Below are 56,941 nucleotides of genomic sequence, written 5' to 3'. Positions count from 1 at the left end.
CCCTCTCCGAAGCGGTGAACTGGCTCATGTCCAAGAAGTAATTGTCGCGAGCGGTCTTATAACAAAAAACCTCGGTTTTCACCGAGGCTTTTCAATTCCGTTTTTGGCTAGAGACTATTCTTCGTCATCAGCGTCTTTTTTCTTTCTCTTCTTCTTCTGAGAAGAACCAGAGCCTTCGACCTTGATGTCGGCAGCCTTTTCACCACGCTTGGTGAAGCCGTACTGGCGCGGGTCAAAGCCGGACGGGAACACCGTCTTGTTGTCGTAGATCACCTTCTTGGCGGTGAACTTTTCGATCTTGGCACCTTCGAGGTTTGCACCGGAGAAGTCCACGTCTTCCATCTTGGTGTCGGCGTCAATCTTGATGCCCTGCATGTTGGCGTTGGTGAAGTTCACCTTTTCGAGCTTGGCACCGGCAAAGCTTACGCCCGCCAGGGTGGCAAGGATAAAGTCAGAACGTTCGATGGTGGAGTTCGCGAAGTTGGCCTTGGTGAGGTCAGCCTTGTCGAAGATGTTCTTACGAACATAGGCACCGTCGAACACAGCCTTCAAAAGTTCTGCGTTCTGGAAAGCGTTCTTGCTCACTTCGGTATCATAGAAAGATGCCTTGGAAAGCTTCGTCTTCACGAAGGAGTTCTTTGCGACGGAGCCCTTGTCGAAGATCACGCCCGTGAGGTCCTGGTTGTCGAACTTCATGTTCTTCACGGTGGACTGGGCGAACTTGGCCTTCTGGAGCTGAGTCTTGGAAAGATCGACATCATTGAAGGTCGTGAGCGAAAGGTCTGCATCCTGCAGGTTCACGTTGTTGAATTCAACACCGCTGAAGTTGGCCTGAGAAAGACCAGCTTTTGCGAAGTTCACGTCAACGAGGTCAACGCCCTTGAAGTTGGCGGCAATCAGGTTACAGGCGGTAAAGTCCGTCTTGACGATGGTGGCCTTGCGGAGGTCGCTGTTAGCCATCAAGGAACGGGAGAAGTTTGCACGGGTGAGGTTTGCCTTGCTGAAGTCGGCTGCAGTAAGGTCCACATCCATCACGGACGCCTGGGTGAGGTCGGACTTGCTGAAGTCCGTCTTGTCGGACACCTTCATGGCATCGAGACGAGCGTTCTTAAGGTTGGTCTTGGGGAACTGGCTGTCGAGAAGCGTTGCACGGTAGAGGTTCGCTTCTTCCATGTTGGAGCCTTCGAAGGAAGATCCACGAATGTCAGCACCGCTAATAGTTGCCTTGGTGAGGTTCGTGTTTTCGAAGTTGGCGTTGCTAATCACGGCGTTCTGGAAAGAAACTTCCCTGAGGTCTGCACCCTGGAAGTCCGGGCCTTCACCTGTAGCACGACGGAAGTCCGTGGTGTGCGCGACTGCCTTTGCGTTCCTGAAGTTGAAACCATCGATACGCTTGTTACTGAAAGAAACGTTCAGGTCCTTGCCTGCCCAATCGTCCTGGGCATAAACATTGAGAGCAAGCGCGCTCAACAGGCACAGGCCGAACTTTGATACACTCTTCATATTCATATACATTTTCCCTTTAAGGATAAACCAAATAACGGATAACCCTAAAATAACTAAAAAATTTGACAAATAACAATAAAAAAGAAAAAAACTTTATAAATAAATGCTAATTTGTTCCCCGAAATGGCAAATTTTGCATCAAATCAATATGATGTAGTGGTTTGCGGGGCCGGTCCTGCCGGTCTCATGGCCGCTTGCACCCTGGGTCGTTTGACTGGCGGTGCCAGACGGATTTTGCTTTTAGACAAGAAGGAACCCTGGAAAGAACCGATTTTCTGTGCCGAGGCGGTCTCCAAGGATCGCTTGAACAGCCTTTGGCCGGTGGATGTTTCGTTTGTCCGTGAAACCCTTTCTGGAATCTACTTTACATCGCCCAAGCGTTTCCGTGCTGAATTTTACAGCAAGGACTGCGGCTTAATCTTGGACCGTGCGCGATTCCATCGAAACCTTTCGGATGGCTGCATTGCAGCAGGCGTGGAATGTCATTACGATGCGCTAATCAAGAAGCTCGAAAAGACAGCTGCTGGCTGGAGTGTGTCGGTGTCTGTGCCGGGTGGCGAAATTGAAACTCTTTCTGCGTTGTCCGTAATAGATGCGTCTGGCCCAAGCTGCAAGCTCACTCGTGGAATAGCCTGTCTCGATGGAATCGAAACGGGCGATGCCGATTTGGAACCCGCCATCTTTGCGGTAGCCGAGGGCATCGAGCACAGCAAGGAGCATATCGAGCTTTTCTTCGGTTCTGAATTCGAATCGGGTTACGGCTGGATTTTCCCGCGCGACGGCAAGGAAGTCAACATCGGCTTTGTGCTTGGTCGCGACGTAAAGCACCAGGTTCCGCTTCGCAAAAAGCTTCTGGATTTTATTGACCGTGATTACCCCAAGGCAACCGTCAAGGCAGTGTACGGTGGCATGATCGCCTGTAGCGGCGCTGCGGTAAAGCCGCTTGCAAGGTGCGGTCTCTTTAAGGCGGGTGACGCGGCTAGCTGCGTGAACCCTATCAGCCGTTCGGGCATTGTCGAAGCCCTGCTTTGCGGCAAGGTCGTCGCCGAATCGGTCAAGGAATGGCTGGACGATTCCGGTGCAAACCGCAGCGCTATCGAAGCCAAGGTGCTCGATCGCTGGATGGCCGCGCTTGGCGACAAGCATGTGCAGGTGGCCCGAGCAAAAGTCGGTTTCAATAAAATCAGCGACAGACAGTTTGACCGTGCGGCAGAAAGGCTATCAAAGCTCCCGCGCGAAAAGCAGACGCTGTTCCGAATCTTCTTTAATGTTTTGTGGGCGGCACCTTCCTTGATTTGGAAGATGCGTTCCTTCTTGCGGTAGGTTTATGGAAGCAGCAATCAGCGAACAGATGAATGCGCGTTTGAGTGAAATCCGCGACAAGTTTGCGGGCTTCAGCGATCCCGACGACAAGTGGAAATTTCTCTTGGACTTGGCGCGCGCCCATAAGGGGATGGATGCAGCCTTGAAGGCGGAAAAGTTCATTATCCAGGGTTGCGCCTCGACCATGTACCTGGTACCGAACTTTGACGGTGCAAAGATCCACTTCGAAATGGATGTCGAGGGCGGAACCACGAATCCGCTCATTAGCCGTGGGCTCGGTGCCTTGGCGCTCAAGGTCTATAACGACATGGCTCCGGCAGACATCTTGGCCGTCGATCCGAAGTTCTTTCAGGATATCGGTCTGAATGTAGGCCTTTCGCCGACGCGATCGAACGGCTTTGCAAGCCTTGTGAAGCAGATTTATTTATATGCAAGGGTCTTTGCTGCCCTCGCCAAAAAATAGGGATAAAAAGTAGGTAGAATATGTTCAGTTTCTTGAATGGAAAGAGCCCCTTTGATGAGGCCGAAGAACGCCTGGAAGCGGGCGAGACCGTCAATGGAAAACCGAAACTTCCGACCGGACCGATCATGGGTTGGCAGGACGGCGTGTTCCTTCTGGTCATCATTGGCTTGATCGTGGGCGGCTACCAATATTACCAGTACGTCAAGCGCAACTGTGCCGAAACCTTTGCCGCTTGCGATGCCCTGTACGTGGCCGCCGCTACGGATGCTACGAAGTTTGCTGAAGTGGAAACCTGCTACGAGGCAACCTGGGACTTGGCGTTCGTGAGCGACACGCTCGAAGTGCTTCGCCAGAATCGCCTGGGCGAAATTGAGGACTTGCGCAACGCCCAGAAGGACCTGCTTGCAAATGCGAATGCCGCACTTGACAAGGGCGACACTGCCGCTGCCGCAAAGATCGTGACCGAATACAAGGGCGCCATGCTCCTTTACACCGGCGACAAGAGCGAATGGGACGAAATCGTAAAGATTGCCGAAATTCAGGCTGCTAAGGATGCCGCCAAGGCCTCGGCCGTAGCTACTCCCGCAGAAGTGGACTCTTCTGCCAAGTAATTAGATTTTCTATATTTAAAACGTCAAAAAATTTCCTAAAAGGACATTCAAAATGGCTAAGAAAGAATCCAAGAAGAAGGTTGTCCTCGCCTATAGCGGTGGACTCGATACTTCCATCATCATCCCCTGGCTCAAGGAAAACTACGACTGCGAAGTGATCGCTTTCGCCGCCGACCTCGGTCAGAACGACTTCCCGGACGCTAAGGCCCTCGAAGACAAGGCTTTGAAGACTGGCGCTTCCAAGTGCTACGTTCTTGACCTCAAGAAGGAATTCCTCGAAGACTACGTTTGGCCGACCGTTCGCGCCGGTGCTAAGTACGAAGGAACCTACCTCCTGGGTACTTCTTTCGCCCGTCCGCTTATCGCCAAGTACCAGGTGAAGATTGCTGAAAAGGAAGGCGCCTACGCTGTTGCTCACGGTGCTACCGGTAAGGGTAACGACCAGGTCCGTTTCGAACTGACCTACGCTGCACTCAACCCGAAGCTCGAAGTCATTGCTCCGTGGAAGGACCCGAAGTGGACGTTCCACAGCCGCGAAGACGCTATCGACTACGCTGCCGCTCACAAGATTCCGCTGAACGGCATCAGCAAGAAGAAGATTTACTCCGAAGACGGTAACCTGTGGCACCTCTCTCACGAAGGTGGCGTCCTGGAATTCCCGGAACAGGAACACAAGTACGAATTCCTCAAGCACACCAACACGTATGAAAAGGCCCCGAACAAGGCTGACCACGTGACGATTACCTTCGATAAGGGTAATCCGGTGGCTATCGACGGCAAGAAGATGGGCGCTGTGGAACTCCTCGAATACCTGAACAAGATTGGCGGCAAGAATGCTTGCGGTCTCCTGGATATCGTCGAAAACCGCCTCGTTGGCCTCAAGAGCCGCGGCGTGTACGAAACTCCGGGTGGCACGCTCCTGTACAAGGCTCACGAATGCCTTGAGCAGCTCGTGCTCGACAAGGAAACTTTGTTCGAAGCCCAGAAGATGTCCATGACGTACGCGAACCTCGTGTACAATGGCCAGTGGTTCACTCCGCTCCGCCAGGCTATGGACGCCTTCTTCGCCGAAGTCAACAAGGTTGTTACCGGTGACGTGACCCTCAAGCTCTACAAGGGTAACATCATTCCGGCTGGCATCAAGAGCCCCTACAGCCTCTACGACATGGGCCTCGGTGGATTCACCGATGTCGACATGTACGACCAGAAGGACGCAACGGGCTTCATCCGCTGCTTCGGCCTTCCGCTCAAGACGCGCGCCTTGTTGCTCGGTAACAAGACCAACGTCGACTTCGGCAAGCCGGTCGTGCTCCCGAAGAAATAAGGCAAATGTCATGCCGTGCTTGTCACGGCATCACCGTAAAAATCCCTCGGTTCAAAACCGGGGGAATTTTTGCTTTTGGACCTCTGCACAGGGAAAAATGTGCTGAAATTCACAGCAGTGCTTTTTTTTTATTGACAAAGTGTGTTTTTTTTTACATTTTTGTTTCAAATGAACTCCACCATGTAAGGGGGAAATTATGAATATCAAACAGACGCTTTTGGGATGCACTTTGGCATCATTTATGTTTGCCGCCTGTTCTTCCGACGATTCCAGCACTGGAGGTTCGTCGGGTTCTTGCGACGTGTCCGCATTGCCTGCATCGAACCTTTCCTTTGAAAGTACATCCGATGGCTGCCTTGCGAGCCAGTCGATGGACGCTGTTGCCTTTATGTCCGTGGTTGCCGACTACACGAATGCGGGTTGGCTTCCGGTTTCCGCGAACCCGACTCCGGATGGCGGTGGCGAATACGTGTTCTCCAAGCAAGAGGGCTCGGTGACGCATAAGGTGACCCTGACCAATAGTGCAGGTGCGGTGACGGCAGTTTATGTGAAAACGGGTGACGAACAGGGCGGTAAAGAAAATTCGGATTCCTCTGATCCCAAGAAAAATGTTCCCAATGCGTCCCAGTGCGACTTGGCGACAAAGCGCCTGCCTGCAAGTGCGCTAGCGTGGACGCCGACTTTTGCCGGTGGATGCGAAGTGTTGCAGGAATTTGCTCTGGCCGATTTGCAGGCACTTGACGAAGAGCTTTTGGACATGGGCTACTTCAAGCAGTCCCTGTCTGCCGAGTCCTACAAGTATGTGCTGGATGACTGGAGCAAAGAAGAGGGATTGGCCTTCAAGGATACGCTTGCTTTTGTGTATGCAATGGGAACCTTTACGGGTACGTTCAGCAGTGCGTCAAGGGATTTGACAAAGGCCGAAAAGATAAGGCTTCAATTGTTTGACGCCTACTTTGAACTGGTGACGGCGGATATCCTTGGTGGCGACCCCACCCCGTACTTGCAGGACAACGTGTTGATTGATCCCTTGAAAAACAACGAATACCTGTATGTCTATGGGAAAATGCCGTTTACGCAAGTTGCATCCCACGACCAGTTTGTCGCTGCGGGGTGGAGCTGCTCTGTTGCCGGGGCGATCACATGCAAGAAAGAACTGGCTGGCGTGATGTATTATATGTCTTATCGCATAGACAACAATGACTCGCCGAGCCAAAGAAAGATCAGGGCGTACTTCTCGCTAGATGGCGCTACCCCTCCCAAGTAGTCGGCCTATTGAAACGGTAAGCTAGAATTCGACCATGTATCCGGCGCCCCAAAGAATTTTTGGGGCGTCGTGTTTTTTGTACCGGTAGGCAGGTACGCTAATTTGTGTGTAGAATCCGTACAGGTGCGTCCAAAGCTCGATCGAAATATCTCCGATTTCCTTGTAGTTGTACGGGTAAACGTACATGGCTCCGTTCGCCCTGTTGAGCGCCTGGTGCATTTTGTTCGGGGCTTCGGCGAATTCGTAGCCACCGCCGATTCCGGCATCGAAGTTGAACGGCAGTTCTCGGAAAAATGTCCAGAGCAGGCTTCCGCGGAATCCGCACCAGTAGTCATTGGGGCCGTTGTGGACTCCCATTCCCTGAATTCTCAATACGGCATCCTTGTAGCCGATTCCGCCGACAAAGACAATCGGGGTCTGGTTTCTGGCTCCAAGTCCGGCGTCAAAGCGCCAGTTGCTGGAATGACCATAGGTGGCCGCAAAAAGAACTAAAAAAAACAGGGTGCGAAAAACGGGGCGAAACATGGTCTAAATATAGCCAAAAGCGATAATTATACTCGCAAATTTCTTTTTTTATTCCTATATTGTTTGACAAATCACGGCTTGGGTTGACCAGGCCATAAAAAAGGAAAGAGAAATGAAATTGAAATCCTTAATCATGGCATGCGCTGCCGCTTGCGCATTCGCCGCACCTGCAATGGCTGAGGGCGGTATGTTCGAAGGGGCTCTCCCCGAAAACTGGACTGCCGATGTGGTGGCCGCCGTTCGCTACAACTGGTACAACTTCAGCAACTGGCAGAAGGATGGTACTTCCAACTACACGTGGCTCGTCACTTACGATGCCGACGTGCAGGGCAAGTGGAAGGTCGCCAACTGGCGTAACCTGATCGACATCGACCTCGGTCAGACCTGGACTAAGGGCGTGGGCAAGCGTAAGTCCAATGACCGCCTGTTCTGGGAATCCATGCTCGACTTCAACATGACCGAAGTCCTGAAGCCTTACATTGGCAACCGTTTCGAAACGCAGTTCATGAAGGGCTACGAATATACCGAAGACGAAGATGGCAACGAAGTGAAGCATGCCATTTCGAGCTTCATGGACCCCGCATACGAAACTCAGGTGGCTGGTCTTGCCTACATTCCGAACGAGAACTTCTCCCAGCGCTTGGGCTTTGCAAACCGCATGACTATTTCTAACGGCTACGGCTATGCCGACGACAAGGATACAGACAAGTTCGAAAAGTTCCGTGACGAACCCGGTCTCGAATCCATCACCGAAGCCAAGTACGCCTTCTCCGACATCGTGAGCTTCAAGACCCGTTTGTGGGCCTTCTGCAACTTCGAAGGTATGGAAAAGATTGACGGCCTTTGGGAAAACTTGCTCTCTGTGATGATTGCTCCGCTCGTTGAACTCCAGGTGGGCTTCGACATGGCCTACGACTGGGATCTCGACGAAGACACGCAGTACAAGAGCATGCTGCTCTTCGGCCTGACCTGGCGCTGGTTCTAATAAGACCGGACCGGTTAAATTCTGCAGAGTCCTTACTCTGGAACCGGTCCTCTCGCAACCGCCCCTGTTTAATAACAGGGGCTTTGTTGCTCACAGTAATGAGACCGGGCTGGCTGCAAATAAGTCGGTTCTTACCATTGGCCAGCCCTCTCGCCACCGCTCCAGCTTAACGCTTGGAGCTTTGTGGCTCACAGAGACCGCTCGCGTCTTTTATGTCATCCCCGCGTAGGCGGGGATCTCCTATGAAAAAATCCTCGGCTTGAACCGAGGATTTTTTTATTCAATATTTTGTTTTATTTCTCTAGATCCGCTTTCATGGCGCGGATGGCGGCTCCGCGGTGGCTGATGCCTTTCTTTTCGGCAAGTTCCATCTGCGCGAAGGTGCGGTCGAATCCGTCGGGAACAAACAGCGGGTCGTAGCCGAAACCCATGTCGCCGACGGGGGCGTTGTTAATTTGTCCGCGGCATTCCCCTTCGTAAATTTTGGGCTCGCTTACGGTCCAATTGCCGTCGACTTCAGAAACCTTCTGGTACGAAAGTGCGCAGAAGTAGCGTGCGCTGCGGTCCGTGACGCCATCCAGCTTTTGCATAAGCTTGTCGTTGTTTGCCTGGTCGTTGCCGTGGTAGCCGCAATAGCGTGCGCTGTAGATGCCCGGTTCCCCGTTCAAGGCGAACACTTCGAGCCCAGAATCGTCAGCAAGCACACTTGCCTCGATGTGCTTTTCGCAAAGCCACTTAGCGACAGTACTCGACTTGATGATGGCATTTGCTTCGAAGGAGTCGCCGTCTTCAACGATGTCGTCTGCAAAGCCAATGTCCTTGAGCGTCTTGAATTCCTTGTTCTCGGTTCCAAGAATGTGCGCAAAGTCCCTGATTTTTCCAGGGTTTCCTGTTGCGATTACGAACAAATGTTTCATCTTAAAAGGTCTCTCGTCTGTAGGCTCTTTGAGCCATTCTTTCGTCTAATTAGTAATGTTCCGGTTTCATCACGATAAGGATCGCATCGACAACGACGCCTACGCCGCAGAGACCGCCGGTGCAAAGCCAGAGAATTCCGGTCCATATCTTACCTTCGTAGAAGCGGTGCAGGCCCAGGTAGCCCAGCAAAATGCAAAGGGCTAAAGCGATCCACTTGTTGTGTTCACCTTGTGCAGGCATAGGAGTCTCCTTTAAGTGCCTACAAATATAGAAAATACACGTATGAACCGCCAAATACTCCCTAATGTTGCCAGAATGATAAAATTATCTTACATTTTTGAATATGGAAGGTTTGAAGAAAAATTTTATACTCGTAGCTGTTTCAACGTTTGGAATGTTGCTTGGCTTGATAGGTCTTGTTCCTTTTTATCCGGTTTCATGGGGCGCTTCGATTGCTTTTGCTGTTTTTGTGCTTGTGTTCCTGTGGCAAATTCATGCGGCCGGAGAAGTGGGCTACGAATGCGCCCTTCGTAAGAAACCAGCTCTCGTCTTTTGTATACTGGGACTCGTGGTTGCTGCAATCCTCATTTCCAGGGACACGCCTGTTCCTGTGCCTTTGGTGTTTGTGGCTGTTGCAAAGAATCTTTGTTTCTGGTTCGTCCTTTACGAAATTTACATATTCAAGCAACTTTACACTCCCGCTGCAACGGGGCGGACCCTGCCCCAGAAAAAGAATGAAGATGATGCGGCGGTGAAGGCCAGGCACGACGTCTCGGCTGTCATCAAGAAAAAGATAACCCGTTTTTCGCTGTCGCATGCTGAACGCGAGTTGTATTCGCTCGTGGGGCTCACTACGGTAAAAAAGGAAATTCTTTCGCTCAAGAACATGATCCTGGCGCAGAACAAGCGTGTCTCGGTGGGGCTTCCGCCGATTCCGATGTCCTACCATTGCGTGTTTACCGGGAATCCCGGCACGGGCAAGACGACTGTGGCGAGGATTGTGGCACAGATATACAAGGACCTCGGCGTTCTTGAAAAGGGACATCTGGTGGAATGCGACCGCTCCTCCCTAGTGGCCGGTTATGCCGGACAGACCGCCATCAAGACAAACGAGGTAATCGACAGCGCCCTCGATGGAGTCCTTTTTATTGACGAAGCCTATACATTGGCTCGCAACGAAGGACAGGATGCCTTTGGGCAGGAGGCGATAGATACACTTTTGAAGCGGATGGAAGATGACCGAAACCGTCTGGTGGTCATTGTGGCTGGGTATACGGATGAAATGAAAACGTTTATTGATAGCAACCCGGGCCTGTCTTCGCGTTTTAACCGCTATATTGAATTTTCGGATTACAGCGCATCGGACCTTTATGAAATCTACAGACGCATGTGCGAAAAGCAGAAGCTGGAACTCTCGCCTGAATTTGAATGTGCCCTGAAGGAGTTGCTGCAAAAGATTGTGGACAAGGCGGATCGCTCCTTCGGCAATGGTCGCGGCATTCGTAATTTGTACGAAAAGACGCTGATAAACCAAGCAAATCGCCTTGCGAAAAAGGACTATGATGTTTCGGAATTGCTGAAGCTTTTGCCCGAAGATCTGCCGAGCGATTGCTAATTTTTGACGCTAAAAATTTTTAGAAAGATTCCCTTAGGTCAATCGTAATGCCGATGTGCTTGCCGTCGACAAGCGAGAGGTCTCCACGCGCGTGCAGCTTTTCGCTCTTGTTCAAAGCGAGGCGTCCGCCAAAACCCACGGCGTAATGCACCTGGCGCCTAAAGAGTTCGCTGAAGTAGGGTGCCGTCTGCAGGGCTTCTCCAAAGATGACTCCTGCGAACCGCCAAAAGAGCGGACGGCGGAATTCCATTTGCCAAATCAGGGCCTGCGTGTCGCTCCAGATTCCCGATTCCACTCCGCGGAAACGCTTGGTGCCGTCGGGGCCGGCGAGGCATCCGAGCGGAACGTTGTCGCCGCGGCTCTGCTTGGCGTAAAGTCCGAGCGCAATCGATGTTTCCCAGAATAGGGGCGCGTAGAATCTGGCGTCGAAAGTCTCGGTATGGTAGCTGAAGTCGCCTCCGAAGAATATTTCTTCAAAGCTGGCGTAGTAGCCTTTGGTAGGCCAGTTGTCGTTGTCTTTCTTGTCGAGAACAAGCAGGTAGCCGCCGCCTAGATAAAAACCGTCCTGATAGCTTTTGGGGATGTCGCTTCCGAGTTCGTTGTCGCGGGCTTCGCCTTCGATGACGACTCCGTAACGTAACGGAATTCCGTTTGGAATGCCGAAGTTCATTTCGAACGGAAGCCGGCCGTAAACGAAGGAACTCTTGTATTCGTCGACGGGGTCGAAGTCGCCACGAGCCCCGCGCTCGAACAGCGAGTATTGCCACTTGTTCAGGTTGAGCTTGGCGGGTATATGCAGGTGGTCGTGGAGTAACCACATGTTCGGTGCATATTGGAACTGGAATTGCCCGCGTGTGGTTCCGCGTGCGATAAAGTCCATCGAGGAAATGTTTTCGCCATCTTGGAAAGGCCTGAAGAACAAGACAAAAACCGCACCATATTGGATTTTGGTTTCTTCGGTGTAGGCTCCGAAGGGCAGCAGCGAGAATCGCTGGAAGTTGTCGTCGGCAGCCGTGTCGCTAGAAACAGCTGTGCTGTCTGCTGCACGGGCGAAAGCAGTAAGCGCAAGGCATACGATAATGGTGTTGAACAACTTCATATACTACAAGTATAGAAAAACATTTTTGTTATATTTGATCAAAATTCACACTTCACACCTCACATTTCGAAGCGAAGCGAGCTAATTATGGCCGAACAGAATAAAGCAGAAAAATTCGTTTTCTACATGTACAAGATGACCAAGTCCTACCCGCCTAACAAGGAGGTGCTGAAGGATATTTCCCTCAGTTTCTACTACGGCGCAAAGATTGGCATCATCGGCCAGAATGGTGCCGGTAAGTCGACGCTGTTGCGCATCATGGCGGGCATCGACAAGGAATTCCAGGGCGAAGCCTGGATTGAACCGGGCCGCACCGCGGGCTACCTGCCGCAGGAACCGCAGCTGGACCCGAACCTCACCGTCAAGGAAAACGTGATGCAGGCCGTTGCCAAGAAGCAGGCCGTGCTGGACCGCTTCAACGAGATTTCCATGAAGTTCGCGGAACCCATGGAAGATGACGAGATGAACAAGCTCCTCGATGAACAGGCGAAGCTTCAGGACATCATCGACGCGCAGGATTTGTGGAGCCTCGACCGCAATATTGAAATTGCGATGGACGCGCTCCGTTGCCCGCCGGGCGACTGGCCGGTGACGAACCTCTCCGGCGGTGAAAAGCGCCGCGTGGCCCTTTGCCGCTTGCTCCTTGAAGAACCGGATTTACTGCTCTTGGACGAACCGACGAACCATCTGGACGCCGAAACGGTTGCCTGGCTCGAACGCCACCTCCGCGAATACAAGGGCTCCGTGATTTTGGTGACCCATGACCGTTACTTCCTTGACAACGTAACGAACTGGATTCTGGAAATCGACCGCGGTCGCGGCATTCCTTGGGAAGGCAATTACGCCCAGTGGCTTGATCAGAAGCTGGAACGCCTCCGTGGCGAAGAGAAGGGCGAATCCGACAGGCAGAAGCGTTTGGCCCGCGAACAGGAATGGGTCAAGCAGAGCCCGAAGGCGCGCCAAGCCAAGAGCAAGGCCCGTCTCAAGGCTTATGAGGAACTCTTGGCCGAAGATTCCCGCGAACAGATCAAGGTGGCGCAGATCCATATTGCAAACGGCAAGCGCCTGGGCGATATCGTGATTCAGGCGGAACACCTGCAGAAGGCCTTTGGCGAAAAGGTTCTGTTCGACGACTTGAACTTTAACCTGCCGCGCTCCGGCATCGTGGGCATTATCGGCCCGAACGGTGCAGGTAAGACAACGTTGTTCAAGATGATTATGGGTCAGGAAAAGCCCGATGGCGGTACGCTCAAGATTGGCGAGACCGTGGAAATCATCAGCATGGAACAGGGCCGCGACAGCCTCGACGACAGCAAGACCGTGTGGGAAGAAATCACCGGCGGGAACGACGAGATTATGGTGGGTGACCGCAAGATGAACGGCCGCGCTTACTGCGGACTCTTCAACTTCACCGGTGCCGCCCAGCAGAAAAAGCTCACGACGCTTTCGGGCGGTGAACGCAACCGTGTGCTCATGGCGAAGAACCTGCAGAAGCCGGGCAACCTCTTGTTCCTCGACGAACCGACCAACGACTTGGATATCGAAACGTTGCAGGCCTTGGAACAGGCAATCCTCAAGTTCGCAGGCTGCGCCGTGATTATCTCCCATGACCGCTGGTTCCTGGACCGCATCGCTACCCACATCCTCGCTTACGAAGGCGATTCGAAGGTGGTGTGGTTCGAAGGCAACTGGAGCGAATACGAAGCCGACCGCCGCAAACGCCTCGGCGAAGACGCCGACAACCCGAAGCCGATTAGATATAAAACTCTGAAGAGGTAATGCATAGCGTGGAATGTGTAATGTGGAATGAGGGATAACACATTTCACATTAAACACTTCACGTCACACATCGCGGCTTCTCCGCTCACATTTTTTATGCTCCATGTTTTTAGACACGAACTTCGCCTGATATTCCGGGATCCGCGCTTCTGGATTCCGTTCATCATCCCGCCGGTGATTCTCGCGGCGAGCCAGGGGATTGCGGTCTCCCGCTATGGCGGGCAGATTATGGAAGGCATGGAAGGCTATATGATGCTTTTGCTCGGTTGCCTCATGGCCCCGATGGGTTCGCCGTTGGCCGGAGATTCGTTTGCGGGCGAGCGCGAGCGCAATTCGCTTGAACTGTTGCAGCTTTCTCCCATCGCGCCTGCGAGGCTCTTCTGGGGCAAGTTGCTTGCTATTCTTCCGTTTCCGGTGGTCTTTGCCTTGCTGGCACAGTTGGGTTACTGGGTGTCGCATCCAGAAATTTCAAAGATGTCTGCGGTTGCGTCTGTTCTCGGGGCGCTTTCGGCGGTGCTTCTTACGACTTCTTTTGCGTTGATTGTGTCGCTCCGTGTTCGTACGGTGCGTGCAGCTACGCATATTACATTGTTTCTCATTGTGCCCCTCCTGCTTTTGGTGCAGCTTGGTCACGAAGCTTTTTTGAGCGGGCTTTTTGTTCCGCTGGTAACCCTCGGCGTCTCTATCTTGCTTACGGTTGCGGTGGTTTACTGGAGCATGCGCAAGTTTGTCAGTTTGTAGAACGGTTGTAATTGTAAAATAAATTTTTGAGAACATTTTGAAAGTGGCGAATTTTCACGATTTTCGCCATTTTTCTTTATTTTGTGGCAAAATGTAGGCGCATAATCGTCCGAAAGACGAAATTTCCTATTGACTTTTTCCTTTTTTGAATATAAATTTTGAGAAAAATTTTGAGAACAATTCAGGCGGGTTGCCTGCGGCTCAAAAAAAGGATGGATGTTATGGGTTGTAATTCGTTGAAAATGTCGCTCTCTGCGCTGCTTGTGTGCGGGGCGACGGTTGTCGGTACGGCGACTTCCGCGTTCGCTGTCACCTCGCCGGACTTTCCGATGGCGGGCTTTGCCACGCAGAATGGCGGCACCACGGGCGGCAAGGGATATTCCGAGGTCACGGTAGACAACGTGAGTGACCTTAAGAGCTACGCCAAGGCGGGCAACAAGATTATTTACGTGAAGCCGGGGACGTACATGGGCCCGGTGGAAGTCGGTAGCAACGTGACGATTTACGGTTACCAGGGCGCCATCATCGCGCAGCCCAGCTCGGGTAGCGCCATGAAGCTGAGCGGCTCGAAGAACGTCATCATCCGCAACCTGAAATTCAAGGGCGCCGGCGCGCACGACGATGATGACGAGGATTGCCTGCAGGTGAATCACGAATCGAAGAACGTGTGGATTGACCACGTGGATGTTTACGATGGTCACGACGGCAATCTGGACATTACCAATGCCTCGGACTACGTGACGATTTCGTGGACTAAGTTCAGCTACACTTCGGCGTCAACCGGCCACCAGTTCAGCAACCTGATTGGCAACAGCAAGACGAAGACGAGCGACCGCGGGCACCTGAACGTGACGATTCACCATACGTGGTGGGCAGACGGCGTGGTGGAACGCATGCCGCGTGTGCGCTTTGGCAAGGTGCATGTGGCGAACAACCTTTTCGACAGCAAGGACGCGAGCTACTGCGTGCGTGCGGCCATCGAGGCGGACATCCGCATCGAAAGGAACGTGTTCATTGGCGTGCAGAAGGCGCTTGACCTCTACACGAGCGACGGTGCCATCACGGCGGCGCAGATGATCGAAAATTACGAAGAGAATGTGAAGAAGCCGCAGTCGGGCACGGGCACGGCGTTCAAGCCGAGCTATTCCATGAGCCTTACCGACGTGAGCACGCAGGCAAAGGCCTATGCCCTGCGCGATTCCATTAAGTTGTATGCAGGTGCTACACTTCCTGATCCGGGTGCATCGACCGTGGTGACTCCGGCAAGCTCCAGCAGCGCAAAGTCTAGCTCCAGCGTGGCATCGAGTTCTTCGGCGAAGTCTAGCAGCAGCGTTGTGCCTGCATCGAGTTCTTCTGCCAAGTCCAGCTCGTCGCAGACGCCTGTCGCGGGCGAGGCTAGCCTCACCAAGCATGGCTCGGGCAGCACCACGCAGACGGTTGCCGCTGGCGAATCTATTGCAGAATTCTACTTCACAGTTGCAGGTGCTACAGGTGCCACGGTGACGGGCCTTCCGGATGGCGTGACGGGTACGCTTAAGGGGTCAGACTATTACATCTCTGGAACAGTTTCCGCGACGGCGGCGGCTGGTGCGTACAAGTTCACTGTCACCACAACGGGCGCTACGAAGAACGCCTCCAAGAGCGGAACAATTACCGTGACGTCCGCGAATGGCGAGGCTCCGGCGTCGAGTTCCTCTCAAGGTGTTGTGATTGTCGACGAGTCCAGCAGTTCTGTGGAATCTCCGTCTTCTGATAATGACGTTGCTGCACTCTATGCTGCACCTGCCGCACATCTTGATGTCTCTATCGAAGGAAGAATGGTGTCGGTGCACGGCGCAACTCGCATGGTCTACCTTCTTGATGCCCAGGGTAAGCTCGTCGCAAAAGTCCAGCCCACGGGTAACGTGTGCTCTATTGCCGTGCCCCGTGCCGGTTCTTACCTCTTACGCATCGGTAATGAATTGCGTCGCGTATCAGTGCGGTAATTAGTCTTTCAAGTAAATGCTTCGCCCGTCGTTCAGCATCAGGATGACGGGCAATTTTTTTGCTGTAAACACACCGCCGTTCAAGATGCCGCTTTCGATCAGTTGCCCGTTGAGGCTGAATGCCTTATACGGGGAGTTTGCTTTTGTGCCTGTAATCTGGTAGCGATTCTGACCGAGCTTTTTGAAGCTGAACCTTGCCTGTGTCAATCCCGGGACTGCGGGGGAGGCTGTCGTGGATTCGGGTGCGAACCTGTAATCCGGGCAGAAGTTCAGTGTGTCGAGGAGGAAGGCGTGTATTCCGGCCACAGCCGAGCTTGCTAGCGGTACATCAGCCTTGTCGATATCCTTACCGTCGTTTCTCCGTCTTAATTCGGGCGGATTGAATTCGCAGCCGGAGTAGCCCCCTTCTTTCCAATAGTATCTACCGCAGAGTTCAAAAACATGGTTCACCAGGGAGTCCGCTTGTTCGGCTGTTCCCTTGAAAACGCCCGCCTTTTGCAACCGTGCGAACTCGTCTTTGAATACAGCATCGTGATGCACGCTGAAGAGCGAATCAACGAAGTCGTCTTGGTTGTCGGAATAGGCGACGCGCGCCACCTTGACCACCTTCTCGGAGGCGATTACGATCGTGGTGGAGTCCAGCTCGGATCTGTACATCCATACCGTGTCGGTGCCGGAAACGTTCTTTACGGCGGGCTCGCGCTGATCCATCTTGGAGAGGTCCAGGTAGCTGCCCTCGAATAGATAGAGGGATACTGCTGGGTATTCAAAATAAGCTCCGGTGCTTCCTGATTCCCTGACGGGGGGCTCGTAGCTGCATTCCGCCGCATGTAGGCTTGTGGACATAATTCCTGCGGATAGTAGGCCCGCACGTAAAATGGCTGTGAAATTCATGTTCTCTTCTCCTAGTTAACCTTCAAATAAGGAAAATAGTAAAAAAAGAGCCCTGTTTTCAAGTCTGTCAAAAATGAGTGATTTGAGTCATCGGATGCTGTCGTTTTCCAGCTCGTCTCGCAGCATATTTGATGCGGCGGACTTGAAGATGCTCCTCATGAATTCGTCGTAGCCGGGTTCACCCTTCTTGGGGTGGGGCCGGGGAGTACTGGCAGCAATCTTTTTCTTCAGTTCAAGAATTTCCTTTTCGTCCATATTTGCCTCGTTTTTTTTGTAATCCTGTTAAATATCGCTTGTTTTGCAAGAATTGTAAAGAAATCCCTGTCATAAATGAGGGGAATTTTTTTTCTGTTTGTAAAAAAATAGAGTATATTTGTAACGGATGATTCGTGAACTTGTTATTATGGGCGCGGTCTTGATGAACTTATTGGAGAAATGCCAGAAAGGGCTATGAAAAAAGGCAACTTTAATTTTTAAGGAGTGAAAAAATGAGTGAACTTCGTCAATGTAGGATATGTAAAAAATGGCTAGATTCTTCTTGGGCGATGTATGATGGTGTTTGCGTTGCATGCCTAAATGAAAGAGAACGTCAAAAAGAAATTGAACAGCAGCGACGAGAAGATGAAGAACGTCGCCATCGAGAGATGATGGAATTAGAGGAACGTCATCATCAAGAAATGCTTGATGCTACCTTGCCTTGGAATCCTTGCTCACATTGTGGAACTAAAACGAGACAGGACAAAATTAAAGAAGTTGACGGAAAAAAGCTTTGTGGTGATTGTGCGGATAAAATTAGAAAATGTGATTATTGTGGATGCAAATATGTGATGAGCGGTCGTAAGGTTATTTATAAAAAAGTTGAAGATTTTGTGAAAAAAGGTAGTGAAATATATCACAACTATGCAAATTGGGTTCATCCTCAGAATGAAAAAGAAAAGCGTTCTTATGAACAGTATGATGGAATTCGGAGAACACTTGAATATATGTGTCCTTCTTGCTATGAAAAAAGCAAGAATAATCAAAAAGAAATGTGGGAAACAAGTCACAAATTAAAAACCGAATATGAAAAACTAAAAGCGGCCAAGGAAAGGGCTGACCGCGAAGAAGAGGAGCGTAAGGAGCGCGAAGCTGAACGCAGGAGACAAGAGAAAGAAAGAGAAGAGGCCGAAGAAGAAGCGCGTAAAGAAGCTGCCGAAAAGAAGTCTAAAGCAAATATGTCCGCAGGATGTTTGGGCTTTATTATGCTAGTGACAATATTAATCGCCTTTTATGCAAAAGGCGGAAATATGGGCGCTGCATTGGTCCTGGGTGTAGGTGCTTTTGTTTTGTCAATGGTGCTTAGATCAGTTACAAGCCATTTGTTTGTTGGATTGATTTTTGCACTCTGCTTTGAAATGGTTTTCGGACTTATTATAAGCATAGTGTGTTATTTTGTTTGGCATGCGTTTGTAGCGCCGCTAGTGATTTGCTTCTTTGCGTTCCTTTTGCTCTTTACAATATTGAGTGCAACGGGAGTCATTGATAAAACCCCTGAAGGAAAAACTCCTTTTGATTCCATTGGAGATTTCCTTGATAAGTTTCATTAATTGATGAAAACACAACAGTTTATTGATAGCGCCGCATCGATAAACTGTTGAACAGCTTTAATGCGGCTATGAGGATATGGAAATGCTAGGAAACTTAATGGAAAAAATATTCCGTCCAAAACCGGTAAAGGCTGAAAGTGAAGTTCATTTGCAGGGCTTGATTTTGGGTAGGTTGAAAAGGAAAAAATTTGATTGTGATTTAAATAATATCGATGTATCGTTGATTACGGATATGAAGAACCTTTTTAATGGCGGTGGTGGTCTGCGTCAGTTCAATGGTGATATCAGCAAATGGGATGTGTCTAATGTGAAGAACATGTATGCAATGTTTGACAATACACAGTTCAATGGTGATATCAGTGATTGGGATGTATCTAATGTGACTAGTATGAGTTCGATGTTTTCTCAGGCTCAATTCAATGGCGACATAAGTAAATGGAACGTGTCAAAAGTGACTAATATGGGCTTTATGTTTTCTCGCTCGAAATTCAAAGGCGATATAAGTGATTGGAATGTGTCTAATGTGAAGGATATGCTTGGGATGTTCCGCGGATCACTGTTTAATGGCGATATAAGCGGCTGGGATGTCTCGAATGTAGTCAATATGTCGTATATGTTTGAGGATTCTGAGTTTAATGGCGACATAAGCGATTGGGATGTCTCGAATGTAACCGACGTGACAGATATGTTTAAAAATTCAGCTTTAGAGCGTTCAGGTAATATTCCTGATTGGTATTATAAGAAGACTAAGGAAATTCGAGCTAAAGAAGAATGGCCTGGAGAAGACGTGGATCCAGATGAAGAATTTGATTTAGAGGAATAGTGATACTTTTTTTGAATGTCTTTGAGTCGAAAAAAAGATAGGAGATGATTTGTTATGGAGAATACCTGTCCTCGTTGTGGGACCAATCTTGCTTATGGGGCGAAATTCTGTATGGAGTGTGGAGCACCGATTGTGCAAGAGAAAATTTGTTCTCAGTGCGGTGCAGAATTGCCTCCTGAGGCAAAGTTTTGTGTTTTCTGCGGGGCAACGCAAAAAATGCTTGGTTGCTCTGTTGTAGCAAAAGACAAGGAACACTTGATGAGCCTTATTGATGAATCTATTGCTAAGGATGGGCTAGAATGTGACTTGAATTTCATTGATGTGGGACATATTGAAGATATGAGCGGGATCTTTGCGTGGGAAGAAGACTCTCAGCGACATGATTTTAATGGTGATATCAGTAAATGGAATGTGTCTAACGTGAAAGATATGTCGGCTATGTTCTATAGTTCTGCGTTTAATGGAGATATTAGCAACTGGAATGTATCCAATGTGACCAATATGAGCGAAATGTTTGGTCAAGCCAAATTTAATGGTGATATTAGTAGATGGAATGTATCTAGCGTAACTACGATGCGAGAAATGTTTAATGAATCTTGGTTTAACGGTGATATCAGTAAATGGAATGTGTCCAATGTGACAAATATGCGTTGCATGTTTTTGAACTCCCAATCCGATTTTTGTTATGGTTTTGATGGCTGGAATGTTTCAAAAGTGAAAACAATGCGTGCTATGTTTCGTGGGTGTATATTTAGTGACTGTGCAATGATTTGTGCCAGTCTTAATCGATGGAAGGTGCCAAGTTCAACTGACGTAGAGGGAATGTTTGTGGACTCTACATTGGAACAAAAAGGTATTTTCCCAAAATGGTGTTCTGACAAGCCGGTCAAGGAACCTGAATTGAATTGGTCTGATGTTAAATTGGAATGGTTTGATCCAACTTTATCGGGCAGTGAAGATGCAAATACAAAAAATGCGAGTTTTGTTGATGACCATTTAGATGAAGAAGATGAAGATTAGTTAAGCCATGAACCGGGATGATGTCGAAAAATTGCGACCATGGTTCCGTATATGAAAAAGAGGTGCTCCATGTGGAGTACCTCTTTTAAGTTCACTGAACTAGGCGAAGTGAATTACTTCAGTTCCTTCAACGCAGCCTCATTCTTCGCGATAATGTCTTGCTGTGTAGCCAACTTTACTCGTTCGGCGTTCACGACCGCCTCGGGAGCTCCTGAGACAAACTTTTGGTTAGAAAGCTTTTTCTCAATCGAAGCAGCGAATGCCTTGGCCTTCTCGATTTCTTTTTCGAGGCGGGCGATTTCTGCAGCCGGGTCGAGGATTCCTTCCAGCGGGATGTAGAGTTCGCCACCGGGCACCACGGCGCTGGCGCTGAACTTCGGCTTCACGGCCTTCACGGCGACGCTCAGGTCAGAAAGACCCGAAAGTTCGGTGATGATTGCCATGCAGTCCTTCACGCTTGCTTCCGTCGCGGCATCGTCCACGCTCACCACGGCGTTCAGCTTGGTAGCGGGGCTCACGTTGTAGCGGCCACGCACGCCACGCACGCTTTCCACCACGGCGAATGCCTGGTCGAATGCGGCTTCAATCTTCGCGTCAATGAGCGATTCGTCGGCCTTGGGCCATGCGCGGCTGATCACCATTTCGCTGCCCTGGAACAGGATGCTGTTGAGTTCTTCGGTAATGAACGGCATCACCGGGTGCAACAGGTCAAGCACGTTCTTCAGCACGTAGCTGAGGATGGCCATCGCGTTCTTCTTTTCGGCGGTGAGCGTCTCGCTGTTGATTACGGCCTTCTTGATTTCCAAGTAGCTGGAGCAGACATCGTCCCACACGAAGCGGTACAGGAACCCGGCGAGTTCGGCGAAGTGGTATTCTTCGAGCATGCGGGTGGCGTCCTTGATGGTCGTCTGCAGGCGGCTAAGAATCCACTTGTCTTCCAGTGCGAACAAGCTCTTGTCCATCGGGAGTTCGGCGGCAAGTGCGCCGGCCTGTTCGAGCTGCGGGTAAAGGAAGCGGCAGGCGTTCCACAGCTTGTTGCTGAAGTTACGGCCGATTTCGAACTTTTCGCTGGTGTTGATTTCGCGGCCATCCGGCTGCTTTTCCTTCTTCACCGGCAGGCGCACGTCCTGGTTGTCGGTGCAAAGGCTTGCCATCACAAAGCGCAGAGCGTCGGTACCGTACTTCTCTTCGATATCCATCGGGTCCACGCCGTTGCCCTTGGACTTGCTCATGGTCTGGCCATTGCCGTCCAGAATCTTCGGGTGAATATACACCGTGTGGAACGGAACCGTGCCCATGTTCTCCTGGCTGAAGAGCACCATGCGGGCGACCCACAGCGTAATGATGTCGCGGCTCGTCACGAGCACGCTGGTGGGGTAGTAGCGCTTGAGCGTGTCGGTGTTTTCCGGCCAGCCCATCGTGGAGTGCGGCCACAAGCCACTGGAGAACCACGTGTCCAGCACGTCTTCTTCCTGCTTGAGTTCGTGACCCGGCACGGCGTCAGACTTCAGGTCTTCTTCCTGGCTGCACACCAGGTAGCCGCCGTTTTCGGCCTTGTAGAAGTAGATGTCGTCGCGGCCCGCGAATGCGGCCTTCAGTTCGTCTTCGCTAGCGTCCGTGTGCCAGATAGGAATGCGGTGGCCCCACCAGAGCTGACGGCTGATGCACCAGTCGCGCTTTTCAGCGAGCCAGTCCAGATACTTGTTGGCGTAGCGTTCCGGGATAATCTTGATTTCGCCCGACTTCACGGCGTTCATCGCGTTTTCGGCGAGCACGTCCATCTTCACGAACCACTGGTCGCTGAGGTACGGCTCGATAACGGTCTTGCTGCGGTCGGAGTGGCCCACGTCCATTTCGTGGTCTTCCACCTTGATCAAAAGTCCGAGCTCTTCGAGACCAGCCACCACGGCGTCGCGGGCGGCCTGGCCCTTGAGACCCTGGAACTTGCCGGCGTTCTCGTTCAGGCTGCCGTCATCGTTCATGATGTTGATCATCGGGAGCTTGTGGCGCAGGCCCGTCGCATAGTCGTTGGGGTCGTGTGCGGGTGTCACCTTCACGGAACCCGTACCGAAGTCCTTGTCCACGAGGATTGCGTCGGCAATCACCGGGATTTCGCGGTCAACGAACGGCACCTTCAGCATCTTGCCGATGAACTGCGCATAGCGTTCGTCGTTGGGGTGCACGGCGAGGGCGGTATCGCCCATAATCGTTTCCGGACGGGTCGTAGAAACGGGGATAAATCCCGAACCGTCGGCCAGAGGATACTTGAACGTCCAGAAGTGGCCCTTCACGTGTTCGTAGTAGATTTCGTCGTCGGCGACGGCGGTCTGGAGCTTGGTATCCCAGTTCACCAGGCGCTTGCCGCGGTAAATGAGGCCCTTCTTGAACAGGTTGAAGAAGGCGTGGCGCACGGCCTTCGCGCAGACCGGGTCCAGCGTGAAGCGCTGACGGCTCCAGTCGCAGCTGACGCCCAGGCTCTTGAGCTGCTTAGTGATGCGGGCTTCGTATTCGTCCTTCCATTTCCAGATGCGTTCCACCAGCGCGTCGCGGCCAATGTCGTGGCGGGTCTTGTGTTCGTCCTGGAAAAGGCGCTTTTCGACCACGGCCTGCGTGGCAATGCCCGCATGGTCCGTACCCGGAATCCACAGCGTGTCGCGGCCCGTCTTACGGCGGTAGCGTACCAAAATATCCTGGAGCGTATCGTTGAGAGCGTGTCCCAGATGGAGCGCGCCGGTAACGTTCGGGGGCGGAATCACGACCGAGAACGGTTCGCCCTTTCCGCTGGGTGCAAAACTGTTATTCTCAGCCCAGGTCTTATGCCATCGGGCTTCCACATCTTTAGAATTGTAACGAGTTTCCATAGTGGGCACAAATTTAGAAATTTTTGGCCCGGAAATTATTCTGCCCAGATAATTCGGCCGTCTTTGCGGGGGTGCGCCGCGGGCTGTTCGCAGTCCGGGTAACCCAGGGCGCAGTGGGCGATGCCAACCCATTCGTCGGCATTCAGGCCGAGCGACTTGAGAATTTCCTTGCCCTCGTCGCTTTCGACTTCTTCCTTGGCGCGGTGGATCCAGATGCTGCCGAGGCCGAGACTGTAGGCGGCGTTCATCAGGTTGCCCATGGCAAGCGAACCGTCGTACAGGTAGGTCGGAATTTCTTTTTTCGCAAGGACGAGCAGAATCACGGGTGCGCCGTAGAACGGGTCGAAACCCTCGTCCCAGCCGCCGATCTTACGGTTCATTTCGGAGATGCGGTCGCGCAGTTCCTTGTTCGTGATGGCGACCACGGTGGCGGCCTGCTTGCCCATGCCGCTTGCGGCGTAGATCCCCGCTTCGGCAACTTGTGCGATAAGCTCCTTGCTCACGGCGTCGGATTTGAATTTGCGGATGCTTCTGCGGTTGAGCAAAGTCTTGATTGTTTCGTTCATATAGTCTCCGGGAAAAGGGATGATAAATTTAAATCTACAAAAAAAGTAGGGAAGAAATGTAGCTTTCGAAAAAAATAAACTTTGCGGAAGTTTTGAATGTTGACAAGTGTCAATAATCGGACTATATTTAGTATTAAATTCAGTCTAATTGAGTGAAAAATGGCAAACATCAAGAATATCAAACCGATTTCCTACATCAAGGCGAATGCGGCCCAAGTCTTGGATCATGTGTGCGAATCGCATGTTCCTTACGTGGTGACTCAAAATGGCGAAGCTCGTGGAGTCATTCTTGATGTGGATACGTACCAGAAAATGCAGGATGGGTTAAAGCTTTTCAAACTGTTCGCACAGAGCGAAAGCGAAGTCTCGCGTGGCAAAATCATCCGCCAAAAAGACCTGTTTGATTCTCTGGAGCGCGAACTGAATGCCAAGTAAAAAGTTTCAAGTGGTCTGGTCGGAATCAGCGGCGCTCGACCTGAAATCGATAGTATTGTTCATTGCCCAAAACAGTATGCAAAACGCACGCGAGGCATTCGCCAAAATAAAGAAGGAATGTCTGCTTTTGGAAAAGTTTCCCGACTTGGGCAAGATTCCCGCAGAACTAGAAGATTTGCAGATAGGCGGATATCGGGAACTCACCATCAATCCATGGAGAGTCTTTTATCGTAAGCAGGCAGAACAGATTGTCGTTCTTGCCGTTGTCGATTCAAGGCGCGATCTTGAAGACGCCCTTTGGAACAGACTGATGCGGTGAAAGATTTTGTCACTTTCTGACATCTGTTTGAATCTATATTTATAGGTGACTCTTGAAGGGAGGCTCCTATGCAGACAGATAATGAAAATCGGGGCTTGAAATACTGCCGCTATTATCATGGCGAACAGCAGGATCCGTATAAGGATTCCTTCAAGGGACGCGCCTGGATGGCGGAGCAGTTGGCGAGTGAACGCGTTTCGGGGTCTGCGAAGGATTTCTTGTCGTTTGTGGTTGCTCATATCAGCAAGTGGGAACCTTATGGCTATGAACCGGATGTCGCTCGTTACATAGCCTTCTTTGAAGGTTGCTCCTTTGAAGAAAAAATCGAAATTGCAATTGGCTATGGGCTTGGAGATGCACTTCAATTCAAGAAACCTCGTGGGCGAACTATCTTTGAAAGCCATTCAGATGCGGGTTTCTATACTCCCGAGACAATTGATATGGGTGTTCTGCTCTGTAGCGACGGACGAATCTATATTAAGAATGCTGTGCCGGAAGGCTGCGGTTGCCTGAATTTGCTGCAGGACGGGCAAGATCCCTGCACTCAGGTGTATTTTTATGCAGGGAAATACAAAGAAACTGCCGATGTGGTCAAGAAACTGATAGATGAAAACTGGGAACGTATTTCCACATTGCCTTCAAAAATTGATGATTTTGTTTGTGATGGCGGCTTTTCGCACTATAAATTCTTGAGCAAACATTTTAGGGGGATGATTTATGGGGAATCGGAGGAGTCGAAGGCGGTTGAAACATTTCATAATCGGGTTCTGAATATTTTCTATCGAACGAATGCGCCTTCCTATGATTGGCTTGATGTTACGACCGATGTTGATACTTTCGTCGAACAATGGGGTGCTTTGTTAGACGAAATTGATACTGAAGAATCCTGTGCAAAGGTATATGATTTTATCGAAAGTGAACGATTTGCCGAAGACTGCCGAAATCTGGGCTTTGAAATGGATTGTTTTGAAAGCTTCACGAAGCATTGCAATCGTGATTCTGAAAATACTTCAGGCAACTCGTATAAAGAATTGTTTGCTGTTTGCACGGATTATCATGTTTTAGGTAATGCGATTTTTAGCCAGAGGCGCTATTATAACCACTGGGCGAGTGATGTAAAAGCGGAATTTGATACTGAATGGTTCAGGCTTGCGTTTAAGCGGCTACTAGAGCTTTCATGATTCCGTCAAGATCGTCGGGCGAGACAATAGCATCGTGTAAACTAGCGCTTTTTAACGGGGTAGTACACCCCGTGTGCGGCCTTGCTCGGGACGCTGCGGCCCTTGAGGTCGGTGGCACGGGTCTTGCCGAGGCTGCTTGCGGCCTTGCCCGCGGTACCCTTATTCCAGCGTGTATCCGCGATGCCGGTGGTCCCGCTTTCATCGAGCAACCCCGCGATGACTTCGGCGCTTGCGCTGAGTTTTGCCTTGTAGGGAATGGTCGCGTCTTTCAAGAGCTTGTCGCCGGTGATGGTGGGCTCGGGCGTTTCGCTATCGCCGATTGTGAGGCCCGCGACGGTGAAGGTCGCTTCTTCGCCGGGGAGTAAACCTTTAAGCGATTTGTCGCTGCGCACGCCGTTTACGGTCACGTAGGCATTGTGGTACAGCGGTGCGATGCCAATGTTCTTTACACGTACGGCGGCAGAAATCCCGTTGACCGCATAGCCCGTGATTTCGAACTTGTAGCCCGCATAGGAACTGGCCTCGTACACGCGATCCTTGGTGGCGAAACTGCCTTCGGGCGCGTCGTTGCCTATCACGTAGGTCATGTGATACTTGCTTGCGGCATCTTCCCAGGTAACTCCGTAAAGGCCTGCCGGGTTCAGGAACTCGCGCTGGTCCTTTTCGGTGTAGTAGCTGACTTCGCCTCCACCGGGGGCGGTTTTCCAGCGGTCCGTGCCCAGGTCGCGCCAGTTCCGCTCGTTATCGCCGTTGCCCTGCGAAATGTCGTGTTCCTCGTGCATGAAGGAATCGTCGAACAGCCCGAAATTGAGCCCGAGCAAGGTCTTGTTGCCTGCGACGGGCGTGTAGTTGTTGTCTGCCGCATCGATGGAGATGCTCCACGGGGTCTCTTTGAACAAACTATCAAGATGCGTCAGGAATTCGGCCTGGTAATCCTTGGTGGCGAAGTTGACTCCAAAGTTTAGCTTGGTGCCGTAGATATGGTATTCGCCCCAGTGCCCGAAACCCGCCTGCACGAATGCGATGCGTGGATCCTTGTCGTATTTTGCAGCAAAGTCGGTGTAGAACTGCTTGTAGAACCACTGGAGTTCCTTGTTGCTCCAGTCGGCGTAGTAGGTGGGGCCGTCGCCGCCCGGGTTTTCGGAATAGGTCTCGGTATATGACTTGTTCGCCTTGATGTAGTTGGGGACTGCGGTGGCGCCCTTTACCTTCTCAGTGCAGCCCGATGCGTTTTCGATGGTTGCGCTCGGGTACTCGATGCGGAAGCGTACGATGGCCTGGTGCCCGCGGCTCGCAATGTCGTCGAGCATTTTTTCAAAGCTGCTCCAGTCATAGTCGATCTTGTCGTCGGTCTTGCCCTTCACCACGGCGCAGGGGAGGCAGTACGAGAATTCAAGCGAAATCGAACCTTGCAGGTTCTTTTGGCTTTTGGCCTGGTCGGGCCAGAACACGATTCCCTTCATGGGTTCGAGCGTCTCGATTTCTTTGTTGAGAGCGACGGAACGGTCTGCCGCGAAAGACATTGCGGCAAGCAATCCTGTTGCCAATGTCGTTGCGATAAGCGGGATGCCGCCTGCGAAAATTGATTTTTTCATACCACACTCCGTTCGGGACGAAGCCCGTCCCCTTAAATCTAATGTAGGATGGCAGAAAAGTCAACGAAATGCGTTTTTGTCAACGCTTTTTTGCCCTAAAATGGCCGAAATTTCAAAAAATACTTGACAATGTTTTTTTTTGGTTACATTTAAGTATGTAAACAAATCTGCACGAAGGATTGCGATGTCGAAATTGGACGATAGAATCAGGGAAGACCTGGGCTACCTGTATGCGGACAAGAAAATCAAGCGGGCTGTTGATCTCGGGAAGAAACTATCCTTTGATGTCTCGACCAAGGGCGAGCCCGCGCATTTCTTTGGCGAGCGAAGCGCATCGACCGTGGTAGTTATGCTGAATCCGGGGTGTATTGCCGAGAATGCCGACAAGAAGTTTGCGGAAATATCGAAGGGCTGGAACCGTAAGTCCTTGAAAGGCTTCGTTGAAAGCTATATCGATCACAAGATGAACGGCGCTGGTCGTTGTCCGGAGTGCTGCAGGCCTGATGCGTTCGACGTGAAGCAGGCGGCATTCTTGAAACCTTGGACGGGTTGTGGGATTGTGCTTCCCAAAAACTTTGAAACAAACGAAAATAAACTTCTCGCCAAGAAGAAGGTTTTGCTTCAGAAGTTGCAACTGGAACTTGTTCCGTTCGCATCGCAGACAACGAAGTTCCAGAAAGACGATTACGACCTGCTGCTACCTTATCTAGAAGACTGCCTCGATGAGATTTTTGCGAAAAATCGGAAATATGTTATCCTATGCGGCAGTGTGTTTGAACATCTTCTGAAGAAGTTGAAAGAAAAGGGCGCGATAGATGCCGACTTCTCGAACAAAAAGAAAAAAGTTCTCAAAAGCAAAAAGCTTAGCAAAGGAATTACCGTTCATTGCATGGTGGCGGAGATATGCTATAACGGAAAAAGGCAACGGGTTCTCGTCGCACATACATTTGCAAGTCGGGCCTTGCCTAACGCTTACGGCTTGATGGAAAAATACGGGAAGTTCTGCTTCGAGACTTTTCAGAAAACCAAGGTTTAATCAAAACAGGAGTAAAAAATGAAAATACGTAAATTTGCAATGATGCTGTCGCTGTCGGCTGTACTTGGCTTGATTGCGTGTGGCAGTGATGATGCCAACCCGGCTTCGGACGGTGGCGTTTCGGGATCAGCAATGGTTGACTCTCGCGACGGACAATCCTACAGGATTGTGAAAATCGGAAAGCAGACCTGGATGGCACAGAACCTTAACTATGCAGCTCCAAATAGCGTCTGCTACGATAATAATCCCGATTTCTGCGCTATGTATGGTCGTCTTTATTTCTATGACGCAGTGCCGGGAGCATGCCCTTCTGGCTGGCACGTTCCGAGTGGTAAAGAGTGGAGAGAATTGTTGCAACTTGTTGCCGATACTCTAACGTATGGCCTCTATCAAGGAATGGAAAAACTCATATCAAAAGAGGGGTGGGGTGTGTTTGAGAACCCGTACGTGACGAATGATTGCAATGGTTCCGATGACTATGGATTTGCTGTTTTGCCTGCAGGCCAAGCTACGCTCGCGGGTGGATTTATGAATGCGGGGACTAGTACTGAATTCTGGGCCTATGAATTCAAGGAAAGAATTGCCTATGATTGGCCTGATGGCGACTATTATAGAGTAGGATTTGGGAAGGATACTACTTGTCCGACAACTCGTACAGCGTTCGTGAGTAGTGAAGGTGTAATAGGTGGTGATCTGTATAACACTGAAGCAAAATCTATCCGCTGCGTAAAGGATTAATTTGCTTAATTGCAGTCTTTCCTAACTCCAAGGAATAATAATGAAAAAGCGTAAAATTACAATGGCGCTGTCGCTTGCGGCGGTGCTGTGCCTCGTTGCATGCGGCGGTAGTGATGACTCTGCGAGCGCTCCTGACAATGAAAACGTTGTTTCTGGCAACGGAAACGGTGGTGCTGGCCCTGTTGTTGATCCTTCGACGGTTTATCGTGGGCTGTTTGTCAATGAAAAAGACGGGGTGGTCTATGGGATGGTGACGATCGGCTCGCAGACTTGGATGGCTGATGATTTGGGACGTTCCCGTTATGACTCATTTAGGAGTTATATAAAAGGGTATTACTCTTTTGCGGATGCTAAGGATGCTTGCCCGGCGGGTTGGCATTTGCCGGATGCGGAAGAATGGAAGACTTTATTCCGTTCTGTGGGCGGCGAAAGCGTTGCCGGTAAGATGTTGAAATCTTCCTCGAATGTCGGTGAGAATGCTTATGGGTTCTCTGCGACCCTTGCAGGTAGGTCCGGATCATGTAATGATGGTAATATGGTCTGCGAGTTAAATTTGGGATATTACTGGGTTCGTTATGGAAATGGGGGCTATAACGATGATCTTGTTAGAGTTGACCAAACGGATGCACTACAGTTTACTCAAAAATTTTCTGACGGCGCCTACAGCATTCGTTGTATCAAGGATGAAGTGTATGTCCCAAGCCCTGCTGAAAGTTATGGACAGCTAATCGATGAACGGGACGGACAAGTTTATGCTACGATAAATATTGGCGTGACGACTTGGATGGCGCAGAACCTGAATTACGAGGTCGAGGGCAGTGTTTGCTATCAAGATGATTTGAACTACTGTGCTCTGTATGGACGTCTCTATAAGGTTTCGCAGCCCACTAATTCTATGATGGCATTGCAGTGCTCTTCTCCCGAGATGTCGGAGTTTTGTCCTGCTGGATGGCGTGTGCCGACGAACATTGATTGGGACGAATTGTTGTGGGTAACGAAGGCCAATTCGAATTCAAAAATTCTAAAGTCTGTCACTTGGGCTGAACTTGACGGTACTGGATTGGATTCTTTTGGATTTTCCGCGTTGCCTGCCGGATGTGCATCTAGTATGGCAGGTTTCAATGGCGAGGGAGGCTACACGGTATATTGGACTTCCTCATGTGATACGTCGGCAATATCTACGGTGGGCATTTCTAGTGCTCAAATGGATGGATCTGGTCAAAACATTCTTGCTGGCTCTGTCTACCGATCACGTCTAAAACCATTCTTGAATAATTACAGTACAACAGCATATAGTGTTCGCTGTGTAAAATCGCGCTAGAATGTCTTGAATACTGTGTTTTTTAGCCAGCCCAAGTCGGGCTGGTTTTTGCTTCTCAAAATAATTCCTAATTAGCCTTGAATGTCATCAATTTCTTGAAGGAACCTGATAGCTAGCTTTCTTTGTGTTGATTTTCTTGCCGTGTTGAAACTTCCCGAGAGCGTCCACCTGCTTGCCCGAAGTACTTTGTGCCCAAGGCTGCGATGTGGTGCGGACCTTGCGGGCGTATGGAATTGCGTCGGTTGAACCGTCGCGCAAAACGACCGCGATGCTGTCCAAAATCGGGTTCCCGGTGCCTTCGATGTAGTCGTGCGATACTTCCCAGACCATGATGCCCGCGTAGCCATTATCCTTGACCCAGCGGCTCTTGATGGCAGAAGAATGCGGGTCTTCGAAGGTCACGTAGCCGGTCGAAGATACGCCGTAAGGTGACACGGAGACGCTGTCGAAGAAGAATTCCCAGTCGGGGTTCGCGACGATGTCCTTGTACGGGACCTGCTTTGCCGTTCCCTTGGTGAAATCGGTGCCGGGGCCCGTTGCGCCCTTGAATTCAAACCCGAACGAGGGGATTCCGAAGACCATCTTTTCGGTGGGGACGCCGCGTTTTTTCCAGTAGTCGCGGGTCTGTTCCCACGACCAGGTGGTGTAGCCGCTGTGCGGGTAGAGCGGCGAATCGAACATGGCTTTTTCGTCCCAGTCGCCGGTAATGTCGTAGGTCATGAACCCGAGCCAGTCGAGGTTTTTCACGAGGACTTCGGGCGTGAAGAATTTTCCGTAATACTGCGAGCAGGGGAGCGCTGCCGAGAGGGTCTTGCCTTCGGGGAGTGCGGCGCGGAGTTCCGTGAGCAGCTTGTTGTAGGCGATGGTGTCGGCGTCGGGCACGGGGTTGTATTCCCATTCCCAGTCCATGTCGAGGCCGTCTAAATTATGATCGGCGACAAACTGCACGAGGTTCGCGATGAACTTGCCGCGGAGAGCGTCGTCCGATGCGACGGGCACGAAGTTCTCGCTCTGTCCGCCACCGCCGAGCGACACAATCGCCTTCGTTCCGGCAGCGTGCGCGAGCGTAACCATGGAATCAAGTGCGCTCGGGTCGTCTGCGGCATCGCCACGCAGGCTTCCATCGGTATCCGGCGTGATAAAGCTCCACAGCACGTGGGTCAGCTTTTCGTACGGCACCTTGTCTACGGTGTAGGCGGGCTTGTGCCACTTTCCCCAGTCGGGGTAGTAGCCGATGAACAGCGGTTCGGCGCTTGTCGTAGAAAAACCGGCGATGGCGAAAGCCAAGCCGGAAAGAATATTTCTACAGAGATTCTTGTTAGACATGCCACACTCCTTTCTCTTAATATATGTTTTTTTGCGGAAAGGAGGGCGCAATGTCTTTTTTATTCCGGTTTTTTCAGGCAGTTGTCGATTTGTTCCTGGATGAAGGCCCGGTTGGAATCGAGTTTGGCCTGGTAACGCGGATTGACGATGGTTTCGCCGTCGCAAGTCTGTTCTTTGGCGATGCTTCCTCTGAATTCGATCTCGGATTCGTTGATGGCGACCGAGCTTAGGCAACTGTTCACCTTGGCTCTATTTAGGGAATCGAGCTCCATGGATTCGACGGCCTTTTTGGCGCTGTCGATTTGTGCGCCCTTGTTGGTTGAGAACTGTTCTTGTAGTTCGAAGGAGTCGACAAAGTCGTTTTTGGTGCAAAGCGGGGACGGCGTCTGGACGCTGCTGCTGGATGCGGGCTCTGCGCTGGAACTGCTTTCCTCGGCCTGGGAACTGCTAGAGAACTTTTGGTCGAACTCTTCACGCGTGTATATGGTAGAATCCTTCAAAACGTGTTTGCCGCTTTTGTCTTCGTAGGTGAAGTAGGTGCTGTCGTTGGAGCATTCAAATGTTTGCATGTAGTTGTATCTGAAGCAGGTGGGCATTTGAACGCCGTAAAGGGCAACTTCTGAAAAATCGGGCGTGTCTTCCAGCTGGTCTTCGATGGCTTCCAGCTCTTCTAAGGTCTTGGTTTTGTTGTTTCTGAGTTGGTCGATTAAATCCTTCGCAGATGGTTTGGGTGACTCGGACGAAGGCGTCTTGGAAAGTTCGATGCAGGAACCTGTGGGGTTCATTGCAACCATTTTGCAGGTTGCATCGGGATTGCTGGCGAGCTTGTAAGTCGCGGCTTCGTCGTTGCCGGAAACTGCGCTAGAACTCAACGGAGTGTCTTCAGAAGATGAAGATGTGGCGCAGTTGCCATCGCAAGCGTCAGAACTGGATACGGCTCCTGAGTCGGCATCGTAAACGGGTTTGATTCCATAAAGGGTATCGATCGTGATTCCGTCAAGGTCGTTGGGATTGACAATCGAATCGGGAGTGACCGGCTCTTCGTTGTTAGCCCCGCTTGCAACAGGCGTGCTTTCGCTGTCCGCGCCGCAACTGGCCCAGAAAAATGCGGTTGACGACAATAAGATTTTTTTCCAATGTTTTCTGATGTTCATGGATCCTCCTGACCGAACGCGGTGCTGTCGTTTAAGATAATAAAAAACAAGGTGGATTTCTGCTAGAAAGTGAATTTGTACAAAAACGTGTGATATGGAGAGTTTTTTTGTAGGAAAGGGTTTACACCCGGTTTTGGCACGGATATTGCATTATCTTTCGCGAAAACAAAGCGAAAAAGCGATTTTTGTTTCAAAATGAAACGTAGTTTTGCTATTTCGCTTCAAATTTTAACGATAACTGGAGATTAATAATGGCAACAGAGAAGATGGAATTCCAGACTGAAGTTCGCGACATGCTGAACTTGATGATCAACTCCCTTTACAGCAACAAGGAAATCTTCCTCCGCGAACTCGTTTCCAACGCGGCGGACGCACTGGACAAGCGCCGTTTCCTCTCGCTTTCGAACGCAGAACTCTTGCCGCAGGGCACGCAGCTCCGCATCGACATCTCGGTGAACAAGGAAGGCAAGCGCATCGTTGTGGAAGACAACGGTATCGGCATGAACAAGGAAGACTTGATCAACTGCCTGGGCACCATCGCCCGTAGCGGTACCAAGAACTTCATCAAGAATTTGAAGGAAGGCGACAAGGGCAGCGTCGATTTGATAGGCCAGTTCGGTGTGGGCTTCTACTCCGTGTTCATGGTCGCGAAGAAGGTCGAAGTCTTGACCCTCAAGGCCGGTGAAACTCAGGGTTACCTGTGGGCATCCGAAGGCACGGGCGATTTCGAAATTTCTGAAGCCCCGCGCGACAAGGTCGGTACCAAGATTACTTTGTACCTGAAGGACGACGAAGATGCCGAAGATTTTGCCAGCGAATGGAAGATTAAGGACATCGTCCAGAAGTACAGCGGCTTCGTGAGCTACGGCATCTACTTCCACCCCGAAGCAACGAAGAACGACAAGGGCGAAATCGAAGAAAAGCCCGAAGAACGCCTGAACGAAAAGCAGGCTCTTTGGCGCCAGAGCGAAAAGGAAGTCACCGAAGAACAGTACAAGGATTTCTACAACGTCATCAGCCACGAAGCTGACGAACCGGCTGCCTGGAGTCACAGCCACGCCGAAGGTTCCCAGGAATTCTGGAGCCTCGTGTACATTCCGTCGAAGGCCCCGTTCAACATCTGGCACAACGATGCACTGCACGGCCTCAAGCTCTACGTGAAGAAAGTCTTTATCATGGATGACTGCAAGGACTTGCTGCCGCCTTGGCTGCGCTTTGTGCGTGGCGTGGTCGATAGCGAAGATTTGCCGCTGAACGTGTCCCGTGAAATCTTGCAGAACAACAAGATTATCACCAACATCCGTAAGCACGTCATCAAGAAGGTGCTCGACACCTTGCAGAACATGGCCGACAAGGATGCCGCGAAGTACAACGCCTGGTGGCGCGAACTCGGCATGGTCCTTAAGGAAGGCTTCTACATGAACTGGGAACATCTTGACGAACTCAAGAAGTTGCTCCGCTTCGAAAGCACCAAGACGGAAGGCGACGCTCTCGTGGGCCTCGACGAATACGTAAAGCGCATGCCCGAAGGCCAGAAGGAAATCTACTACCTCATCGGCGACAAGAATGCCGTGAAGAGCAACCCGATGCTCGAAGCCTTCAAGGCCAAGGGCTACGAAGTGCTGCTCATGAGCGACGGCATCGACGAGTTCATGATGTCTAGCCTCCAGGAATTCGGCGACAAGAAGTTCCACGACATCGCCCGCGGCGACGTGGACTTCGAAAAGACCGAAGACGAAAAGAAGGCCGAAGAAGCCAACAAGGGAATCTTCAAGGGACTCTGCGAAAACCTGCAGAAGGTCTTGGACGAAGACATTAAGGAAGTCCGCGTGTCCAGCCGCCTGAAGGATAGCCCCTGCTGCCTGGTCACCAGCGAAGACGCCATGAGTGCCCAGATGGAACGCATGATGAAGGCAATGGGCCAGAAGAACTTGCCGAAGTCCAAGCGCATCCTGGAAATCAACCCGACGCACCCGATTTGCGAAATGCTCAAGAAGAAAGCCGAAGCCAAGGAAGACCTGGGCGATTGGCCGAAGGCCCTCTACGGTCAGGCACTGCTTGCCGAAGGTTCTCCGCTCCCGAATCCGGCGGAATATGTTGCAGCAATTACCAAGTTGCTGACCGCCAGCGTGAAATAGTGAACGTCATTGCGAGCGTTAGCGAAGCAATCTATATGAAAAAGAACGCGATTCCATCGCGGCCTTTTTTGCAAAGCTTCACCTCAGCCATGCACAAGCAAGCTTGTGCGCGGCATTCGGTTCGCTACATTTGCACTCCTTCGGAGTGCGATGTTCGTCGGCTCGGTCATGGGCAAGCGAGCTTGCCCGCGACACTCGCCTCCTTACATCTCCGGAACATCAACGTCGTAGCTGGCCTTGTGACCGGCTTCGTCTACGAGCTTGATGTTGAAGTGGCCTCCTGCCTCAGGAAGTTTTTCGCCCTCGATAACGATTTCGCGCGGTTCGGAATCGTATTCAGCGGCAACCCACTTCTTGCCGACCGTTACCGTAATCGCGTTTCCATCGGGGATTCCGTCATACTTGAACATGAGCGGAACTCTCAGGGCGGGTTGACGAACGCCACCGATGAACATGTCGCCCCAGTAGGGGAATCCGAGGATGGGGGCTTCTTCGTTTTTGATGTTTGCGATGTCGCGGAGTTCGTTGGTCGTGGCGCAGCGTTTCTTGCCCTTAGTCTGCTTGCTAAAGATGAACCAGTTGCGGCTTGTTTCGCCGAGCCAGTAGAGCGGAGCGTTGTTTTCGCCGTTCTCGATACAGACCGTCCAATCCTTGAGCTGCATTCCCTTGGGGTGGAACTCGATGAAGTCCAGACTGTCGGTATGGGTACGAGTCACGGCGAGGATGCGCTTGGTGGTGTCCTTGACGACGGGCATGCCGGTAATCTTCTGCGTGACGCCGATGTTTCCAATCTTGGTGGTCCAGTTGGCGCTCTTCTGGTACGGGCTAAAAGCGTAGATGGCGATGTCTTCGTCAACGGCCTTGCCGTCGCCCGTGGCGCTGGCGTCTGCGGTGTAGTGGATGTGCGTCATTTCGGGGTAGATTTCAAGGAGGCGCCCGATGGTGATGGGCTTGTGCTTGAACGCCTTGCACATGTCTTCTTCGATGACGTTGTCCTTTGCCATGGCGGAGAACTTCATCCCGTTTTCGCAGCGGAACAGGTCGAGCATCGGGCGGCTTAAGAAGGTAAACAGCGGCGATGTCTGCACCTTGGTCAGCGGAATGGGCTTGTCGCTCTTGCAGCGCGGGTGGAAGGTGAATTTCTTGGACGTCTTGTTGCCGTTGTAGTCTTCCACTTCGATGGTGTAGGTCGAAAGCGGAGCAAGTCTAGCCTGGATTACATGCCAGTCACCGGCCGTGTCGGCTTCTTCGGCCCAAAGCAACTGGTCTCGGATTTGGGTCATTCGGCTGTAGCGTAGCGTGTCGAGCCATTCGTCAAAAATCTTCTCGTCGTAGCGCCACATGGTGATGTGGCGGACCGACATCGGGTTTTCCTTGGGCTCGCGGCTGTAGTCGGCGATTTTGACGGCCATGCTCAGGTTGAATTCGTTCTTCACCGGCGTTTCGACACAGCCCTTGTCTATTGCTTCTGGTGTCGTGACGGCCAGGTGGTTGCCCTGCCACACGGCGATGCCGAATATCTGCGGCGCCATGGTGTCTGCGATGACGACTCCTGCAAGCACGGGGTTGATGACGCGGTCGTTGTCAAGGCGAACTTCCAGGTGCAGGTGCGGATTTCCGATACCGGTGCTGCCGGCAAAGGTGAGCGTGTCGCCTTTCTTGTAGCTTGTGCCCGGTTTCAGAGATACATCGTTCTTTTTACTCGCGTACTGTTTCTTGGAAACCTGTTCGTCGAGCTTTCCAAAGCTGCTCTGGTGTGCAAAAGCCCAGGTCTTGCCGCTCTTGCCCTTGAAGAGCATCAGCTTTCCATAGTGGAACGGGGATACCCTGATTTCTTCGACTTTTCCGTCTTCGGGAGCGTAGATGGGCCAGCCTTCTTCCATTTGGGTCGAGTAGTCGAAACCTGCGTGGTAGCGCGTACCGCGGTTTTCGCCGAAGCTTGATGTCAGGTAGGCGTCGCGGTCAAACGGGCGGTAGGTGGGTTCATCGCCCTTGAGCACTTTTTTCTGCTCCATACCGTCAGCGTTGTCGATTCCGTTTGCATCGGCGCTGCCACCAAAGTTTTCATTGTTGACGACCTTTCCGCCCTTTGCCTTGACGCAGTCTTCGTAGGCGAAGGCGTCCATGGTTTCCGCGTTGCATTCTTCTGCGTAGGCGGGTGCCATCAGGGCGAGGCATCCGGCGATGCCGAGAATCGTTTTCTTGTGGGCTATTTTAGTGAATTTATTCCAAACCGTATTCATGGAATAAAAGATACAAATTTATTACAACATAGCGGTGGGGGCTTTGGTTTTTGCAGGTTTTGTGTGATGCAAAAAAAAAGAACCGCTTGCTTTGCAAACGGTTCTTTTCAGTGGAGCTAAGGAGAGTCGAACTCCTGACCTCCTGCATGCCATGCAGGCGCTCTACCAACTGAGCTATAACCCCGAGGGCTGGCGCAAATATAGAATAGACATTTACCCTTGTCAAGGGAAAAAGAAAATTTTTTTCAAAAAAAAATAATTCCTTTAAGAAAAAAAGATATTATGGCTTAATAAAAGAAAAACTCCTATTTGACTAGGAGTTCTTTTTGATAGAATTTTCTAGTAACTATGAACTAGTAGCTCTCAACAGCGATTTATCGCAATTAGGCTTTTTCAATCGTCACGGATTCAATGATCACGTCTTCGTAGGGGGCGTCGCGGCGGTCGGTCTTGACACCTGCGATTTCGTCAAGGACTTCGAAACCTTCGTAGAGCTGGCCGAATACGGAGTAACCGTCAGCGGGGCCGGGGCCCACCTGGTCGTGGTCCAAGAAATGCACATTGTCGCCGTGGACAATGAAAAACTGGCTGCCAATGCTGTGCGGCATGGCGGTCTTTGCCCAGCTAAGAGCGCCGCGCATGTGGGTGAGGCGGGAATCGTACTTGTCGCCAATCGTGGTGCCCGGGCCCTTGGCAGAGTGTCCGCCGGTACCGTTGCGGTTCGTGAAGTCGCCGCCCTGGATCATGAAATCCTTGATAATGCGGTGGAACGGGGCGCCGTCATACTTGCCCTGCTTGGCGAGTTCAATAAAGTTCGTGGCACATTCGCCGACGAGTTCTTCAAAAAGGCGCAGCTTCATGGTGCCGTGGTTGGTCTTCATGATGGCGATGGTTTCGCCTGCTTCCGGTTTACCCAGCTGATTGAACATGGAATCTCCTATAGGTGTGAGGTATGAGCTCGCTACGCTTTGAGCTGCGAGTTTGAAAGGAATAGTCTCTAGCAAAAAGCGTAATATGTTGTTTTCCTTATATATATAAAAAATAGGGGTGTTTTACAACTTTTCCAAGAAAAAAGTCAAGAAAAAAACTAATTTCTAGCAGAAAAACTCAAAACGAGCGGCGCGAGTGACCTCGAACCTCAGAGGGCGCTTTGCGACCGACCTGATACCTATATGAAAGACAACTGTAAAAAAATTAGAGAATTGCTGTCTGCTCAGGCGATGGAATTCGCCCTCGACGAAATGGCGGCAAAGCTTGCCAAGATGCACCCGACTGCCGACGACATGGTGGTGCTTGGCATGGCAAGCCGTGGTATTCCTCTCGCAAAAAAAATCTGCGAGCGCTTAAGCCAAAAGTTTAACAAGACGGTCCCGATGGGGAGCATCGATGCAACCTTCTACCGCGACGACTTCCACTACCGCAAACATGTGGGTTCCACCGAGATGCGCATTACCGAAATGCCTGCATCGGTCGAAGGCAAGACGGTCATTTTGGTAGACGATGTGCTTTACACGGGCCGCTCGGTGCGAGCTGCCATGCAGGCTATCTTGGACCTCGGGCGTCCGGCGGCGATCCGCCTTTGTGTGCTGGTGGACCGCGGTCACCGCGAACTTCCGATTGCGCCGGACTGCGTAGGCCTTACGGTTGAAACCGCACAGAATCAGGAAGTCCGCGTGCAGATTGAACCGATAGACAAAGAAAATTCAGTGTACCTAGTAGAGGTGGAGGCCTAAGATGGGGGCATTACAGATTAAGCATTTGTTCGGACTCCAGGGCGTGTCTAAGCAGGATATTCGTACCATTTTAGACAACGCCAAGCAGTTCCGCGAAATACTCGAACGCCCGGTCAAGAAGGTACCGAGCCTTAGGGGCATGACGGTGGTGAACTTGTTCTTCGAAAACAGCACCCGCACGCGTACGAGTTTCGAACTCGCCGAAAAGCGACTCTCGGCTGATACGGTGAACTTTACGAGTTCCAATTCCAGCGTCAAGAAGGGCGAAACTCTGGTCGATACGCTCCGAAACATCGAGTCCATGAAGATTGACATCGTGGTCGTCCGCCACAAGGGGACGGGAGTCCCCAAGTTCCTCGCCGAGCATAGCAACGCGATTATCGTGAACGCGGGCGACGGTGCCCATGAACACCCCACGCAGGCACTCCTTGACATGCTGACGATCGAAGAAAAGCTCGGAACGCTTGAAGGCAAGAACGTGACCATCATTGGCGATATCCGCCACAGCCGCGTGGCCCGCAGTAACCTCTGGGGAATGTCCACGATGGGTGCCCATGTGACGCTCTGCGGACCTAGCACCTTGGTGCCGCGCAACACGGACCTCATGAACCACGTGACGTGGGAGCCGGATGTGAAGAAGGCGGTCGCAAACGCTGATGCCATTATCGCCCTCCGTTTGCAGAAAGAACGCATGGACGACGCACTGCTTCCGAGCATGCGCGAATACCGCAATACATTCGGCATTACCGAAGAACTCCTGGAATGTGCCAAGGACAAGGTTATCATCATGCATCCGGGGCCAATCAACCGCGGCGTGGAACTTGATTCCGACATCGCCGATGGCGAACATTCTGTAATTCTTGATCAGGTGACCAACGGCGTTGCTGTCCGTATGGCCGTTCTCTTCCTTTTGGCTGGAGGCCGCAATGAAAACTCGTAAGCCTAGTTGTGAACATTATGCGAATGTTGTCTTGAAAAACGCGAAGTTCTGGAACGGTAAGTCCTTTGAACTGCGTGATGAAGTCCGTCTGACGGGTTCCTCTAGCAACAACGACTCTTATGAATATGACTGCAATGGCGCGCTTGTTTTGCCTGCGCTCTTTGCTCTTGGCGTTGACTTTATGGAACCGCTTCGCGACGATGTCTATACCTATGTGGATGGTGTGGATGCTATGCGCAGGGGCGGTTTTTATGGGGCCATATACGAAAGTGCCGCCAACCCGATTGATGATGTCGATAAGTTGACCGCTGCCGATAACCGTAGGCCCTGCGATTTTAATGAAGGTCCTGGTGGTACGGCTTATGATATCCGTTTCCTCGGTGCCTACAGCAAGGGCTTTGGTACAGATAGCCTTGCCGAAATGATGGAGCTTGCTTCGGGAGTTGTTGGCTTCGGCGATGGTAATGCCGCCATTCCTCATTCCCGTTTCCTCCGCCTTGCCATGGAATACGGTAAGATGACGGGCAAGCGCTTCTTCTTCCAGCCGATGGACAAGACACTTCGCCACAGCGGATGCGTTCACGAAGGCGCTTATTCCGATATGCTCGGCATGAAGGGCATTCCTCGCATCGCCGAGACGATTGCCGCCTACACGGTGCTTGAAACGGCTCGCTTCCTGCAGGTGCCGGTCCACTTTAAGCAGGTGACTTGCGGCGAGACTCTGGACTTGATTCGTAACGCCCGCAAGCAGGGAATGGATGTGACCTGCGATGTTGGACTCTACCATTTGCTGCTCGACGATTCCTGCCTTGAAACGCTTGACTCGGCATATCACATTATGCCACCGATTCGCTCCGCTGGAGACCGCGAAGCTCTGTGGAAGGGAATCGAAGACGGCACTGTGAATGCCATCAGCATGAACCATACGCCTGTGCTCCGTCAGGACAAAGTGGTGAACTTCGAAGATTCCGTACCGGGAGCCCTTTCGCTAGAAATCGCGCTGCCTGCCATCTGGAAAAAGCTGAGCGAACGCGTGGGCGATGCTCGTGCCATCGAACTTCTCTCGACGGCTCCCGCTCGCTTGGCAAATGCAGTCCGTGGCGAGAACCATGCTGCCGCTGTAGTTGTGCTTGCTGCAGATAAACCGCACGTAGTTGTCGAAAGCGACTTCGCGGGTCATGTCTGCAATTCTCCACTCCTCGGCAAGGAACTTCCGTCATCGATTCTTGCAACCTACATCAACGGAGTCTGGACCCATCTTGGCTAGCAGCCATACCGATTGAATGGATTTGCCCATATGATAGAACCGCTTCAAATAGTCTGGATTGCATCTATTATCATCATGTTCATGACGCTAGTGGTGCTGTTCGAAGTGCATCGCATTAACTTTCGCCGCGAAAATGAGGTGATGTTTGGCACCAAGGCTTTTGATGACAAGGTCGAGGCGATGGGCTTTACCGACAAGGAAAAGCGGACTTTGGATAAAATAATCCGCTATTCTTCTTTCGAAAACAAGGATGCGGTCTTGAACTCGTCTAGACTTTTCGAAGATGCGGTAGACAATTTCTACGACATCCGCAACGTGTTCAGTGTCCGCGATGAGACGCTTGCCGCCGTGGAGAGTCTTCGTAAGAAGCTTTCCTTTACGGCGTCGAACCCGCTTGCGGAGATCTATTCGACCCGTCAGTTTAATGTAGGGGACCGCATCGACCTGCTTCTGGAAAACGGCCTGCGCATCAAGCGCTCCGAAATCATGGCGCGCAGCGAAAAGGAGTGGGTGATAACCTTCGATACCAGCGACGGCACATCGTTTTCTTTAGTGAACAAGGAAATCAAGGTGCGCTGGACCAGGCCTGACGATGCCATCTATACGGCTGTCTTGCCTGTTCGACAGGTAGATGCGGGACATTTGGTCCTTTTGCATTCTTCGTCTCTGGATAAAAAACAGTTGCGCCGTTGGGTTCGTGAACAGGTCGCGTTCCCGGTGACGGCGGTCTTCCAAGATGGGTCTTCCATTGGAGGTACGCTTTTGGACCTTTCTGCCGGCGGTATCATGGTGGGACTCCCCAAGGAGTGCTATCCTGGGCAGCATATGCGCATCCAGTTTGAACTCCCGAGTTTTGGTGACGAAGACGTCGAAATTGAGATTTTGCGCAATTTAGGGCATAAAAACCAGGATTACCCCCACTATTATTGCCACACGGCCTCGTTTAAGGGAGCCTTCGGTTGGACCCAGGAAAGGGTGCTCCAGTACCTTTTTGAGATCAACAAGCGAAAAAAACAGGGGGTTAAGTGGGTAAAAAGCACCTAACTAGTTCATTTTCAATGACTTAGATGAATTTTCCGCTTGACATTTTGCTTTTATAAAGGTAGAATTAGTAGTGTATTGTTTTACAATCGGAGTAAACATTGGCTTTAGGATTGATTGCAAAAATCCGTGGCTTGCGCGAGACTGTAGGCATTGATGTTGGACATTACAGCATCAAGTATGTCAAGGTTTTGCATGGCACGAGCGGAAACAAGATTGTTTTGGATGCCGATTTGGAACGCGTCCCCGATGGATGCATTGTAAACGGCGAAATCCAGGTGCGCGAAGGCGACGCCCCGACTGATAAAGACGGTAAGCGAGAAAAGGACGGCGCCGAACTCTTGGCCGAAGCGATGGCTAAGCTCTTAATTCGTCATCCGATTGACGATTCCTGCGACATCGTGGCTTCGGTGAACTGTGGAGCCGGCGCTGGTGGTATCCTTGTGGACCGTCTGTCGGTAAAAATCCCTAAAAACGGAAACGAAGCGGCGATTATTCTTCAGACTGCCCAGTCCCGTCCGCCTTTCGACGACCAGGACAACGTGATCGACTACGAGGTCTACTCCCGCGAAGGTGAAGATGTCAAGGTGAACGTAGTGGCCGCGAAAAGTGCCCTGCTTGACTCCTGGGCCCAGTTCTTCAATCGCCGTGGGCTCAAGCTTTCTGCGCTCGACGCCGATATCTTTGGTTTGTTGAACGCCTACATGGCAACGGTGGAGCCGCAGGATAAAGATGCGACTGTGGCCATTTTCAATATCGGCGAAAAGAAGATGAGTGTGGCCTTTGTCCAGGACGGGCTGTTCCACTCGATGCGTGCTATGGCCGGCGGCTCTTTGGACATGGTCGTGAGCAAAACATGCATGAATTTGGGTATTGATTCCGAAAAGTGCCATGAGCTCTTGAGCACTGGCAACTTGGCCTCGGTGGACGGATTCTCCGAAGCCGAAGTGGAAGCCGCGCTTAGACTGGCATACGAGGACCTGATGGCGCAGATCGACATCGGTATCCGCTATTTCTCCTCGACAGAAGACTCCAAACCGCTCACCAAGATCTTGCTTGGTGGAGGTGGAGCCGCCGCCCCTGGTCTGAAGGAATTTGTGGCGGAACATTCTGGCATCGACACCGATACGGTGAACCCGTTCAAGTTGGTGCCTTGTGATTCCAAGGTGTTTGGCGATGGCGGTCTGTCGATTGCCCTCTCCAATATTTACGCCCCTGCGTTGGGCTTGGCAATGAGGAAGTTCTAATGGCGTCTAAGAAAAAAGAACCCACGAGAAATGCCTTGGCCATTTCCATCAACCTGCTTCCGCCGGAATACCGCAAGAAGCAGAAAGACTTTTCATGGATTACGGACCGCCGCATTATTTGGCCGACAGTGGCGTTGCTTGTTGCTATTGTGGCTATATCTATGCTGCAGACCTATATCAACGAAACCATCGGTAGCTTGAGTACCGAGCTTACTCGCGTCCAGGAAGAAGTGGACCGCGAGCGCCCGTTGCTTTCCAAGATTAGCGATCTCGAACAGAAACAGGGTGTCATCAACACCAAGATCAACGCCCTCAAGTCTATCCAGGTGAGCAAGAAACGCTGGGTTATTTTGTTCGAAAACATCTCGTCGGTGCTGCCGCCCAACATGTGGATCACGAGCATTAACCAGGTCAGTGAATTTGACTTGGAAATGAGAGGAACCACTTATGATTTTTCCGAAGTCGCCGAATACATGGTGAAACTGGAAAAGCAGGCGAGCATCCAGTCTGTAACCTTGGTGACTATTTCTACTGCTAAAGTGGAAAACAAGGAAGCCTATAATTTCACCATCAAGGTGGTCCTTAAGCAAGACCTGAGCCTTGGGGAGGGAGAAAATGGGTAAGATAGACTTAAAAGACAAAAGGAACGTATACGCCCTTGTCGTGTGCCTTTTGCTGATGGCTGCTGCACATCTGGTATATAACTATATGTGGGATCCTTTCAACTACCAGCGTGAATCGCTGGAAAGGGATCTTCAGTCGGCCCAGGCGGAACTTGATAAGATCAACGCCAAGAAGCATCGCGTGGCAGAGTTGGAAATGCAACTTGCCCAGGCGGAAAAGGACTTCGAGAAGCTGAAGGAAATGTTCCCTGAAGAAGAAAAGGTTCCGCTGCGCCTGCAGGACCTCTACTCGGTGATCCGCAGCTCGATGGTGCAGATCCAGAAGTTCAATCCGGAAGGCCGCGCCGAAAAGGAACACTATATCGAAAACCGCTATTCCATCGCCGTCAATTCGGGTTACCACATGCTAGGTTACCTGTTTGCTGAAATTGCCAATTTCAGCTATCCGACGGCCATTACCAATCTCAGGCTGAACCGCTACTCGGGCATCAAGGCCGAAGTGGAAAAATCTGAAACTCACGGTTGGACTCCGATTACCATGTCCGTGACGTTCAACCTGACTACGTACACGTCGAAGAAGGTGGGCAAATGATGAAAATTCGCTTACTTTTATCGCTGCTCGCTTTTGCTGTGGCTGCTAATGCCGCCGTCATTAAGGATGTCCGTTTCGCATGCGACGCGAAGGGCTGCAATGCCGTATTTGCTTTTGCTTCGGATAAGGATCTCCCGACGTTCTTCCAGAAGTACGATGCTGCTTCGAAGAAGCTGACTGTGGGTTTCTCGGAAACGACTTTCGCCTTGGGCGAAGGTGAATTTGTTGTGGACTCGAGCTCCAAGTTTGTTCAGTCGATGAAGGTCTATAAGGACGCCTACAAGGGTAGCGCCTTCCTTAAGATTGAAATGACGGTGGGAGCATCGATTGCGTCGGACAAGAACGAAATTGCCTTGGACAAGTCGAACTTCTTGATCAAGTTCAAGAACAAGGGCGGCAAGTCCTGGACGCTTTCGAAAATCTATGCTGATCGCAAGAAGGCTGCCGAAAAGGCTGTGGCGCAGGCTGCCGCCGAAGAAAAGAAACGCTTGGCCGAAGAGAAGAAAGCTGCCGAAAAGGCTGCTCTCGAAGAGAAAAAGCGTCTAGCTGAAGAGAAGAAGGCCGCTGAAAAGAAAGCTCTTGAAGAGAAGAAGGCTCTTGCAAAGGCTGCCGCCGAAGAAAAGAAGCGCCTCGCCGAAGAGAAGAAGGCCGCTGAAAAGAAAGCTGCTGAAGAAAAGAAGGCTCTTGCAAAGGCTGCCGCCGAAGAAAAGAAGCGCCTTGCCGAAGAGAAGAAGGCCGCTGAAAAAGCCGCTCTCGAAGAGAAAAAACGTCTGGCAGCTGAAAAGAAGGAAGCCGAAAGGCGTGCTCTCGAAGAGAAAAAGGCTGCTGAAAAAGCTGCCCTCGAAGAGAAAAAGCGTCTAGCTGAAGAGAAGAAGGCCGCCGAGAAGGCTGCCCGCGAACAGGAAAAACTGATGGCCGAACAGCAGAAGGAACTGGATAAGGCCATCAACGAAGGTGGTGCCATTTCCGCCTTGCTTCCAAAGCTCAAGGAAATGACTGTCCTCATCGGTTCGGGTATGGAGCAGTTCCGCCTTGTTGCCGATAGCCCTGTTGAAATTCAGAATGTCACCGGCCCCGACAAGAATTCTGTTCTGACGGTTGGCCTTGCTGGTCCCTCCAAGTCTCCGGTGTTCAGGATTGGTGCAGGTACTTTGGTGAAGTCTGTCACTTGGGGTGCGAACGGCCTGAAGATTCAGCTGAAGGGTTCCATCAAGCCCGTGATTGTGGTGCAGGATGGCGCCTTGATTCTCCAGATTGCCGAGAAGGGAATCAATAAAGATGGCTTTATCTTCTGGTCTGCTCAGCCTAACGGCATCTTTGTCCGCGATTGGATGAAAGCTGTTGAAGAGAAGCCCAATTTCGATGCGTTCGTGAAGAACCTAGACAAGGGCAGCAAGAAGATTATTTCCGGTTCGCAGACATTCCACCTGCGCCCGGTGATTCGTGAATTGATTGTGGTTGCAGACGAAATTGAATTCTATGCTGCCCCGAACGAAAACTCTCAGGTGATGCACCGCCTTGTCTTTGGCGATCGTCTTGTTAGCTTGGACATGGTCGGCCTATATCGCAAGGTTCAGTACGGCAACAGGGTCGGTTATGTGGACCGCCGTTCTGTCGGATTCTTTGATGAGTTGTCATCGGTTCAGGAAGAACGCTTAAAGCAGGTTGACAAGGAACGCGGTACAGAACTTACGGCAACGGCTCCCACGGTGGGAAGCCAGCTGGAAGGTCTCTACGAAGATCGTGTCACCTACAGTTCTTTCGGCCGCCGCGATCCGTTTGTCGAAGTCGATGGCTTGGTAGAAGAAGGAATCAATATCGACCAGGTTGAACTGGTGGGTATCATTTGGGAATCCGATGTCCCGGTGGCCATTCTGGTTGAATCCAAGAATCCGTCGATTTCTTATACAGTCAAAGAGGGTGACAAAATCCTCAATGGCAAGGTCTTAAAAATCACACAAACTGACGTTCTCTTCCTGATTCAGGAATTCGGGGTGAGCCGTCGCTACTCCATGGGTCTTCCCGATAAAATTGGGGGTCAACAGTGAAAAAGATGATAAAAATCCTAACCGTTCTTCTCTTGGTGGCAGGTCTTTCTACCGCATGGAGCGCACCTGCCGAAGGTGCGGTGCAAACCCCCAACAAGAAACTGTATGATTTCAGCTTCGTCGACATGAACTTCGAAGCAGTATTCAGCTCGGTGTCCGTGATTGCCGGAGTCGATATTATTCTTGCTCCCGAAGTCAAGGGCAAGACGAGCCTCAAGGTGACCAAGAAAACTTGGCAGGAAACGCTCGACATTATCTGTAGCATGAATGACCTGACCTGGATCATCGAAGACAAGTACATCTTGATTCAGCGTTCGGCCACTTACCAGGCCAAGCAGAAGAAGATTGCCGACGAAGAAGCTCAGGCAGAACAGAACGCTCCGCTCGTGCGTAAGAACTTCCAGGTTCACCATGCGAAGGCTGAAGAACTGGTGAAGGTTCTCGAAAGCATGAAGACGGGACGTGGCCGTATTACGACGGTGGAACGCACGAACTCGATCATTGTCTACGATACCGAAGGCAAGATTGAACAGATGGAAAAGGCTTTGAACGAACTCGATGTGGAAACGCTGCAGATCATGATTACCGCAAAGCTCGTGGTGGTCAACAGCGAACGCGCCCGCGAACTTGGTGTGGACTGGGCTGCAAGATCTGGAACGGCCGACCTTACTCCGGGTAGGGCTCAGGTGCCGAGTGGTTCTGGTACTTCGGGTGATACCCGTACCAGTGCTGTTATCAGCTCCTTCCCGAATGCAGGTGCTTCTCCGGGAGTGGGTAACGCATCGACTGCCATTACCGCAAGCCTTTTGGACAACAACCTTCAGGTTGCCATTACGAACATTATGGGTGACGCTTCTACCGAAGTGCTCGCCAGTCCGCAGGTTTCTACTCTTGACAACACCGAAGCTCTGGTGTTCATGGGAGACAAGGTCTCTATCCGTGTGATTGACGATAGTGGCGAATCTTCGACGCAGCTCGTGGAAACCGGTATCAAGCTTACGGTGACCCCGCATGTTTCGGGTGACAACCGCATCTTGCTTGACCTGCACCCGGAAAACAATTCCTATGGTTACGATGAAAAGGGCCAGGTGGTGATCAGTACCCAAGAAGCAAAGACCAAGGTCGTGGTGGCCGATGGTGAAACGGTTGTAATCGGCGGCCTTACCCGTAACGAAAACACCGAAAGCGAATCTGGCATTCCGTTCCTGAAGGATATCCCGCTGCTCGGCAATCTCTTCAAGTATTCTCGTAAGGCTGTCACGAAGCGCGACCTGATTATCTTCGTGACCCCGCGCATTATCCGCAACTATGTCGGTTCCGTGGAACTTACCGAAGCCTCTGAAGGCGAAAATGCCGCTCCGCAGGCGAAGAAGGTGGAACAGACTCCGGCTGCAGAACCTGCCGAAGGAGAAACTCCGATTGTTGAAGCCCCGAAGCCGCAGGAACAGCCTGCTGAAGAAAAGGTTCCGGCCGCCGAAGAAAAGAAGGTTGAAGAGACTTCCGCTCCGGCTCCGGCCGCACCGGCTCCTGAAGAGAACGAAGACTGGAACTAATCTAGCTTACAGCGTTTAAAAGAGCATCGGCAATGCCGATGCTCTTTTCATATAATAGACAATTGTTTAGCACAAGTGATTAGTTTGCACTGATTATTCGATGCTTGTTATACTATCTCACCACGAGTGCGGCGATGGCGAGTTCCTGGCTGGTGATGGTCCAGCTGGAACTCTTGAATTCGTAGTTGAGTTCGGCGAGTCGGCGGATGACTCGGCAGAGCGTGGGTTTACCCCAGCGTCTGCAGCACTCGGCTGCGTTACCTTGTTTGCAGAACAGGAAGTAGTTCTTGCCTAAAGTTTGCGCCGCCTCTTCTGCGCTAATCTTTTTGGCAGTAAGCGACATAAAATTCAGCAAATCGACTGCGTGGCTGTACAGGGCATTCACGATGGCGATGGCATCGTTGTCCTTGTTGCCGTAAAGGATTTCGTGGAGCTTGCGTGCAAAACCGACGGAATCGCGCATCCCGAAAAAGTTCAGGATTTCGTAGGGCGGAATTTCGCGGCGGGGCGTCACCATGGACCTTACAAGGTCGTAGGTGAACTTGGGCGTGTCGGGGGCGAAGAGAAGAACTTTCTTGAGCTCTTCGCAAACAAGCTTTGTGTCGGTACCTAGGGCGTCGGCAAGGTACTGGCTTGCGGCGGGTTCGATCGGCTTTTTGAAGTGCTCGGGGACGATCGAAGAAATGTGCTCCTGCATTTTGTACTGCTTGGGTTCCTCGTACTTTTCGACTTTGCCCACTTTCTGGAGCGTCTTGTAGAGTTCCGTGTTGGCGGCGAGCTTTTCGAAGTCGAGGAGGAGCTTGCAGTCGGGGGCATCCTTAAGCCATCGTGCGAGCGCTTTGATGTCGTCAGCCTTCATGGCTTCGGCATTATGGACGACCACGGCCTGTTCCGGTGCAAACATCGAAACCGTTCCGCAGCTTTCCATGATGATTGCCGCTACAGAAGAGATGTTGGGATCAGTTCCGTAGACAATCTGCTTGGACAGCGGATCGTTCACATTTTCTCCGAGGGAATCCTCCAGGAATTTCTGGGTACGGTTGTCCTTGGAGAACTTGTCGTTGCCGATGAGGGCTACAATCATAGCTTACTTGAAGTCGATGATTTCGAAGCGGTTCTTGCCCTTGGGGGTGACGACCTCGACGATTTCGCCCTTCTTTTTGCCCATGAATGCGGAACCCATGGGGCTCTTGAAACTGATTTTGCCATTCATCGGATCGACGCCTTCGGGGCTCACCAACTGGTAAACCACTTCCCTCTTGGTAGCGAGGTTTTTGGCGGTGACGGTGGCGCCAAAGCGGATGGTGTCAGAGTTTGCGTCAAATTCCACGATAATTGCGTTCGAAATCTGGTCTTCCAGCTTGGGAATTTCCAGGTCAATATGAGCCAGCATTTCCTTGGCGGCGTGGTATTCGGCGTTTTCGCTCAGGTCGCCTTGCTTGCGGGCTTCTTCCATTTCATCTACAACGCGGGGACGTTCGACCTTTTTGAGGAAGGTGTAACGTTCAACCAGCTTGTCGTATGTTTCTTTAGTACAGGGTGTTTTAGCCATGACCTTAAATTAGAATTTTTTTGTGGGACAGAAGCAGGGGGTGTTCAACATTGTCGCATTTTTCTATAATTTAGGGTGAAAAAACAATAGGAGATACTATGTACACTGTATTGGAAAAAGGCGGCGTTTGCTCCCCGAAGGGCTTTACCGCGTCTGGAATTTGTGCAGGCATCAAGGCCAGCGGTAACGCTGACATGGCTCTTCTGAAGAGCGAAAAGGCGGCTCGCTGCTTTGCCGTGTTTACAACGAACAAGGTGAAGGCTGCTCCGGTGCTTTACGACAAAGCCGCCCTTGAACATGCTCACTTTGCATCTGCCGTTGTGGTGAACAGCGGTAACGCAAACGCCTGTACCGGCGAACAGGGACTCCGCGATGCAGAACGCATGGCTGTCCTTACTGAAGAAGCCTTGAAGCTTACTCCGAAGAGCGTGCTCGTTTGCAGCACCGGTGTGATTGGCCACCTGATGCCGATGGACAAGATTGAAGCCGGTATTCCGAAGCTTGTGGAAAAGCTCCATGCTGACGCTTCCGAAGAATTTGGTCGCGCTATCCTCACGACTGACCTTGCGCTCAAGAGCCATGCCGTCGAAATCCAGACCGAAAAGGGTGTGGTGACGATTGGTGGCGCCTGCAAGGGCTCGGGCATGATTCACCCGAACATGGCCACGATGCTTGCCTTTATTACTACCGACCTTGCTTTGCCGATCGATTTCTTTGCTGAATTCCGCGCCGACATTGCCGACTCCTTCAATGCGATTACGGTCGATGGCGACACCAGTACGAACGACACTTGCATTCTCCTTGCTAACGGCATGAGCGGCCTCAAGTACGAAGACCTCTCGCTCACCGAACAGGGTGAATTCCGTGCAGCACTCATGCTTGTGATGAAGGAACTTGCTAAGGATATCGTCCGCGACGGTGAAGGTGCAACCAAGCTGATTGAACTCTGCATCGAAAAGGCCGAAAGCCATGAAGAGGCTTTGCGCATGGCCCGCTTTATTGGTACCTCTAACTTGGCCAAGTGCGCTATGTTCGGCGAAGACCCGAACTGGGGCCGCATTTTGAGCAGTGCGGGTAGCAGTGGCTGCAACATGGTCGCCGAACAGACGGACCTTTTCTTTGGCGATGTGCAGGTGCTTTCTAACGGCCGCCCGGTGCAGCTCGACGAAGAACAGACCAAGGCTCTGCGTGCGGTAGTCCGCCAGCGTGAATACAAAGTAACGCTCGTTCTTAACATCGGGCATGCTAGCGCGAGTGCCTTCACTTGCGACTTGAGCTACGACTATGTTAAGATCAACGCCGAGTATACAACCTAATAAGACCGAGCTGGCTAAACTCAACAGAATCCTTATACGGGAGCCGATTATCTCGCAACCACGCCTGCTTGATAGCAGGCGTTTTTCGCTCACAGTACGACCTAATAAGACCGAGCTGGCTAAATTCACCAGAATCCTTACTCTGAAGCCAGCTCTCTCGCCACCACGACTCGTTAGGACGAGTCGCTTGTGGCTCACGGGATGGCTAAACTCAACGGAATCCTTATACGGGAGCCGATTATCTCGCAACCACGCCTAGTCAATACTAGGCGTTTGTTGCTCACGGAGACCGTTCGGCTCTCACGGTAGACCGCTCGGCGTGTTTGGTTCCTTTTGTGAACGGAATTCTTGTGAAAATCCTGCTTTTTGGCGGGATTTTCTTGTATTTTTAGGTAAAACTAAAAAAAGGACGGAACATGGATAATTTCAACTTCTACAGCCCCACAGAATTCGTATTCGGTATGAACCGCGAAAATGAATGCGGTGAACTCGTAAAAAAGTATGGCGGCACCAAGGTGCTGATTCATTACGGTGGGGGTTCTGCGGTGCGTTCGGGCTTGATTGACCGCGTGAAGGCAAGCCTCGATGCGGCTGGTATCCCGCATGTGGAACTCGGCGGTGTGAAGCCGAATCCGCACGATTCGCTCGTGTACAAGGGCATCGAAATTGTCCGTGAAAATGGCATCGATTTTATTTTGGCGGTGGGTGGCGGCTCTACGATCGATAGCTCCAAGGCCATTGCCATGGGTGTTCCTTACAAGGGCGATTTTTGGGACTTTTACGAAGGAAAGGCTTCTGCTGCATGTGCGCTTCCGATTGGCGTGGTGCAGACGATTGCGGCTGCCGGTTCCGAAGGTAGCGGCGACTCCGTGATTACCAAGGAAGACGGCATGCTCAAGCGCGGTGCAAGTAGCGAACACATTCGCCCGAAGTTCGCGGTGCAGAATCCTGCTTTGCTTTGCACGTTGCCTGCTTACCAGACGGCTTGCGGCATTACCGATATCATGGCTCACGTTTTTGAACGCTACTTCACGAATACGCTCGAAGTGGAAATCACCGACCGCCTGTGCGAAGCGGTGCTTTTAACGATGGTGAAGGAGGGCCCCCGCGCCATTGCCGACCCCGCCAACTACCAGGTGCGTGCAAACATCATGTGGGCGGGGACGGTAGCCCACAACGGCGTTGTGGGCTGCGGGCGCAGTCAGGACTGGAACAGCCACGCCATCGAACATGAACTTTCGGCTCTTTACGACTGCGCCCATGGCGCGGGCCTAGCAGTCATCATGCCCGCTTGGATGGAATACGTGGTGGACCACAACGTGATGCGCTTTGCCCAGATGGCGACCCGCGTGTTCGGCTGCGAGATGAACTTCGAGAACCCGAAGGCCACCGCCCTCGAAGGCATCAGGGCTTTCCGCCGATTCTTGCATTCCATTGGCATGCCGATTAACTTTGCAGAACTCGGCGCGAAGGAAGAAGACATCCCGAAGATGGTGGAAAAACTGAATCCGGGCGACGGCTGGGGATTCGTGCCGCTCAAGGCGAAGGACGTCACTGAAATCTACAAGATTGCCGCCCACGCAACGGTGTAACTAGCTATGAGCAGTGAGGTCGTGCTTCGCACTTTGAGGTTTGAGGCGCTTGTAGGCGTGATTATAACCTCAAAGGACGCCGAAGGCGGCCGTGCTCATACCTCATACCTCACATACTCAATATGATTGCACTTTTCATCGGCGGTACGGGAACTATCAGCATGGCCATCACGCGCCTTGCAGCATCCCAGGGCTGGAAACTTTACCTGCTCAATCGCGGGAACCGCCCCGCAGAAGATATCCCCGCTGGGGTTGAAATCATCAACGCCGACATCTACGACGAAGCTGCTGTTGCCAAAAAAATCAAGGGGATGGAGTTCGACGTGGTCTGCGACTTTATCGTGTTCCACCCGAGCGCACTTGAACGCGATTACCGCCTATTCAAGGGCAAGACCAAGCAGTTCATGTACATCAGTTCCGCGAGCGCCTACCAGAAGCCGCTTTCGGACTACCGCATTACCGAGGGCACGCCTCTTGCGAACCCCTATTGGGAATACTCCCGCAACAAGATTGCGGGGGAGGAATTCTTGATGCGCAAGTACCGCGAGGAAGGCTTCCCGATTACGATTATTCGCCCGAGCCACACCTACGACGAGCGCAGCATCCCGCTGGGCGTCCACGGCAAGAACGGCAGCTGGCAGGTGGCAAAGCGCATGCTCGAGGGCAAGCCCGTCATTATTCACGGCGACGGTACGAGCCTCTGGACCATGACTTTCAATACCGACTTTGCTCGCGGCTTTGTGGGCCTGATGGGTAACGTGCATGCCATCGGTGAATCGTTCCAGATTACAAGTGACGAAACGCTCACTTGGAACCAGATTTACAAGGCGGTTGCTGATGCGCTCGGAGTCGAACTCAAGCCTTACTACGTGTCTTCACAATTCCTTGCAGATGTAAGCGATTATGACCTGCTTGGAAGCCTCATCGGCGACAAGGCGAACTCCGTGGTGTTTGACAATTCCAAACTCAAGCGCGCTGTGCCGACTTTCCGTACCGAGGTCCGTTTTGACCAAGGAATTCACCGCACCATCGACTATGTGCTAGCGCATCCTGAATTCCAGAAAGAAGATCCCGAATTCGACGCCTGGTGCGACAAGGTGATTGCGACGCTGGAAAAGGCAAAGGCGGCTTTGCGCTAACTTCCGCGGCGCTTGATTGCAGCATTTATCGGCTTAGTTCCACCACATAGTCGGCGGCGTTTACGAAGTCCTGCGCATGCTCGATGGCAATGACGGTGTGGCCCGCTTCGGTGAGGCCGTGAATCAGGTCGAGTAGATGCTGGATGTCCTTTTGATGGAGCCCGCGGGCGGGTTCGTCGAAAAGGAAGAGCGTGTTCGGCGCCTTCGCGCGGGCAAGCGCGATGGAAAGACGCAAACGGGCGCGTTCGCCGCCGGAAAGGTGCGACGTGGTTTGCCCGAGGCGCAAGTAGTCGAGCCCGGTATCGATCAAGGGCTTCAACTTGTCGGCGAAGGGCTTCATATTAATGAACAATTTGTAGGCTTCGCCGACTTCTAGGTCATAGATGTCGGCGATGGAAAGCGACTTGAAGCGGACTTCAAGAATTTCATCTTTGAAACGTCTGCCGAGGCACACGGGACATTCGGATTCTTCGTAGCCCGCGGGGTCGAGGATAACGCCTTCGCCCTTGCAGTTTTCGCAGCGGCCCCCGGGAGCGTGCGTCGCGAATTTGCTTGCGGTGTAGCCGCGGACCTTGCTTTCGGGGAGTTTTGCGAAAAGGTCGCGGAGAATCGTGTTCAGGTTGATGGCCGAGGCGACGGTACTGCGTCGGTTCCCGTGGAAATCGCCTGTCGAAAGAATCGATAGTGCCTGGATGCCGAGACTTTCGAATTCGCCCTTGGAGGCACGCGGGGCTAAGTTCCTGAAGAAAATCGTAGACTTGCCGCTACCGCTCTGGCCTGTAATGACGCTGAACTTTTGAATCGGAAAATGTGCAGTGACTGGTTTCATGTCGAATAAGGCGAATTTTTCGATATTGATTGCTTCGCTTTGCTCGCAATGACGTTTTTTGGATTGCTTTGTTTTGTTTGAGGTCGGCTCCGCTGTAATTTTCGCAATGACGTTCTTTTTCTTCTCGTCCAAAAGCTTAATCCAATTCCCCGTGGGAGATGCCGGATTTCCGAGTACTTCTTTCGCGGTTCCTTGCAACAATATTTCGCCGCCCTTTTCGCCGGCTCCAGGCCCCATTTCAATAATCCAGTCGGCTTTCTTGATGAGGGCGGGATTGTGGTCGATGAGAACAAGCGTGTTCCCGCGGGACTGCACCTTCTTTAAAACTTTCCAAAGGGCTTCCACATCGCTTTGGTGCAAACCGCTGGCGGGTTCGTCGAGGACAATCAAGAGATTGTTCAGGTGCCCGGTGCTGAGGCTCGAAAGCCGAAGTCTCTGGACTTCGCCACCCGAAAGTGTTGTGGCCGATCTTCCGGCGGTTAGGTAACCGATGCCGAGTTCGTTGATTGCCTCGATGCGGTCGAGGAGCGCGTTGAAGGCGGGCTTTTGGTTTGCGTTCAGACGGCTGTCGAAAAGTTGGTGCAGTTTTTGCCCGAGCCCTGTGAACGGTGTTTCGAGTAAGTCTTGCCAAGTGGTATCGTCGATAATTGCTTGAAGGACGTTTTGCTTCAGGCGGAGCCCCTTGCAGTCGGGGCAATCTTCGGTGGAATCGTCTTTTTCGATGATACCCGTGCCTCCGCAAGTGGTGCAGGTGCTGGTGCGTGAATAAGGCGACAAGTCTTCTGGCTGGAGCGGGCGAGACTGCTGTTCTCCGTGGTCGGGGCAACGCGGTGCCGTGCTGAAAAGTTTGCGGCTTCCGTTGATGTCTAAAGTCAGTTCGCCGTGGGTGAGCTTCAAGACTCCGTCTACCGCCTCGGCGATTCTTGTGCGGGTGTTGTCGCGGACAATCACGCGGTCCACGACAATAAAGAATTCTTGCGGTTCGATTTCGCGCTCGGCCGCAGTCAAGTCGGCGAGCGAATAGCTTACTCCGTCAGCCATGGCGCGTGTAAAGCCCTGCGCTAGGAACACCGCCGAAAGTTTATCGAGAGTCGCGTACTTATCTGCTTCAATCCGCGCAAAGAACTGTAGCTTGCTTCCTTGTGGCAGACTGGCGATTTCGCGAATGATTTCCTCGCGGCTCTGGCTTGCCATGGGTTTCCCGCAAACGGGGCAGGCGGGTCTAGCAAATCTAGCGAACAAGCTTCGCAGCGTGTTGTCGCATTCCGAAATGCTCAGGGCGTACGCCTTGGCGGGAGCTTCTCCGTGGCTCGGGCCTACGGCAAGGCTTGCGGGCAAACCTTCTGCGCTGTCTAGCGGAATAATGCGGCGACCGCCAAGTAATTCAGCTGCAAATGGAGAAAGCGTCTCCAGGTAACGACGCTTGGATTCCCCGTGCAGGGTGTCAAGCACCAGGGTCGACTTTCCGCATCCCGATGGACCGCATACCACCGTGATTTTGCCCATGGGGAACTGGGCGTCTACGTTTTTTAGGTTGTGTAGGCGGCATCCGCGGATGAAAATGGAGTCAGACATGTTGAAAAAATAGATTTATTTTTCTATATTCTATGCGCAAAAGAGGTACTTTATGAAACTTTTGCCTGAAGCCTTGACGTTTGATGACGTCCTGCTCGTTCCCGCTGAATCCTCCGTTTTGCCGGCACAGACCGACGTGAGCACCCAGCTCGCCTCCAATATCAAGCTTAACATTCCTATTATCAGTGCCGCCATGGACACCGTGACGACGGCTCCGCTCGCTATTTCCCTTGCTTTGCAGGGTGGTCTCGGCATTATCCACAAGAATATGTCTATCGAAGACCAGGCCGAAGAAGTCCGCAAGGTCAAGCGTTGGCAGTCCGGTATTGTGACCAACCCGGTGACGCTCGATGCCGATGAGCCGGTGTCCGCCGCATTTGAACTCCGCGCCCGCAACAAGGTGAGCGGTTTCCCGATTCTTTCGAAGGGTAAGCTCGTGGGCATGCTCACTAGCCGCGACCTGCGCACCGTGAGCGACATGAACGCAAAGATTCGCACCGTGATGACGAAGAATCCG

51 protein-coding genes and 1 tRNA gene (1 of these 52 cut by a window edge) are annotated in these 56,941 nt (G+C 51.7%); 34 read left to right on the top strand and 18 right to left on the bottom strand.

Annotated features, from left to right (window positions below; genetic code table 11):
- Positions 1-41: the final stretch of a DNA repair protein RadA gene (radA, locus tag ACKI61_RS13805; protein ID WP_407458248.1), read on the top strand. The gene continues 1,354 nt to the left of window position 1, outside the view; the window shows 41 of its 1,395 coding nt (coding positions 1,355-1,395); its start codon lies off the left edge, out of view; the stop codon is at positions 39-41.
- A gap of 73 nt (positions 42-114) precedes the next feature.
- Here the strand turns inward: radA and ACKI61_RS13800 are convergent, their stop codons facing one another.
- Positions 115-1,503, bottom strand: coding sequence for a pentapeptide repeat-containing protein (locus ACKI61_RS13800; RefSeq protein ID WP_407458247.1), 1,389 nt, complete (start codon positions 1,501-1,503; stop codon positions 115-117).
- Positions 1,504-1,629: 126 nt separating this feature from the next.
- Here ACKI61_RS13800 and ACKI61_RS13795 point away from each other — a divergent pair, with 126 nt between their 5' ends.
- The 5 genes from ACKI61_RS13795 (at position 1,630) to ACKI61_RS13775 (ending at position 6,494) form a co-directional block, all read left to right on the top strand.
- Positions 1,630-2,829 carry an NAD(P)/FAD-dependent oxidoreductase gene (locus tag ACKI61_RS13795; RefSeq protein WP_407458246.1) on the top strand — a complete coding sequence of 400 codons (1,200 nt, stop codon included), beginning with the start codon at positions 1,630-1,632 and terminating at the stop codon, positions 2,827-2,829.
- Between the two features lie 4 nt (positions 2,830-2,833).
- Positions 2,834-3,292 carry a SufE family protein gene (locus tag ACKI61_RS13790; RefSeq protein WP_407458245.1) on the top strand — a complete coding sequence of 153 codons (459 nt, stop codon included), beginning with the start codon at positions 2,834-2,836 and terminating at the stop codon, positions 3,290-3,292.
- A 20-nt stretch (positions 3,293-3,312) separates the two neighbouring features.
- Positions 3,313-3,903, top strand: a complete 591-nt coding sequence (locus ACKI61_RS13785) for a hypothetical protein (protein WP_407458244.1) — start codon at positions 3,313-3,315, stop codon at positions 3,901-3,903.
- Positions 3,904-3,955: 52 nt separating this feature from the next.
- Positions 3,956-5,227 (top strand): argininosuccinate synthase, encoded by a 1,272-nt coding sequence (locus ACKI61_RS13780; protein WP_088656535.1) that lies wholly within the window; start codon positions 3,956-3,958, stop codon positions 5,225-5,227.
- A gap of 196 nt (positions 5,228-5,423) precedes the next feature.
- Positions 5,424-6,494 (top strand): hypothetical protein, encoded by a 1,071-nt coding sequence (locus tag ACKI61_RS13775; RefSeq protein WP_407458243.1) that lies wholly within the window; start codon positions 5,424-5,426, stop codon positions 6,492-6,494.
- A gap of 21 nt (positions 6,495-6,515) precedes the next feature.
- On the opposite strand, the gene ACKI61_RS13770 is transcribed toward ACKI61_RS13775, so the two are convergent.
- The gene (locus tag ACKI61_RS13770; protein WP_407458242.1) at positions 6,516-7,019 is read right to left on the bottom strand and encodes a hypothetical protein; all 504 of its coding nucleotides are present in this window, start codon (positions 7,017-7,019) and stop codon (positions 6,516-6,518) included.
- A gap of 112 nt (positions 7,020-7,131) precedes the next feature.
- Here ACKI61_RS13770 and ACKI61_RS13765 point away from each other — a divergent pair, with 112 nt between their 5' ends.
- Positions 7,132-8,004 (top strand): DUF3078 domain-containing protein, encoded by an 873-nt coding sequence (locus ACKI61_RS13765; RefSeq protein WP_407458241.1) that lies wholly within the window; start codon positions 7,132-7,134, stop codon positions 8,002-8,004.
- A gap of 293 nt (positions 8,005-8,297) precedes the next feature.
- On the opposite strand, the gene rdgB is transcribed toward ACKI61_RS13765, so the two are convergent.
- Both rdgB and ACKI61_RS13755 read right to left on the bottom strand, forming a co-directional pair.
- Positions 8,298-8,921 carry an RdgB/HAM1 family non-canonical purine NTP pyrophosphatase gene (gene rdgB / locus ACKI61_RS13760; protein WP_407458240.1) on the bottom strand — a complete coding sequence of 208 codons (624 nt, stop codon included), beginning with the start codon at positions 8,919-8,921 and terminating at the stop codon, positions 8,298-8,300.
- A gap of 49 nt (positions 8,922-8,970) precedes the next feature.
- The gene (locus ACKI61_RS13755; RefSeq protein ID WP_073053469.1) at positions 8,971-9,162 is read right to left on the bottom strand and encodes a TM2 domain-containing protein; all 192 of its coding nucleotides are present in this window, start codon (positions 9,160-9,162) and stop codon (positions 8,971-8,973) included.
- Between the two features lie 103 nt (positions 9,163-9,265).
- Between ACKI61_RS13755 and ACKI61_RS13750 the strand changes: the two genes are divergently transcribed.
- The gene (locus ACKI61_RS13750) at positions 9,266-10,537 is read left to right on the top strand and encodes an AAA family ATPase (protein WP_407458239.1); all 1,272 of its coding nucleotides are present in this window, start codon (positions 9,266-9,268) and stop codon (positions 10,535-10,537) included.
- Between the two features lie 19 nt (positions 10,538-10,556).
- On the opposite strand, the gene ACKI61_RS13745 is transcribed toward ACKI61_RS13750, so the two are convergent.
- Positions 10,557-11,636 carry a BamA/TamA family outer membrane protein gene (locus ACKI61_RS13745; protein WP_407458238.1) on the bottom strand — a complete coding sequence of 360 codons (1,080 nt, stop codon included), beginning with the start codon at positions 11,634-11,636 and terminating at the stop codon, positions 10,557-10,559.
- Between the two features lie 87 nt (positions 11,637-11,723).
- On the opposite strand from ACKI61_RS13745, the gene ettA reads away from it, so the two are divergent.
- The 3 genes from ettA (at position 11,724) to ACKI61_RS13730 (ending at position 16,141) form a co-directional block, all read left to right on the top strand.
- On the top strand, positions 11,724-13,415 hold the full coding sequence (gene ettA, locus ACKI61_RS13740; RefSeq protein ID WP_407458237.1) for an energy-dependent translational throttle protein EttA: 1,692 nt from the start codon (positions 11,724-11,726) through the stop codon (positions 13,413-13,415).
- A gap of 96 nt (positions 13,416-13,511) precedes the next feature.
- Positions 13,512-14,156 (top strand): ABC transporter permease, encoded by a 645-nt coding sequence (locus tag ACKI61_RS13735; protein ID WP_407458236.1) that lies wholly within the window; start codon positions 13,512-13,514, stop codon positions 14,154-14,156.
- 221 nt (positions 14,157-14,377) lie between these two features.
- Entirely contained in the window at positions 14,378-16,141 is a 1,764-nt protein-coding gene (locus tag ACKI61_RS13730) for a polysaccharide lyase family 1 protein (RefSeq protein WP_407458235.1), read from the top strand.
- On the opposite strand, the gene ACKI61_RS13725 is transcribed toward ACKI61_RS13730, so the two are convergent.
- Both ACKI61_RS13725 and ACKI61_RS13720 read right to left on the bottom strand, forming a co-directional pair.
- The gene (locus tag ACKI61_RS13725; RefSeq protein WP_407458234.1) at positions 16,142-17,035 is read right to left on the bottom strand and encodes a hypothetical protein; all 894 of its coding nucleotides are present in this window, start codon (positions 17,033-17,035) and stop codon (positions 16,142-16,144) included.
- An 87-nt stretch (positions 17,036-17,122) separates the two neighbouring features.
- The gene (locus tag ACKI61_RS13720) at positions 17,123-17,290 is read right to left on the bottom strand and encodes a hypothetical protein (protein ID WP_173567687.1); all 168 of its coding nucleotides are present in this window, start codon (positions 17,288-17,290) and stop codon (positions 17,123-17,125) included.
- Positions 17,291-17,523: 233 nt separating this feature from the next.
- Between ACKI61_RS13720 and ACKI61_RS13715 the strand changes: the two genes are divergently transcribed.
- From ACKI61_RS13715 to ACKI61_RS13705, 3 genes are all read left to right on the top strand, one after another.
- Positions 17,524-18,621: a hypothetical protein gene (locus ACKI61_RS13715; RefSeq protein ID WP_407458233.1), complete on the top strand. Its 1,098-nt coding sequence runs from the start codon at positions 17,524-17,526 to the stop codon at positions 18,619-18,621.
- 97 nt (positions 18,622-18,718) lie between these two features.
- Complete coding sequence (locus ACKI61_RS13710) at positions 18,719-19,444, top strand: BspA family leucine-rich repeat surface protein (protein ID WP_407458232.1); 726 nt, start codon at positions 18,719-18,721, stop codon at positions 19,442-19,444.
- 54 nt (positions 19,445-19,498) lie between these two features.
- On the top strand, positions 19,499-20,464 hold the full coding sequence (locus ACKI61_RS13705; protein WP_407458231.1) for a BspA family leucine-rich repeat surface protein: 966 nt from the start codon (positions 19,499-19,501) through the stop codon (positions 20,462-20,464).
- Positions 20,465-20,577: 113 nt separating this feature from the next.
- Here the strand turns inward: ACKI61_RS13705 and ACKI61_RS13700 are convergent, their stop codons facing one another.
- Together ACKI61_RS13700 and ACKI61_RS13695 are read right to left on the bottom strand one after the other, a co-directional pair.
- Entirely contained in the window at positions 20,578-23,325 is a 2,748-nt protein-coding gene (locus ACKI61_RS13700; RefSeq protein ID WP_407458230.1) for a valine--tRNA ligase, read from the bottom strand.
- A 35-nt stretch (positions 23,326-23,360) separates the two neighbouring features.
- Positions 23,361-23,891, bottom strand: coding sequence for a nitroreductase (locus ACKI61_RS13695; RefSeq protein ID WP_407458229.1), 531 nt, complete (start codon positions 23,889-23,891; stop codon positions 23,361-23,363).
- Between the two features lie 159 nt (positions 23,892-24,050).
- Here ACKI61_RS13695 and ACKI61_RS13690 point away from each other — a divergent pair, with 159 nt between their 5' ends.
- The 3 genes from ACKI61_RS13690 (at position 24,051) to ACKI61_RS13680 (ending at position 25,826) form a co-directional block, all read left to right on the top strand.
- A complete protein-coding gene (locus ACKI61_RS13690) occupies positions 24,051-24,326 on the top strand; it encodes a type II toxin-antitoxin system Phd/YefM family antitoxin (RefSeq protein WP_407458228.1) in 276 nt (91 codons plus the stop codon).
- Positions 24,316-24,645, top strand: coding sequence for a type II toxin-antitoxin system RelE/ParE family toxin (locus ACKI61_RS13685; RefSeq protein ID WP_407458227.1), 330 nt, complete (start codon positions 24,316-24,318; stop codon positions 24,643-24,645). The genes ACKI61_RS13690 and ACKI61_RS13685 overlap by 11 nt, the downstream gene beginning before the upstream one ends.
- A 68-nt stretch (positions 24,646-24,713) precedes the next feature.
- Positions 24,714-25,826: a hypothetical protein gene (locus tag ACKI61_RS13680; protein ID WP_407458226.1), complete on the top strand. Its 1,113-nt coding sequence runs from the start codon at positions 24,714-24,716 to the stop codon at positions 25,824-25,826.
- Between the two features lie 41 nt (positions 25,827-25,867).
- Here ACKI61_RS13680 and ACKI61_RS13675 read toward each other — a convergent pair whose 3' ends face one another.
- Positions 25,868-27,421 (bottom strand): DUF4832 domain-containing protein, encoded by a 1,554-nt coding sequence (locus tag ACKI61_RS13675; protein ID WP_407458225.1) that lies wholly within the window; start codon positions 27,419-27,421, stop codon positions 25,868-25,870.
- A 184-nt stretch (positions 27,422-27,605) separates the two neighbouring features.
- Between ACKI61_RS13675 and ACKI61_RS13670 the strand changes: the two genes are divergently transcribed.
- Genes ACKI61_RS13670 through ACKI61_RS13660 form a run of 3 tightly spaced genes read left to right on the top strand, consistent with a single transcriptional unit; the run spans position 27,606 to position 30,516 of the window.
- On the top strand, positions 27,606-28,457 hold the full coding sequence (locus ACKI61_RS13670; protein ID WP_407458224.1) for a hypothetical protein: 852 nt from the start codon (positions 27,606-27,608) through the stop codon (positions 28,455-28,457).
- Between the two features lie 18 nt (positions 28,458-28,475).
- Complete coding sequence (locus ACKI61_RS13665; protein WP_407458223.1) at positions 28,476-29,195, top strand: FISUMP domain-containing protein; 720 nt, start codon at positions 28,476-28,478, stop codon at positions 29,193-29,195.
- Positions 29,196-29,235: 40 nt separating this feature from the next.
- Positions 29,236-30,516, top strand: a complete 1,281-nt coding sequence (locus tag ACKI61_RS13660) for an FISUMP domain-containing protein (RefSeq protein WP_407458222.1) — start codon at positions 29,236-29,238, stop codon at positions 30,514-30,516.
- Between the two features lie 87 nt (positions 30,517-30,603).
- Here the strand turns inward: ACKI61_RS13660 and ACKI61_RS13655 are convergent, their stop codons facing one another.
- Positions 30,604-31,842 (bottom strand): glycoside hydrolase family 18 protein, encoded by a 1,239-nt coding sequence (locus ACKI61_RS13655; RefSeq protein WP_407458221.1) that lies wholly within the window; start codon positions 31,840-31,842, stop codon positions 30,604-30,606.
- Positions 31,843-31,901: 59 nt separating this feature from the next.
- Positions 31,902-32,996 carry a hypothetical protein gene (locus tag ACKI61_RS13650; protein WP_407458220.1) on the bottom strand — a complete coding sequence of 365 codons (1,095 nt, stop codon included), beginning with the start codon at positions 32,994-32,996 and terminating at the stop codon, positions 31,902-31,904.
- 251 nt (positions 32,997-33,247) lie between these two features.
- Between ACKI61_RS13650 and htpG the strand changes: the two genes are divergently transcribed.
- A complete protein-coding gene (gene htpG, locus ACKI61_RS13645) occupies positions 33,248-35,134 on the top strand; it encodes a molecular chaperone HtpG (RefSeq protein ID WP_407458219.1) in 1,887 nt (628 codons plus the stop codon).
- Between the two features lie 203 nt (positions 35,135-35,337).
- On the opposite strand, the gene ACKI61_RS13640 is transcribed toward htpG, so the two are convergent.
- The 3 genes from ACKI61_RS13640 to ACKI61_RS13630 form a co-directional block, all read right to left on the bottom strand.
- Positions 35,338-37,377 carry a M23 family metallopeptidase gene (locus tag ACKI61_RS13640; protein WP_407458218.1) on the bottom strand — a complete coding sequence of 680 codons (2,040 nt, stop codon included), beginning with the start codon at positions 37,375-37,377 and terminating at the stop codon, positions 35,338-35,340.
- Positions 37,378-37,488: 111 nt separating this feature from the next.
- Positions 37,489-37,561, bottom strand: a tRNA-Ala gene (locus ACKI61_RS13635).
- A gap of 199 nt (positions 37,562-37,760) precedes the next feature.
- Positions 37,761-38,306, bottom strand: a complete 546-nt coding sequence (locus ACKI61_RS13630; RefSeq protein WP_294112472.1) for a peptidylprolyl isomerase — start codon at positions 38,304-38,306, stop codon at positions 37,761-37,763.
- A gap of 273 nt (positions 38,307-38,579) precedes the next feature.
- Between ACKI61_RS13630 and pyrR the strand changes: the two genes are divergently transcribed.
- The 9 genes from pyrR to ACKI61_RS13585 all read left to right on the top strand — a co-directional run bounded on the left by pyrR (position 38,580) and on the right by ACKI61_RS13585 (position 48,421).
- Positions 38,580-39,110, top strand: a complete 531-nt coding sequence (gene pyrR, locus ACKI61_RS13625) for a bifunctional pyr operon transcriptional regulator/uracil phosphoribosyltransferase PyrR (protein WP_407458217.1) — start codon at positions 38,580-38,582, stop codon at positions 39,108-39,110.
- A 1-nt stretch (position 39,111) separates the two neighbouring features.
- Positions 39,112-40,050, top strand: a complete 939-nt coding sequence (locus tag ACKI61_RS13620) for an aspartate carbamoyltransferase catalytic subunit (RefSeq protein WP_407458216.1) — start codon at positions 39,112-39,114, stop codon at positions 40,048-40,050.
- Entirely contained in the window at positions 40,037-41,317 is a 1,281-nt protein-coding gene (locus ACKI61_RS13615) for a dihydroorotase (RefSeq protein WP_407458215.1), read from the top strand. Before ACKI61_RS13620 ends, ACKI61_RS13615 begins: the two co-directional genes overlap by 14 nt.
- A 30-nt stretch (positions 41,318-41,347) precedes the next feature.
- Complete coding sequence (locus ACKI61_RS13610) at positions 41,348-42,361, top strand: PilZ domain-containing protein (RefSeq protein ID WP_407458214.1); 1,014 nt, start codon at positions 41,348-41,350, stop codon at positions 42,359-42,361.
- 98 nt (positions 42,362-42,459) lie between these two features.
- Positions 42,460-43,605: a pilus assembly protein PilM gene (gene pilM, locus ACKI61_RS13605; RefSeq protein ID WP_407458213.1), complete on the top strand. Its 1,146-nt coding sequence runs from the start codon at positions 42,460-42,462 to the stop codon at positions 43,603-43,605.
- Positions 43,605-44,228: a PilN domain-containing protein gene (locus ACKI61_RS13600; protein ID WP_407458212.1), complete on the top strand. Its 624-nt coding sequence runs from the start codon at positions 43,605-43,607 to the stop codon at positions 44,226-44,228. Before pilM ends, ACKI61_RS13600 begins: the two co-directional genes overlap by 1 nt.
- Positions 44,221-44,820 carry a type 4a pilus biogenesis protein PilO gene (locus tag ACKI61_RS13595; protein ID WP_407458211.1) on the top strand — a complete coding sequence of 200 codons (600 nt, stop codon included), beginning with the start codon at positions 44,221-44,223 and terminating at the stop codon, positions 44,818-44,820. Before ACKI61_RS13600 ends, ACKI61_RS13595 begins: the two co-directional genes overlap by 8 nt.
- Positions 44,817-46,868 (top strand): hypothetical protein, encoded by a 2,052-nt coding sequence (locus ACKI61_RS13590; protein WP_407458210.1) that lies wholly within the window; start codon positions 44,817-44,819, stop codon positions 46,866-46,868. Before ACKI61_RS13595 ends, ACKI61_RS13590 begins: the two co-directional genes overlap by 4 nt.
- A 5-nt stretch (positions 46,869-46,873) precedes the next feature.
- Complete coding sequence (locus tag ACKI61_RS13585) at positions 46,874-48,421, top strand: secretin N-terminal domain-containing protein (RefSeq protein WP_407458209.1); 1,548 nt, start codon at positions 46,874-46,876, stop codon at positions 48,419-48,421.
- Positions 48,422-48,533: 112 nt separating this feature from the next.
- Here the strand turns inward: ACKI61_RS13585 and holA are convergent, their stop codons facing one another.
- Positions 48,534-49,505, bottom strand: a complete 972-nt coding sequence (gene holA / locus ACKI61_RS13580; RefSeq protein WP_407458208.1) for a DNA polymerase III subunit delta — start codon at positions 49,503-49,505, stop codon at positions 48,534-48,536.
- A gap of 3 nt (positions 49,506-49,508) precedes the next feature.
- The gene (gene greA, locus ACKI61_RS13575) at positions 49,509-49,973 is read right to left on the bottom strand and encodes a transcription elongation factor GreA (RefSeq protein WP_290992328.1); all 465 of its coding nucleotides are present in this window, start codon (positions 49,971-49,973) and stop codon (positions 49,509-49,511) included.
- Positions 49,974-50,071: 98 nt separating this feature from the next.
- Here greA and argJ point away from each other — a divergent pair, with 98 nt between their 5' ends.
- The 3 genes from argJ (at position 50,072) to ACKI61_RS13560 (ending at position 54,020) form a co-directional block, all read left to right on the top strand.
- On the top strand, positions 50,072-51,289 hold the full coding sequence (argJ, locus tag ACKI61_RS13570; protein ID WP_407458207.1) for a bifunctional glutamate N-acetyltransferase/amino-acid acetyltransferase ArgJ: 1,218 nt from the start codon (positions 50,072-50,074) through the stop codon (positions 51,287-51,289).
- A gap of 416 nt (positions 51,290-51,705) precedes the next feature.
- The gene (locus tag ACKI61_RS13565) at positions 51,706-52,881 is read left to right on the top strand and encodes an iron-containing alcohol dehydrogenase (protein WP_407458206.1); all 1,176 of its coding nucleotides are present in this window, start codon (positions 51,706-51,708) and stop codon (positions 52,879-52,881) included.
- Positions 52,882-53,003: 122 nt separating this feature from the next.
- Positions 53,004-54,020, top strand: coding sequence for an NAD-dependent epimerase/dehydratase family protein (locus ACKI61_RS13560; protein WP_407458205.1), 1,017 nt, complete (start codon positions 53,004-53,006; stop codon positions 54,018-54,020).
- A gap of 25 nt (positions 54,021-54,045) precedes the next feature.
- Here ACKI61_RS13560 and ACKI61_RS13555 read toward each other — a convergent pair whose 3' ends face one another.
- The gene (locus tag ACKI61_RS13555) at positions 54,046-56,424 is read right to left on the bottom strand and encodes an ABC transporter (RefSeq protein WP_407458204.1); all 2,379 of its coding nucleotides are present in this window, start codon (positions 56,422-56,424) and stop codon (positions 54,046-54,048) included.
- Positions 56,425-56,476: 52 nt separating this feature from the next.
- Between ACKI61_RS13555 and ACKI61_RS13550 the strand changes: the two genes are divergently transcribed.
- A partial coding sequence (locus ACKI61_RS13550; RefSeq protein WP_407458203.1) for an IMP dehydrogenase occupies positions 56,477-56,941 on the top strand: 465 nt, incomplete at its 3' end.

Source organism: Fibrobacter sp. (assembly GCF_045601785.1).
Taxonomy (GTDB): Bacteria; Fibrobacterota; Fibrobacteria; order Fibrobacterales; family Fibrobacteraceae; genus Fibrobacter.
This window is presented reverse-complemented; position numbering and strand designations above follow the sequence as displayed.

Excerpts from the sequence above, each read along its gene's own strand:
- ACKI61_RS13800 (WP_407458247.1), bottom strand. The coding sequence starts at position 1,503 with ATGAAGAGTGTATCAAAGTTCGGCCTGTGCCTGTTGAGCGCGCTTGCT.
- ACKI61_RS13620 (WP_407458216.1), top strand. The coding sequence starts at position 39,112 with ATGGGGGCATTACAGATTAAGCATTTGTTCGGACTCCAGGGCGTGTCT.
- ACKI61_RS13765 (WP_407458241.1), top strand. The coding sequence starts at position 7,132 with ATGAAATTGAAATCCTTAATCATGGCATGCGCTGCCGCTTGCGCATTC.
- ACKI61_RS13660 (WP_407458222.1), top strand. The coding sequence starts at position 29,236 with ATGAAAAAGCGTAAAATTACAATGGCGCTGTCGCTTGCGGCGGTGCTG.
- ACKI61_RS13775 (WP_407458243.1), top strand. The coding sequence starts at position 5,424 with ATGAATATCAAACAGACGCTTTTGGGATGCACTTTGGCATCATTTATG.
- holA (WP_407458208.1), bottom strand. The coding sequence starts at position 49,505 with ATGATTGTAGCCCTCATCGGCAACGACAAGTTCTCCAAGGACAACCGT.
- ACKI61_RS13630 (WP_294112472.1), bottom strand. The coding sequence starts at position 38,306 with ATGTTCAATCAGCTGGGTAAACCGGAAGCAGGCGAAACCATCGCCATC.
- ACKI61_RS13770 (WP_407458242.1), bottom strand. The coding sequence starts at position 7,019 with ATGTTTCGCCCCGTTTTTCGCACCCTGTTTTTTTTAGTTCTTTTTGCG.
- ACKI61_RS13655 (WP_407458221.1), bottom strand. The coding sequence starts at position 31,842 with ATGTCTAACAAGAATCTCTGTAGAAATATTCTTTCCGGCTTGGCTTTC.
- ACKI61_RS13750 (WP_407458239.1), top strand. The coding sequence starts at position 9,266 with ATGGAAGGTTTGAAGAAAAATTTTATACTCGTAGCTGTTTCAACGTTT.
- argJ (WP_407458207.1), top strand. The coding sequence starts at position 50,072 with ATGTACACTGTATTGGAAAAAGGCGGCGTTTGCTCCCCGAAGGGCTTT.
- ACKI61_RS13755 (WP_073053469.1), bottom strand. The coding sequence starts at position 9,162 with ATGCCTGCACAAGGTGAACACAACAAGTGGATCGCTTTAGCCCTTTGC.
- ACKI61_RS13795 (WP_407458246.1), top strand. The coding sequence starts at position 1,630 with ATGGCAAATTTTGCATCAAATCAATATGATGTAGTGGTTTGCGGGGCC.
- ACKI61_RS13680 (WP_407458226.1), top strand. The coding sequence starts at position 24,714 with ATGCAGACAGATAATGAAAATCGGGGCTTGAAATACTGCCGCTATTAT.
- ACKI61_RS13565 (WP_407458206.1), top strand. The coding sequence starts at position 51,706 with ATGGATAATTTCAACTTCTACAGCCCCACAGAATTCGTATTCGGTATG.
- ACKI61_RS13675 (WP_407458225.1), bottom strand. The coding sequence starts at position 27,421 with ATGAAAAAATCAATTTTCGCAGGCGGCATCCCGCTTATCGCAACGACA.
- greA (WP_290992328.1), bottom strand. The coding sequence starts at position 49,973 with ATGGCTAAAACACCCTGTACTAAAGAAACATACGACAAGCTGGTTGAA.
- ACKI61_RS13785 (WP_407458244.1), top strand. The coding sequence starts at position 3,313 with ATGTTCAGTTTCTTGAATGGAAAGAGCCCCTTTGATGAGGCCGAAGAA.
- ACKI61_RS13725 (WP_407458234.1), bottom strand. The coding sequence starts at position 17,035 with ATGAATTTCACAGCCATTTTACGTGCGGGCCTACTATCCGCAGGAATT.
- ACKI61_RS13595 (WP_407458211.1), top strand. The coding sequence starts at position 44,221 with ATGGGTAAGATAGACTTAAAAGACAAAAGGAACGTATACGCCCTTGTC.
- ACKI61_RS13790 (WP_407458245.1), top strand. The coding sequence starts at position 2,834 with ATGGAAGCAGCAATCAGCGAACAGATGAATGCGCGTTTGAGTGAAATC.
- ACKI61_RS13560 (WP_407458205.1), top strand. The coding sequence starts at position 53,004 with ATGATTGCACTTTTCATCGGCGGTACGGGAACTATCAGCATGGCCATC.
- ACKI61_RS13690 (WP_407458228.1), top strand. The coding sequence starts at position 24,051 with ATGGCAAACATCAAGAATATCAAACCGATTTCCTACATCAAGGCGAAT.
- ACKI61_RS13665 (WP_407458223.1), top strand. The coding sequence starts at position 28,476 with ATGAAAATACGTAAATTTGCAATGATGCTGTCGCTGTCGGCTGTACTT.
- ACKI61_RS13745 (WP_407458238.1), bottom strand. The coding sequence starts at position 11,636 with ATGAAGTTGTTCAACACCATTATCGTATGCCTTGCGCTTACTGCTTTC.
- ACKI61_RS13700 (WP_407458230.1), bottom strand. The coding sequence starts at position 23,325 with ATGGAAACTCGTTACAATTCTAAAGATGTGGAAGCCCGATGGCATAAG.
- ACKI61_RS13710 (WP_407458232.1), top strand. The coding sequence starts at position 18,719 with ATGGAAAAAATATTCCGTCCAAAACCGGTAAAGGCTGAAAGTGAAGTT.
- ACKI61_RS13780 (WP_088656535.1), top strand. The coding sequence starts at position 3,956 with ATGGCTAAGAAAGAATCCAAGAAGAAGGTTGTCCTCGCCTATAGCGGT.
- ACKI61_RS13615 (WP_407458215.1), top strand. The coding sequence starts at position 40,037 with ATGAAAACTCGTAAGCCTAGTTGTGAACATTATGCGAATGTTGTCTTG.
- rdgB (WP_407458240.1), bottom strand. The coding sequence starts at position 8,921 with ATGAAACATTTGTTCGTAATCGCAACAGGAAACCCTGGAAAAATCAGG.
- ACKI61_RS13555 (WP_407458204.1), bottom strand. The coding sequence starts at position 56,424 with ATGTCTGACTCCATTTTCATCCGCGGATGCCGCCTACACAACCTAAAA.
- ACKI61_RS13600 (WP_407458212.1), top strand. The coding sequence starts at position 43,605 with ATGGCGTCTAAGAAAAAAGAACCCACGAGAAATGCCTTGGCCATTTCC.
- htpG (WP_407458219.1), top strand. The coding sequence starts at position 33,248 with ATGGCAACAGAGAAGATGGAATTCCAGACTGAAGTTCGCGACATGCTG.
- ACKI61_RS13730 (WP_407458235.1), top strand. The coding sequence starts at position 14,378 with ATGGGTTGTAATTCGTTGAAAATGTCGCTCTCTGCGCTGCTTGTGTGC.
- ACKI61_RS13650 (WP_407458220.1), bottom strand. The coding sequence starts at position 32,996 with ATGAACATCAGAAAACATTGGAAAAAAATCTTATTGTCGTCAACCGCA.
- ACKI61_RS13590 (WP_407458210.1), top strand. The coding sequence starts at position 44,817 with ATGATGAAAATTCGCTTACTTTTATCGCTGCTCGCTTTTGCTGTGGCT.
- ACKI61_RS13720 (WP_173567687.1), bottom strand. The coding sequence starts at position 17,290 with ATGGACGAAAAGGAAATTCTTGAACTGAAGAAAAAGATTGCTGCCAGT.
- ACKI61_RS13695 (WP_407458229.1), bottom strand. The coding sequence starts at position 23,891 with ATGAACGAAACAATCAAGACTTTGCTCAACCGCAGAAGCATCCGCAAA.
- ACKI61_RS13670 (WP_407458224.1), top strand. The coding sequence starts at position 27,606 with ATGTCGAAATTGGACGATAGAATCAGGGAAGACCTGGGCTACCTGTAT.
- ettA (WP_407458237.1), top strand. The coding sequence starts at position 11,724 with ATGGCCGAACAGAATAAAGCAGAAAAATTCGTTTTCTACATGTACAAG.
- ACKI61_RS13685 (WP_407458227.1), top strand. The coding sequence starts at position 24,316 with ATGCCAAGTAAAAAGTTTCAAGTGGTCTGGTCGGAATCAGCGGCGCTC.
- ACKI61_RS13715 (WP_407458233.1), top strand. The coding sequence starts at position 17,524 with ATGAGTGAACTTCGTCAATGTAGGATATGTAAAAAATGGCTAGATTCT.
- ACKI61_RS13585 (WP_407458209.1), top strand. The coding sequence starts at position 46,874 with ATGATAAAAATCCTAACCGTTCTTCTCTTGGTGGCAGGTCTTTCTACC.
- ACKI61_RS13705 (WP_407458231.1), top strand. The coding sequence starts at position 19,499 with ATGGAGAATACCTGTCCTCGTTGTGGGACCAATCTTGCTTATGGGGCG.
- ACKI61_RS13610 (WP_407458214.1), top strand. The coding sequence starts at position 41,348 with ATGATAGAACCGCTTCAAATAGTCTGGATTGCATCTATTATCATCATG.
- ACKI61_RS13640 (WP_407458218.1), bottom strand. The coding sequence starts at position 37,377 with ATGAATACGGTTTGGAATAAATTCACTAAAATAGCCCACAAGAAAACG.
- ACKI61_RS13735 (WP_407458236.1), top strand. The coding sequence starts at position 13,512 with ATGCTCCATGTTTTTAGACACGAACTTCGCCTGATATTCCGGGATCCG.